Annotated in this window: 51 protein-coding genes and 1 riboswitch (2 of these 52 only partly in view); of the genes, 28 read left to right on the forward strand and 23 right to left on the reverse strand. The window is 55.7% G+C overall.

Annotated elements, in window-relative coordinates:
• Both hisD and hisG read right to left on the reverse strand, forming a co-directional pair.
• A protein-coding gene (gene hisD, locus M2305_RS06655; RefSeq protein ID WP_264648917.1) for a histidinol dehydrogenase crosses the window boundary here: on the reverse strand, nt 1-218 show its beginning. It extends 1,081 nt beyond the left edge of the window; the window shows 218 of its 1,299 coding nt (coding positions 1-218); its start codon is at nt 216-218; its stop codon lies beyond the left edge, outside the window.
• Entirely contained in the window at nt 215-919 is a 705-nt protein-coding gene (gene hisG / locus M2305_RS06660; protein WP_235271746.1) for an ATP phosphoribosyltransferase, read from the reverse strand. Before hisG ends, hisD begins: the two co-directional genes overlap by 4 nt.
• 142 nt (nt 920-1,061) lie before the next feature.
• Here hisG and M2305_RS06665 point away from each other — a divergent pair, with 142 nt between their 5' ends.
• Together M2305_RS06665 and M2305_RS06670 are read left to right on the forward strand one after the other, a co-directional pair.
• Nucleotides 1,062-1,478: a GntR family transcriptional regulator gene (locus M2305_RS06665; protein WP_264648918.1), complete on the forward strand. Its 417-nt coding sequence runs from the start codon at nt 1,062-1,064 to the stop codon at nt 1,476-1,478.
• A gap of 2 nt (nt 1,479-1,480) precedes the next feature.
• Nucleotides 1,481-2,404, forward strand: coding sequence for a slipin family protein (locus M2305_RS06670; protein ID WP_046900445.1), 924 nt, complete (start codon nt 1,481-1,483; stop codon nt 2,402-2,404).
• A 1-nt stretch (nt 2,405) separates the two neighbouring features.
• Here the strand turns inward: M2305_RS06670 and M2305_RS06675 are convergent, their stop codons facing one another.
• Nucleotides 2,406-3,308, reverse strand: a complete 903-nt coding sequence (locus tag M2305_RS06675; protein WP_264648919.1) for a LysR family transcriptional regulator — start codon at nt 3,306-3,308, stop codon at nt 2,406-2,408.
• Between the two features lie 131 nt (nt 3,309-3,439).
• Between M2305_RS06675 and M2305_RS06680 the strand changes: the two genes are divergently transcribed.
• Complete coding sequence (locus M2305_RS06680; protein ID WP_211509603.1) at nt 3,440-4,213, forward strand: SDR family oxidoreductase; 774 nt, start codon at nt 3,440-3,442, stop codon at nt 4,211-4,213.
• 46 nt (nt 4,214-4,259) lie between these two features.
• Here M2305_RS06680 and M2305_RS06685 read toward each other — a convergent pair whose 3' ends face one another.
• From M2305_RS06685 to M2305_RS06695, 3 genes are all read right to left on the reverse strand, one after another.
• Nucleotides 4,260-6,878 (reverse strand): TonB-dependent receptor plug domain-containing protein, encoded by a 2,619-nt coding sequence (locus M2305_RS06685; RefSeq protein WP_099211948.1) that lies wholly within the window; start codon nt 6,876-6,878, stop codon nt 4,260-4,262.
• 181 nt (nt 6,879-7,059) lie between these two features.
• Nucleotides 7,060-7,692, reverse strand: a complete 633-nt coding sequence (gene gmk, locus M2305_RS06690; protein WP_264648920.1) for a guanylate kinase — start codon at nt 7,690-7,692, stop codon at nt 7,060-7,062.
• Between the two features lie 80 nt (nt 7,693-7,772).
• Nucleotides 7,773-9,038 carry an AI-2E family transporter gene (locus M2305_RS06695; protein WP_099211346.1) on the reverse strand — a complete coding sequence of 422 codons (1,266 nt, stop codon included), beginning with the start codon at nt 9,036-9,038 and terminating at the stop codon, nt 7,773-7,775.
• A gap of 174 nt (nt 9,039-9,212) precedes the next feature.
• Here M2305_RS06695 and pqqA point away from each other — a divergent pair, with 174 nt between their 5' ends.
• From pqqA to M2305_RS06730, 7 genes are all read left to right on the forward strand, one after another.
• Entirely contained in the window at nt 9,213-9,293 is an 81-nt protein-coding gene (gene pqqA / locus M2305_RS06700) for a pyrroloquinoline quinone precursor peptide PqqA (protein ID WP_010502998.1), read from the forward strand.
• Between the two features lie 89 nt (nt 9,294-9,382).
• Nucleotides 9,383-10,297, forward strand: coding sequence for a pyrroloquinoline quinone biosynthesis protein PqqB (gene pqqB / locus M2305_RS06705; RefSeq protein WP_264648921.1), 915 nt, complete (start codon nt 9,383-9,385; stop codon nt 10,295-10,297).
• The gene (gene pqqC, locus M2305_RS06710) at nt 10,294-11,013 is read left to right on the forward strand and encodes a pyrroloquinoline-quinone synthase PqqC (RefSeq protein ID WP_064275209.1); all 720 of its coding nucleotides are present in this window, start codon (nt 10,294-10,296) and stop codon (nt 11,011-11,013) included. The genes pqqB and pqqC overlap by 4 nt, the downstream gene beginning before the upstream one ends.
• Nucleotides 11,010-11,285, forward strand: a complete 276-nt coding sequence (gene pqqD, locus M2305_RS06715; protein WP_264648922.1) for a pyrroloquinoline quinone biosynthesis peptide chaperone PqqD — start codon at nt 11,010-11,012, stop codon at nt 11,283-11,285. The genes pqqC and pqqD overlap by 4 nt, the downstream gene beginning before the upstream one ends.
• The gene (gene pqqE, locus M2305_RS06720) at nt 11,282-12,349 is read left to right on the forward strand and encodes a pyrroloquinoline quinone biosynthesis protein PqqE (protein ID WP_264648923.1); all 1,068 of its coding nucleotides are present in this window, start codon (nt 11,282-11,284) and stop codon (nt 12,347-12,349) included. The genes pqqD and pqqE overlap by 4 nt, the downstream gene beginning before the upstream one ends.
• Before the next feature lie 20 nt (nt 12,350-12,369).
• On the forward strand, nt 12,370-13,506 hold the full coding sequence (locus tag M2305_RS06725; protein ID WP_264648924.1) for a pyridoxal phosphate-dependent aminotransferase: 1,137 nt from the start codon (nt 12,370-12,372) through the stop codon (nt 13,504-13,506).
• Between the two features lie 142 nt (nt 13,507-13,648).
• Nucleotides 13,649-15,211 carry a glycosyltransferase family 2 protein gene (locus tag M2305_RS06730; RefSeq protein WP_264648925.1) on the forward strand — a complete coding sequence of 521 codons (1,563 nt, stop codon included), beginning with the start codon at nt 13,649-13,651 and terminating at the stop codon, nt 15,209-15,211.
• A 111-nt stretch (nt 15,212-15,322) separates the two neighbouring features.
• Here M2305_RS06730 and M2305_RS06735 read toward each other — a convergent pair whose 3' ends face one another.
• The 3 genes from M2305_RS06735 to M2305_RS06745 form a co-directional block, all read right to left on the reverse strand.
• Nucleotides 15,323-17,260, reverse strand: a complete 1,938-nt coding sequence (locus tag M2305_RS06735) for a M61 family metallopeptidase (RefSeq protein WP_264648926.1) — start codon at nt 17,258-17,260, stop codon at nt 15,323-15,325.
• 103 nt (nt 17,261-17,363) lie between these two features.
• Nucleotides 17,364-17,969 carry a histidine phosphatase family protein gene (locus tag M2305_RS06740; RefSeq protein ID WP_215766556.1) on the reverse strand — a complete coding sequence of 202 codons (606 nt, stop codon included), beginning with the start codon at nt 17,967-17,969 and terminating at the stop codon, nt 17,364-17,366.
• A gap of 27 nt (nt 17,970-17,996) precedes the next feature.
• Nucleotides 17,997-18,929 (reverse strand): ribose-phosphate pyrophosphokinase, encoded by a 933-nt coding sequence (locus M2305_RS06745; protein WP_046900960.1) that lies wholly within the window; start codon nt 18,927-18,929, stop codon nt 17,997-17,999.
• A gap of 197 nt (nt 18,930-19,126) precedes the next feature.
• Between M2305_RS06745 and M2305_RS06750 the strand changes: the two genes are divergently transcribed.
• The 6 genes from M2305_RS06750 (at nt 19,127) to ribH (ending at nt 24,325) form a co-directional block, all read left to right on the forward strand.
• Nucleotides 19,127-20,143, forward strand: a complete 1,017-nt coding sequence (locus tag M2305_RS06750) for a glycosyltransferase family 61 protein (protein ID WP_264648927.1) — start codon at nt 19,127-19,129, stop codon at nt 20,141-20,143.
• 141 nt (nt 20,144-20,284) lie between these two features.
• The gene (locus M2305_RS06755) at nt 20,285-20,476 is read left to right on the forward strand and encodes an entericidin A/B family lipoprotein (RefSeq protein ID WP_046900458.1); all 192 of its coding nucleotides are present in this window, start codon (nt 20,285-20,287) and stop codon (nt 20,474-20,476) included.
• A gap of 186 nt (nt 20,477-20,662) precedes the next feature.
• A riboswitch (FMN riboswitch) is annotated at nt 20,663-20,824 on the forward strand.
• Nucleotides 20,825-20,944: 120 nt separating this feature from the next.
• Nucleotides 20,945-21,979, forward strand: a complete 1,035-nt coding sequence (ribD, locus tag M2305_RS06760) for a bifunctional diaminohydroxyphosphoribosylaminopyrimidine deaminase/5-amino-6-(5-phosphoribosylamino)uracil reductase RibD (protein WP_338085677.1) — start codon at nt 20,945-20,947, stop codon at nt 21,977-21,979.
• A complete protein-coding gene (locus M2305_RS06765; RefSeq protein ID WP_264648929.1) occupies nt 21,961-22,599 on the forward strand; it encodes a riboflavin synthase in 639 nt (212 codons plus the stop codon). Before ribD ends, M2305_RS06765 begins: the two co-directional genes overlap by 19 nt.
• The gene (gene ribB / locus M2305_RS06770) at nt 22,596-23,849 is read left to right on the forward strand and encodes a 3,4-dihydroxy-2-butanone-4-phosphate synthase (protein ID WP_264648930.1); all 1,254 of its coding nucleotides are present in this window, start codon (nt 22,596-22,598) and stop codon (nt 23,847-23,849) included. The genes M2305_RS06765 and ribB overlap by 4 nt, the downstream gene beginning before the upstream one ends.
• Nucleotides 23,846-24,325, forward strand: a complete 480-nt coding sequence (gene ribH, locus M2305_RS06775; RefSeq protein ID WP_086633270.1) for a 6,7-dimethyl-8-ribityllumazine synthase — start codon at nt 23,846-23,848, stop codon at nt 24,323-24,325. The genes ribB and ribH overlap by 4 nt, the downstream gene beginning before the upstream one ends.
• A 60-nt stretch (nt 24,326-24,385) precedes the next feature.
• Here the strand turns inward: ribH and M2305_RS06780 are convergent, their stop codons facing one another.
• From M2305_RS06780 to M2305_RS06805, 6 genes are all read right to left on the reverse strand, one after another.
• Nucleotides 24,386-25,897 carry a glycosyltransferase family 2 protein gene (locus tag M2305_RS06780; protein ID WP_211498312.1) on the reverse strand — a complete coding sequence of 504 codons (1,512 nt, stop codon included), beginning with the start codon at nt 25,895-25,897 and terminating at the stop codon, nt 24,386-24,388.
• A gap of 230 nt (nt 25,898-26,127) precedes the next feature.
• A complete protein-coding gene (locus M2305_RS06785; RefSeq protein WP_264648931.1) occupies nt 26,128-28,146 on the reverse strand; it encodes a hypothetical protein in 2,019 nt (672 codons plus the stop codon).
• 429 nt (nt 28,147-28,575) lie between these two features.
• Nucleotides 28,576-30,087, reverse strand: a complete 1,512-nt coding sequence (locus tag M2305_RS06790; protein WP_264648932.1) for an efflux transporter outer membrane subunit — start codon at nt 30,085-30,087, stop codon at nt 28,576-28,578.
• Entirely contained in the window at nt 30,084-33,194 is a 3,111-nt protein-coding gene (locus M2305_RS06795; RefSeq protein ID WP_211498315.1) for an efflux RND transporter permease subunit, read from the reverse strand. Before M2305_RS06795 ends, M2305_RS06790 begins: the two co-directional genes overlap by 4 nt.
• A gap of 18 nt (nt 33,195-33,212) precedes the next feature.
• Complete coding sequence (locus M2305_RS06800; RefSeq protein WP_264648933.1) at nt 33,213-34,349, reverse strand: efflux RND transporter periplasmic adaptor subunit; 1,137 nt, start codon at nt 34,347-34,349, stop codon at nt 33,213-33,215.
• A 277-nt stretch (nt 34,350-34,626) separates the two neighbouring features.
• Nucleotides 34,627-35,412 (reverse strand): OmpW/AlkL family protein, encoded by a 786-nt coding sequence (locus M2305_RS06805; protein ID WP_086633264.1) that lies wholly within the window; start codon nt 35,410-35,412, stop codon nt 34,627-34,629.
• 270 nt (nt 35,413-35,682) lie between these two features.
• Here M2305_RS06805 and M2305_RS06810 point away from each other — a divergent pair, with 270 nt between their 5' ends.
• Complete coding sequence (locus M2305_RS06810) at nt 35,683-36,285, forward strand: Crp/Fnr family transcriptional regulator (RefSeq protein ID WP_338085678.1); 603 nt, start codon at nt 35,683-35,685, stop codon at nt 36,283-36,285.
• Nucleotides 36,286-36,361: 76 nt separating this feature from the next.
• On the forward strand, nt 36,362-36,808 hold the full coding sequence (locus M2305_RS06815) for a hypothetical protein (RefSeq protein WP_099211952.1): 447 nt from the start codon (nt 36,362-36,364) through the stop codon (nt 36,806-36,808).
• Nucleotides 36,809-36,852: 44 nt separating this feature from the next.
• On the opposite strand, the gene M2305_RS06820 is transcribed toward M2305_RS06815, so the two are convergent.
• The 3 genes from M2305_RS06820 to M2305_RS06830 all read right to left on the reverse strand — a co-directional run bounded on the left by M2305_RS06820 (nt 36,853) and on the right by M2305_RS06830 (nt 40,491).
• Nucleotides 36,853-38,304, reverse strand: a complete 1,452-nt coding sequence (locus tag M2305_RS06820; protein WP_264648935.1) for a cryptochrome/photolyase family protein — start codon at nt 38,302-38,304, stop codon at nt 36,853-36,855.
• A 78-nt stretch (nt 38,305-38,382) separates the two neighbouring features.
• A complete protein-coding gene (locus M2305_RS06825) occupies nt 38,383-39,315 on the reverse strand; it encodes a hypothetical protein (RefSeq protein WP_211500353.1) in 933 nt (310 codons plus the stop codon).
• A 72-nt stretch (nt 39,316-39,387) separates the two neighbouring features.
• Nucleotides 39,388-40,491 (reverse strand): energy transducer TonB, encoded by a 1,104-nt coding sequence (locus M2305_RS06830; RefSeq protein ID WP_264648936.1) that lies wholly within the window; start codon nt 40,489-40,491, stop codon nt 39,388-39,390.
• 209 nt (nt 40,492-40,700) lie between these two features.
• Here M2305_RS06830 and M2305_RS06835 point away from each other — a divergent pair, with 209 nt between their 5' ends.
• Complete coding sequence (locus tag M2305_RS06835) at nt 40,701-41,351, forward strand: DNA-3-methyladenine glycosylase family protein (protein WP_264649943.1); 651 nt, start codon at nt 40,701-40,703, stop codon at nt 41,349-41,351.
• Here M2305_RS06835 and M2305_RS06840 read toward each other — a convergent pair.
• Nucleotides 41,348-42,127 (reverse strand): alpha/beta fold hydrolase, encoded by a 780-nt coding sequence (locus M2305_RS06840; RefSeq protein ID WP_264648937.1) that lies wholly within the window; start codon nt 42,125-42,127, stop codon nt 41,348-41,350. The two genes, M2305_RS06835 and M2305_RS06840, sit on opposite strands and share 4 nt — an antisense overlap.
• Before the next feature lie 131 nt (nt 42,128-42,258).
• On the opposite strand from M2305_RS06840, the gene M2305_RS06845 reads away from it, so the two are divergent.
• The 6 genes from M2305_RS06845 to flgA all read left to right on the forward strand — a co-directional run bounded on the left by M2305_RS06845 (nt 42,259) and on the right by flgA (nt 48,515).
• Entirely contained in the window at nt 42,259-44,034 is a 1,776-nt protein-coding gene (locus M2305_RS06845) for a chloride channel protein (RefSeq protein ID WP_264649944.1), read from the forward strand.
• Nucleotides 44,035-44,099: 65 nt separating this feature from the next.
• Complete coding sequence (locus M2305_RS06850) at nt 44,100-44,567, forward strand: RidA family protein (RefSeq protein ID WP_010503058.1); 468 nt, start codon at nt 44,100-44,102, stop codon at nt 44,565-44,567.
• A gap of 126 nt (nt 44,568-44,693) precedes the next feature.
• On the forward strand, nt 44,694-45,881 hold the full coding sequence (locus tag M2305_RS06855) for a GNAT family N-acetyltransferase (protein ID WP_264648938.1): 1,188 nt from the start codon (nt 44,694-44,696) through the stop codon (nt 45,879-45,881).
• Nucleotides 45,882-45,957: 76 nt separating this feature from the next.
• A complete protein-coding gene (gene flgF, locus M2305_RS06860; protein WP_264648939.1) occupies nt 45,958-46,698 on the forward strand; it encodes a flagellar basal-body rod protein FlgF in 741 nt (246 codons plus the stop codon).
• A gap of 33 nt (nt 46,699-46,731) precedes the next feature.
• Nucleotides 46,732-47,523, forward strand: coding sequence for a flagellar basal-body rod protein FlgG (gene flgG, locus M2305_RS06865; RefSeq protein ID WP_264648940.1), 792 nt, complete (start codon nt 46,732-46,734; stop codon nt 47,521-47,523).
• Nucleotides 47,524-47,558: 35 nt separating this feature from the next.
• Nucleotides 47,559-48,515, forward strand: a complete 957-nt coding sequence (flgA, locus tag M2305_RS06870) for a flagellar basal body P-ring formation chaperone FlgA (RefSeq protein WP_264648941.1) — start codon at nt 47,559-47,561, stop codon at nt 48,513-48,515.
• Between the two features lie 61 nt (nt 48,516-48,576).
• On the opposite strand, the gene M2305_RS06875 is transcribed toward flgA, so the two are convergent.
• The 3 genes from M2305_RS06875 to M2305_RS06885 all read right to left on the reverse strand — a co-directional run bounded on the left by M2305_RS06875 (nt 48,577) and on the right by M2305_RS06885 (nt 53,950).
• On the reverse strand, nt 48,577-51,882 hold the full coding sequence (locus M2305_RS06875) for an efflux RND transporter permease subunit (RefSeq protein ID WP_264648942.1): 3,306 nt from the start codon (nt 51,880-51,882) through the stop codon (nt 48,577-48,579).
• 80 nt (nt 51,883-51,962) lie between these two features.
• Nucleotides 51,963-52,766, reverse strand: a complete 804-nt coding sequence (locus tag M2305_RS06880) for an SDR family NAD(P)-dependent oxidoreductase (protein ID WP_264648943.1) — start codon at nt 52,764-52,766, stop codon at nt 51,963-51,965.
• The gene (locus tag M2305_RS06885; protein ID WP_264648944.1) at nt 52,763-53,950 is read right to left on the reverse strand and encodes a lipase family protein; all 1,188 of its coding nucleotides are present in this window, start codon (nt 53,948-53,950) and stop codon (nt 52,763-52,765) included. The genes M2305_RS06880 and M2305_RS06885 overlap by 4 nt, the downstream gene beginning before the upstream one ends.
• Before the next feature lie 132 nt (nt 53,951-54,082).
• Here M2305_RS06885 and M2305_RS06890 point away from each other — a divergent pair, with 132 nt between their 5' ends.
• Genes M2305_RS06890 through M2305_RS06900 form a run of 3 tightly spaced genes read left to right on the forward strand, consistent with a single transcriptional unit; the run spans nt 54,083 to nt 56,558 of the window.
• Nucleotides 54,083-54,334: a DUF3297 family protein gene (locus M2305_RS06890; protein ID WP_046900479.1), complete on the forward strand. Its 252-nt coding sequence runs from the start codon at nt 54,083-54,085 to the stop codon at nt 54,332-54,334.
• Nucleotides 54,331-55,284, forward strand: coding sequence for a nucleoside hydrolase (locus M2305_RS06895; protein WP_215766570.1), 954 nt, complete (start codon nt 54,331-54,333; stop codon nt 55,282-55,284). Before M2305_RS06890 ends, M2305_RS06895 begins: the two co-directional genes overlap by 4 nt.
• Before the next feature lie 38 nt (nt 55,285-55,322).
• Nucleotides 55,323-56,558 (forward strand): NAD(P)/FAD-dependent oxidoreductase, encoded by a 1,236-nt coding sequence (locus M2305_RS06900; RefSeq protein WP_264648945.1) that lies wholly within the window; start codon nt 55,323-55,325, stop codon nt 56,556-56,558.
• 57 nt (nt 56,559-56,615) lie between these two features.
• Here the strand turns inward: M2305_RS06900 and M2305_RS06905 are convergent, their stop codons facing one another.
• On the reverse strand, nt 56,616-57,671 hold the 3' portion of the coding sequence (locus M2305_RS06905; RefSeq protein ID WP_264648946.1) for an alkaline phosphatase family protein. Its footprint extends 174 nt past the window's final position; only the last 1,056 of its 1,230 coding nucleotides appear in the window; its start codon lies off the right edge, out of view; its stop codon occupies nt 56,616-56,618.

A 57,671-nucleotide genomic window follows, 5' to 3' on the forward strand; every position in this document is an offset into this window, starting at 1 on the left:
GCAATTTCTTCCGCGCTGATGCGTAGGTTTTCAGCAGGCAGAGTCAGGCGGTCAAAGCGGGCCGTATAGTCACAGAGCGCCTCGTCCCCACGCTGACGAACATCAGCCAGGATGGCCCGAACGGGCTCTGCAACGCTGCGCTCGTCGCTGCTGCGATCTGCCAGAAGGTTCGCAAGATCCTGTTCAAAACTGGCGCTCAGGGTATCGAGACGTTTCATTTTGACGCTCCCTCAGTGTTGAGGGCTGCCCGGAAACGCTCGATCAATGCGCCAATCTCTTCGGGGCGCGTTTTGAGCGCGACGCGATTGACGATCAGGCGGCTTGTGACGTGGGCAATGGTTTCGGTTTCCATAAGGCCGTTGGCACGGAGAGTGGAGCCTGTATCAACCAGATCTACAATCACGCTCGCCAGATCCAGGGTGGGCGCAAGCTCCATGGCACCATTCAGGTGCACGATTTCTGCATTCACGGCGCGGGACGCAAAGTGACGGCGTGCAATGGTCGGATACTTCGTGGCGACACGCAGGCGTGACTGGGACGCTGCCGGATCTTCAGTGACGGTTTTGGGGCGCGCCACGGAAATTCGGCAGCCACCAATTCCGAGATCAAGCGGTGCGTAAATGTCCGGATAGTCGAATTCCATCAGGACATCTGCGCCACAGACACCGATATGCGCTCCACCATACGCTACGAAAGTTGCGACGTCGAAAGAACGGACGCGCACAACATCCAGATTTGGATAAGAGGTGCCAAATCGCAGCCGACGGCTGCTTTCCTGAAGGCAGTCCGCATCGGGTTCGATGCCTGTTCGTGTCAGAACGGGGGCTAACGCCTTGAGAATCCGCCCTTTTGGAAGGGCAAGGATCAGCGGAGAACCGCTTCGGTCAGAAGTGTCCGTTCCGGTCTGAGGCGCTGTCATGGGGCGTCTGTCCTTGCTGTCCGCAGCCAATGAAAAGAGAACAGCAGCGCATATCACGAAGCGGCGGTCTTCCAAAATTTCTTGACAGGGAGGGTGCATATTAGTGCATCTTGTATGCATGTCTGCAAACATAGAGACATTGTTGTTTCCGACCCCCCTTTCTGCTGCGAGTGGCCTGCCCCTGCGCGCACAGATGCGGGAGCGTATCCTGACAGCGATAGGGTCTGGTCTGCTCTCTCCGGGAGACCAGCTTCCCACGATGCGGGCGTTGTCAGTTCATCTTCGAGTTGATCTCAACACTGTGCAGCGTGCTTACGCGGAACTGGAACGGCTGGGTGCCATCGAGACTTATCGGGCGCGAGGCAGTTTTGTGAGCCAGCATCCTCCATCGGCCGATATTGATCGAAAGAAGGGAGAGCTCATGGATCTCGCTGCGGCAACAATCGCCCGGAGCCATGCCTTGGGGCTCGATCCAGATGCGCTCCTCCGCGCCATGCAGCACCTTCTTGAAGCGTCTTCGCCCACAATCGCACCCGAGACCGGCGCCGGAAAGGCATAGTCATGATTTCGTATCCAACACTTCCGTCGTCCGTGTCGCGGCGCAGCAATGGCCTTCCTGTCAATTCGGTGTCTATCGCACTGGCTCTCGGGTGTATTCTGGCCGGCGGGGGCTTACAGGCTCTGACCTTTAACCTCGCCTTCTCGATCATCGGCGTGGTGCTGGGCGTTCTCGTCCTTCTGTCTTTGAAAATGTGTAATTCCTGGCAGCGTGCTCTGGTCTTGCGAGCCGGTAAAATTCAGGGTTTGCGGGGACCTGGCCTGTTTCTCATCATCCCTTTTGTAGATCAGGTCACCGAAGTGGTTGATCAGCGGATCAGGACAGTTCCGGTGCATACGCGGCAAACCCTGACGCGTGATACGACGCCGGTGGATGTGGATGCTGTTGTTTTCTGGATGGTTCATGATCCACTCCGCGCCATCACGGAGCTGGATGACTACGAGGGGTCCGTGTCCATGGTGGCCCTGACGACCCTGCGTGAAGTGGTCAGCAGCTCCGACCTTGCTGTGTTACTGGAGGATCGTCGCAGGATTGATGACCAGCTTCGGGACCTGATTGAGGTCAAGACGCGCGAATGGGGTGTCACGGTGCAGGCCGTTGAGATCCGTGATGTTCAGCTGCCAGATAATTTGCAGGATGCGATGAGCCGTCAGGCGCAGGCAGAACGGGAACGCGCAGCGCGCGTTACGCTCGCCAGTGCCGAACGTGCTGTTGCTGTGGAACTCGCGGCTGCAGCCAAAACGTATGAAGCCTCACCGATTGCCCTGCAGATTCTTCAGATCAACCGCGTTTTTGAGATGAACAAAAACCGTGGAACGACCATCCTGATGCCGACCACCATGGCAGACGCGATGGGAAGTGCGACCGCTTTTGCTGCGGCCGTGCAGGCCGCAACACAAACGGATTCTGAAGCACCATCAGCCTGAATCACGTTAGAACGTGGCTTTTGATGAGAGGCTCCAGCCAGTCCACGAATGTTGTTACGCGATCACCAGCGGAGTGCCTGTGTGGATATAGAATGGTCATGGGCAGAGCCTCTGCACACCATTCAGGCATCACGCTGACGAGCTCTCCAGCCTGGATGTGCTGCTGCACGTCGTAGGCCGGAATCTGGATCAGACCCAGCCCGGCCAGGCAGCAGGCAATGAGGGCTTCAGCATTATCAACCGTCACATGACTGGGTGGCGAAGCAGTTCTGGTCTTTCCGCCCTCCTGCCATTCCCAGTCTTCCGGTCGGCCAGTGACGGGGGATGCATATCGCACCACGTAATGATCGTTCAGGGCATCTGGGTGGGCAGGGCAGCCAAACTGGTCAAGATAGGCCGCACTCGCGACGTTGATCAGATTGAGTTCTCCGATCCTGCGACTGATGAGACCGGAATCCTGCAACGGCCCCACGCGCAGAACGCAATCCGCTCTGTCTTCCACCAGATTGATGGCTCTGTCCGTGACGCCAAGATCAACGGACAAGCCAGGGTGACGGGACAGAAAGTCGGGTAAAGCCGGAGCAACAATGAGGCGCCCGATCCTGCCCGGCATATTGACCCTTACGACACCGCTGAGGCCATCACGGTCTTTCCGGAACAGCGTTTCAATGTCCTCCACCTCTCCGATGACGCGCAGGCACCGCTTGTAAAAAGCCAGTCCGTCCTGAGTGGGAGAGACCGCGCGCGTGGTTCTGGCGAGCAAGCGTGTTCCTGCGCGCGTTTCCAGATCACGAATGGCTGTGGAGATGGTCGAACGTGGCATGTTCAGCATGTCAGCCGTGCGTGTGAAACTGGAAGTTTCAACGACTCTGGTGAAAATGCGGAAAAGGTCGATCCGGTCCAAAAAAGTCTCCGCAGAGCAGGGCCCTGAGTTTGTTCGTGATTCCTGACAGGTGTCGTCAGGAATACAGTCTTTGTTGTGTCCCGTCAGACGGTAGCCTGCGCGTTCCATTTCAAAAACGCGGAGACCGGATCATGACAGATCACAGTATCAAAGGAAAAACGGTTCTTATTGCTGGGGGCGCCAAGAACCTTGGCGGCCTGATCGCTCGGGATCTTGCGGCTCATGGGGCTCGCGCCATCGCCATTCACTACAACAGTGCAGCGACAAAACCCGATGCGGACGAAACGATCGCGGCTCTCAAAGCTCAGGGCGTGGAGGCCGTCGCCTTTCAGCAGGACCTGAGAACCGCGGGTGGGAACACCAAGCTGTTTGCTGACACTGTGGCTGCGGTTGGTCGGCCGGATATTGCGATCAATACGGTCGGCAAAGTGCTCAAGAAGCCGATGGCAGAGACGTCTGAGCAGGAGTTCGACGAGATGTTCGACGTGAACACGAAGTCGGCTTTTTTCTTCATCAAAGAAGCCGGAGAACATCTCAACGACAACGGCAAGATTCTGACGCTCGTTACGTCACTTCTGGGAGCTTACACGCCGTTCTACGCCACCTATGCGGGAAGCAAGGCGGCCGTCGAGCATTTCACACGGGCTGCTTCCAAAGAGTACGGTGCACGAGGCATTTCCGTGAATGCGATTGGTCCCGGGCCAATGGATACGCCCTTCTTCTATGGGCAGGAAGGTGCGGATGCCGTCGCATATCACAAGACGGCGGCTGCCCTGTCTGCTCTGAGCAAGACTGGCCTGACCGATATTGAGGATGTTGTCCCCTTTGTCCGGACGCTCGTATCTGATGGCTGGTGGATGACGGGTCAGACCATTCTTGTGAATGGTGGATACACGACGAAGTAAGAAAAAAGGGCTGCCCGGGTTTTCTCCCTGGCAGCCCTTTGCAGGCTCAGAATGTCGCGTTGATACGGCCGTAGTAGTAGCCGCCGTTGATCGGCACCTGTGCAGAGTTGGAGTCATAGACAGCGGCACCGTAGGAGCTCAGCTCTTCCGGAAGCTTGCGGGGACGAACGTTGAAGACGTTGTTACCGCCAACAGCCACATGCCAGTGCTCGTTGAAGCGATAGCCGACTTCAAGATCGGTCAGCCAGCGCGGAGTGTTCTTGAACTGGCCAAAGCAGGTGTTGGAGTAACGAAGGGCAGCCCCGCCGGCAGCAGCGCAGGTAGCAGAGGTTGGCGTCCAGTCCTGATAGGTCATCATGCTGGTGGTCTCGCCGTAACGCGTCTGCCGCACGTTGATGTCCCATTTCCCAACCGTGTAGTACGCGTTGAGGATGATCTTGCTCCGTGGGTAGCCCGTCGTGAGATACCCAATGGTCTGCGCATTGAGCAGCGGGTTGCCATTTGTATCGCTGGCAACATGATGCATGCGGGTACGGTTCAGATCCAGCGCCATGCTGAGAGCGAGATTACCGTAGCGATGCAGGTGGAACGTGTAGTCCGCCTTGATGTCCAGGCCCTGTGTTCGCGTGCTGGCAACGTTGGCAAAGTAATAGGCTGAGACGTTGCTGATATCGAAGGAGTTGACGGGCAGCGCGTAACCCATGGCCTGAATGGCGTCGACAGCCGCCTGACCCTTCGTGGTTCCACCTTGCGAAATGCGGTTGCGCAGATTGATCTGATAGACGTCTGCCTCCACGTGGAAGCCCTTGACCGGTTCCACGACGACACCGCCACTGGAGCTTACGGAGTATTCGGGCTTGAGCGGGCTGGCACCCAGGATCTGTGCTGCTGCGGAGCTGACAGGCAGAAGACCGCTGGCGCTGGTCGGGCTCACACTCATCGTGCTGTAGTGCTGCTCGGCGAGGGTCGGGGCGCGGAAGCCTGTGCTGATCGTTCCGCGGAAGGCCAGCCATGGCGTTGCGTCGTAGCGTGTGGAGACCTTGCCGTTCTGGGCATTGCCAACATCTGTATAATGCTCGAAGCGGCCTGCGAAATCCAGATCCCAATGCTTCAGAGGGTGGAAATCGCCATCAATATATGCGGCCCAGATGTTTCGGCTCCAGGAGCCTGCATTCTGTGGTCGCAGGCCAGCATACCCTTGCGTGCCACCGACTTCGTAAGAAGCGGGCTCACCAGCGACGATGTCATACATTTCGAGGCGATGTTCACCCCCAAAGGCAAGAACCATCGGGACGGTGTTGAAGATGTTGATCTTCCGGCGGAAATCCAGATTGTTGGTCCACTGGGCATTACGGTAGTTCAGCGCACGCACAGTCGTGGGAGACCAGCCACACCCGGTGGAGGAATAATTGGCGACGTTGCCGTTGTTGCAGGTAGAGCCCAGCATACCGGTGTTGGCCGTGTTCTTGTTGCTGATCTTGTCCTGATCCGCACCGTAAACCGTGCTCAGATCCCAGTCGAAGCCATAGAAATCATGCCCTTTGAGGCCGAGTTCACCGGCGTAGTCGTCTTCATCAATGACTTCGAGGGGGGAGAAACCGGAGGGATAAAGCGTCGGGGCAATGCTAGGAACGCGGTAGTTCTGAATGGCTTCGGCGTGACGATGGGCGTAGGTCACCTGCCCATACAAATCGATTTTTTCAGTAATCGGCTTCCCGAAATCAATCCCTAGATTTTCGCGGGTTTCTTCGGGGGTGCTCATGATTTTGTTGGAGTTTTTCGGCACGTTTACAGCGTTGGCAACAACACCCGTGTAGTAGCCATTGGTGTTCGCGCCAGTGGGCCAGCTTCCAAGAAGGCGATGGTCATTCGCGCCAGCGACAAAGTGATCCGTGTGATAAACCTGTCCGCTGATGTGCATATAGCCATCATGTCCAAGTTTCAGGCCGCCATCAGCGTTGAGCTGGTACTGCCAGCCGTCGCCATTGTAGGCGTTCGCGCCGGTCTGGGCTGACATGTTCAGGCCGTGATTCTGCTTTTTGGTGATGATGTTCACCACACCGGCAATCGCATCCGAGCCATACATGGCTGCTGCGCCATCTTCCAGAACTTCGATGTGGTCGATCATGTTCGCCGGAATCATGTTCAGATCGACTGGCGTTGAACCGAACTGCGGCCCGGCGTTCTGAACAATGTTGGCTGTGACGTGGCGGCGCTTGCCATCAATCAGGATCAGCACCTGGTTCGGGTTCAGGCCACGCATCCGGATTGAGGATGTGAGAGCTGCGGTATCACTTCCCTTTGCAGAGACGTTGATCGAAGCATAGGTGCGGGTCAGGGCATCTGCCAGATTCATCTGGCCGGACCGTCGCAATGTTGCGGCGGACACGACTGTTACTGGGCTTGAGCTGTCACGAGCCCTTTTGTTACTGGCGTGTGTGCCTGTAACAATCATGCTCTCATTGCCACCTTCAGCAGCGCGATGCTGCACAGCCTGACGCTTTACGGTCGTGGGTGTGGTCGCTGCCTGCGCAGGCGTATGGTGATGTACTACCTTGTGATGAGTATCCGTTGCTGCCGTTGGAGTTGCGGCCAAAGCATGGGTTTCAACAGAGGACGCCAGGAGAGACGTGGTTGCGAGGAAAAAAAGACGCCTTGATGACATACCGTCGACTCCCAATAAGCTACGGCCTTCTGCAGCACCAATGCTGCTGTCATTATTCATAACGAACTCGTTACGTCTGGCTACGCAAATTCTGATACCGAAATGTTTTGTCATTCTGGAAAAGAAATGAAGACCGCAATCAGGAAATCGCGGCCTTCCGGAAACTCAGTTTTTGAAGATGTCAGGCGGTCTTGTTGAAAGCCGCTACAATATTGGAGAGATTTCTCTGCCGTCTGGTTGCCAACCGAGCGGCCGTCAGGACTGATCTGGCCTGAGAAATAGCTGTGTCCAGATCAGAATTAATGACCGTATGATCGAATTCCGCCCAGTGAGAGATTTCATCCAGCGCGGCTTTCATGCGCTTTGCAATCTCTGCGGGATCATCAGAGGCTCGTTTGTGAAGCCTGCGTTCCAGCTCTTCGAGTGATGGTGGCAGAACAAACAGGCTCACGACGTCTGTGGGGAGGGCAGCTCTCAATTGGCGATGGCCCTGCCAGTCAATGTCAAAGACCATGTCATGACCGGCTTCCAGCGCTTCTTCAACAGGCGCACGCGGAGTGCCATAGCCGCGGCCGAAAACTTCTGCCCACTCCAGAAGTTCGCCGGCCTCTGCCATCGTGCGAAACGCTTCGATATCCCGGAAGTGATAATGAACACCTTCAACTTCACCAGGGCGTGGCCCACGGGTCGTCACGGAAACAGAGTGCTTCAACGATGGCTCTGACGCACGCAGAGCGTTTGCAATCGTGGATTTGCCCGCACCGGAGGGGGCTGAAATCACCAGGCAGACACCGCGTCGGGGCTGTTGGATCATGAGGGTCTCCTTGATGTTTCCTGAGGCAGGACAATGTCGCTGCCTCTAGCCTGAAAACCCCTTGCCTGACCAGATGTTCCTCAGGTTTCCGACTGAAGCTGTGCTGTTATTGCGCTGCTGAGAGACCGTCTGCGGGATCCGCCAAGGATGTGGCCGAGTGGGGCCAGAACCTCGATATGGTCACAGATGATCTTAAAAACGGCGAGCATCGGGACAGACAGAAAAGCACCGGAAATGCCCCACATCCAGTCCCAGAACAGAAGAGACCCCATGACGAAAACCGGGTTCAGCGTGAAGCGCCGGGCTAGGAGCATGGGGGTGATGGTTTCTCCTTCCAGCACATGAATCAGCAGGTAGATGGAAGGTGGAACCAGCGCATAAAGCAAGGACGGGAAGGTAAAGAGCCCCACAACGAAATAGACCACCATTCCGGTCAGGGGGCCGATGATCGGGATGTAGTTGAGCAGAAAAGCCAGGACCCCCCAGAGCAGGGGATTGGGCATGCCCGTTGCCCAGCACTGGATCATGTTCGCAAGCCCCACCAGCAGGTTCATCATCGTGATGGTTGCGAGGTAAAGCGAGACATTCCGTTCAATCTGGGTCGTGATCTGAACCAGTCGACGCTTTTTTCGAAATGTGGGCATAATTTCCACAATCCGACGCAGCAGTGTGTCTCCTTCCGTCATAAGGAAGAAGAGCATCAGCAGCATGGAGAAGAAGCCGCCTGCAATTTCTCTGGTGCCCGCAAGAACGGACGTCCCAAGGCGGCTCAGGGCATTCTCTCCCCCGATTGGCGCTGCCACAGCGTGCGAGCCAGAGGGTTTGTAGCCGCCGAACATGCCGGACAGCCGCATGTAATCCCGTTCCATGACTTCAATCGGCCCGCGCATGACGGCCAGTTTGCTCTGAAGAGCAGGCAGTGTCTGCGGGGCACGGGAAATCCATCCTGCCGCAGGGACAGAAATTGTTGTCGCAATTCCACCAACCACACCGAACATGGCAACGATGAGCAACAGCGCAGCCAGATGTTTGGGCAGATGCAGTTTTTGCCGAAGAAAACGCATCGGCGAGATCATCATCAGGTTGACGACCAGCGCGAACACAAAGGGCAAAAGGATGGGAGCGGTGAAATACAACGAGTAAAACACGGCCAGAATCGTCAGGATCAGGACGCAGATGTCTCTGACGTTCAGGTGCTGACGTAATATGTTACGGTCGAGCGTCGGATCTGGCAGCTCATCTCCTGCCCGCTGACTGGGTCGACTTGGGCCGGATGCATCCTCTTCCGGCGGAAGAGAGCCTTTCTGGCTGGAAACTGCGGAAGGCTCTGTCGGACAGCCGGACATGTTTGACGCCTGAAGCGGGGAGGGGTGACATCAGGGTAAAAGCCCTGACAGAGGACACAGTTGCGTGTTCTGCCCAAAAACCCTCTTGAACTCCAGTGGGAAGAGGTAACTAAATAATGATCAGAGCTGGTAGGGGTCTGCCCTGCTGGCGAACCTGGAGCTAGGAGAACAGCCATGGCTTGGAACACGCCGAAAGTTACCGAAATTCCGCTAGGCGCAGAAATCAACTCGTACGTCTGCGGCGAGAAGAAGTAATCATCTTTTCCCTTTCGGGGAAAAATGGCGGCCGCCTCCCACAGGGGCGGCCGTTTTCTGTTCATGCTTCCCAAACGGTTTTCTGAAAAATGATTGATGTCATCGTGCTCGGCTCCGCGGCCGGCGGTGGTTTCCCCCAATGGAACTCCGCAGCGCCAGGTTGTGTAGCCGCCCGCACGCGACAGGGCGCACGCCCTCGCACTCAGGCCTCCATTGCCGTGAGTGCTGATGGAGAACACTGGTTTGTTCTCAACGCTTCCCCTGATCTCCGGCAGCAGATTATCGAGACTCCGGCCCTTCACCATCAGGGTAGTCTGCGCGGGACGCCGATCCAGAGCGTCATTCTCACCTGTGGTGAAATTGACGCCATTACGGGTTTGCTGACTCTGCGGGAACGTGAGCCTTTCACGCTCATGGGGAGTGACTCCACACTGGAGCAACTGGCGGCCAATCCGATCTTCGGTGCGCTCGATCCTGCAATTGTCCCGCGCGTTCCTCTGGCGCTTGATGCGCCTATAGCTTTGAAGCTGAAGGATGGCAGCTTGTCAGGCCTGACGCTCACAGCCTTTGCTGTGCCGGGGAAAGCCCCGCTTTACGCGGAGGCTGAAGGGTCGCGGCCTGATGAAACTTTGGGTGTTTCGATCACAGATGGGACTCAGACGGTTCTGTTCATCCCCGGCTGCGCCCACATCACCCCAGAAATCATTGAACGTGCCTCTCAAGCTGATCTGCTGTTTTTTGACGGTACTCTGTGGCGCGACGATGAAATGATCCGAGCGGGACTGAGCCCCAAGACAGGTCAGCGTATGGGGCACGTTTCTGTCCGGGATAGTGGTGGCCCGGTGGAGTGCTTCGCGTCCTGCTCAAAACCGCGTAAAGTCTTGATTCACATCAACAACTCGAACCCGGTTCTGATGGAAGACAGTCCGGAACGCAAAGACGTCGAGAACGCGGGGTGGACCGTGTCCGAAGACGGCATGACTTTCAGACTGGAAACACCATGACACTCCTGACCCCTGACCAGCTCGAAGCTCGCCTCCGCCAGATTGGTGCTGAGCGCTATCACAACCGTCATCCGTTCCACCGCAAGCTGCATGACGGGCTTCTGACGAAGCAGCAGGTGCAGGCCTGGGCCCTGAACCGCTACTATTATCAGGCGAAGATCCCGGCCAAGGACGCCACGCTCCTCGCTCGCCTCCCGACCGCCGAACTGCGCCGCGAATGGCGTCGCCGCATCGAGGATCATGATGGTACGGAGCCGGGAACTGGCGGTGTCGCGCGCTGGCTCGTACTCACGGATGGTCTGGGTCTTGATCGGGACTACGTGGAGAGCACGGACGGCCTGTTGCCCGCGACGCGCTTTGCCGTGGATGCGTATGTGAATTTTGTGCGTGATCAGTCCATTCTGGCCGCTATCGCGTCGTCCCTGACCGAGCTGTTTTCCCCGACGATCATTAGCGAACGTGTCTCGGGGATGTTGCGGCACTACGACTTCATTTCTGAAGAAACGCTGGCCTATTTCACACCTCGTCTGACGCAGGCTCCTCGGGATTCGGACTTTGCGCTGGCCTATGTCCGGGAAAATGCCCGTACACCGGAACAACAGCGCGAAGTTTTGGGTGCTCTGGAGTTCAAGTGCTCCGTTCTGTGGTCCATGCTGGATGCGTTGGATTACGCGTATGTTGAAGGGCATATCCCGCCGGGCGCTTTTGTCCCATGAGTGTGACGGAAGAGATCGTCCTGTCCTTCGCGCGTGGTCATCGGTTGCAACATGACCGTGTTCGGGATGTCTGGCTTGTCCAGGCTCCCGAAAAGGCTTTCATTATCGAAGGCGCCGCCCCACATATCCTGGGTCTTGTGGATGGAGAGCTGGCTGTTGGCTCTATTGTAGAGAAGCTGACGGAACAGTTCTCCGCCCCGCGCGAAGTCATCTCCACGGATGTTCTCGCGCTTCTTTCTGATCTGACGGAAAAGGGCGTTCTGCGCGCATGACCTTGCCCCAGCCACCGATGAGCCTTCTGGCTGAACTGACCCATCGTTGTCCGCTTGCCTGCCCATACTGCTCCAATCCGCTGGATCTGGAACGCAAGGCGGCAGAGCTGGATACGGCTGGATGGAGACGGGTGCTTGAACAGGCAGCAGAGATGGGCGTCCTGCAGGTTCACTTCTCGGGCGGTGAGCCAATGGCCCGGCCAGATCTGGTCGAACTGGTGACGCTGGCGCGCAAGCTGAATCTTTATACAAACCTCATTACGTCCGGCGTCCTGCTGGATGAAGCCAAACTTGATGCGCTGGATAAGGCCGGGCTGGATCATATCCAGCTTTCTTTCCAGGATGTGACGGAAGAAGGCGCCGAACGCATTGGCGGCCTGAAAGGCGCGCAGCCTCGCAAGCTTAAAGCCGCCCGGCTGATTCAGGCGTCCGGGATTCCCATGACGTTGAACTTTGTTGTCCATCGGGAAAATGTCGCGCGCATTCCGCAAATGTTTGAGTTGGCACGTCAGCTTGGGGCTGGCCGCGTCGAAATTGCTCATACCCAGTATTATGGCTGGGGCCTCAAAAACCGCGATGCGTTGCTTCCCAGCAGAGAACAGCTCGAAGAGTCCACGCGTGCTGTAGAAGCCGAGCGTGAGAAGGGAGGTCTGGCCATTGATTACGTCACGCCAGATTATCATGCAGACCGTCCCAAGCCCTGCATGGGTGGCTGGGGGCAGCGGTTCGTGAACGTCTCCCCGTCTGGTCGTGTTCTTCCCTGTCATGCTGCGGAAATCATTCCGAATGTAACCTTCCCGAACGTCCGGGATGAATCGCTGGCCGAGATCTGGAACAATTCCCACCTGTTCAACATGTTCCGTGGAACGGAGTGGATGCCGGAAGCCTGCCGGGCCTGTGACCGCAAGGAGATCGACTGGGGAGGCTGTCGTTGTCAGGCGCTGGCTCTGACAGGGAATGCCGCCAACATGGACCCGGTTTGCAGCCGCTCACCATTTCATGACATCGTCGAGAAGGCGGTGGAGCAGGCAGAAACGCCTGAATTGGTTTACCGCCGCTTCTGAAGTTTTGTACCGAGTTTCTCATGCCCGTTCCGGACATTGACCAGTTTCACGCCATCTCCATTAGTGCGCTTGCTCACAAGCTTGCGGCGGAGGGGCGCAGCATCATTCATATGGAATTTGGTCAGCCCTCCACTGGTGCGCCGAAGGAAGCCATTGAACGGGCACAGCATATTCTGGCGACAGATCCCATGGGATACTGGGAAAGCCAGCCGCTCAAGGAGCGGATTGCCCGGCATTACCAAGAGACCTACGGCGTCGCCGTTCAGCCAGAGCAGGTGATCCTGACCTGCGGCGCCTCCCCGGCGCTTGTCCTGGCTTTGACGAGCTGTTTTGTGCCTGGGCAGCGTATCGCGCTCGCGCGACCGGGTTATGTGGCTTACCGCAATACGCTCCGCACACTACATATGGTGCCGGTGGAAATTCCTTGCGGAGAAGCTGAACGCTTCCAGTTGACGGCAAAAGCCGTGGCCGAACTGGAGCCTGCTCCAGACGGTCTTATTATTGCCAGCCCTGCCAATCCAACGGGAACAATTCTGCCAGACAGTGAATTGCAGGCTATCATTGATGTCTGCAAGGCCCGTGGGATCCGGATTGTATCAGACGAGATTTATCATGGTCTGAGCTACGGGGAGCCCGCCCATAGTGTTCTGGAACATGACCCACACGCGCTGGTGGTCAACAGCTTTTCAAAATACTTCAGTATGGCTCCGTGGCGGCTGGGGTGGCTGATTGTGCCATTGGACAAGATAGATGCTGCCCGGGCGCGCATGGGAAATCTTTTCCTCACACCGTCGGCACTGAGTCAGCATGCAGGACTGGTCGCTTTTGACTGTCGGCAGGAGCTCGATGGCCATATTGAGACCTATCGGCGAAACCGCGATCTGCTTCTTGAAGCTCTGCCCGCGCTTGGACTGACGCATATCGCACCACCGGATGGTGCATTCTATATTTACGCGGATATTGGACATCTCACAGAGGATAGTCTGTCGTTCTGTCGTAAGCTTCTTCTGGAAACGGGGGTCACGACAGCGCCTGGTGTAGACTTCGACCCTGTTCATGGGAACCGATTCATACGTTTCAGTTTTGCGCTCTCAACTGATTTGATTGAAGAGGCAATTCGCAGGTTGAAAACCTGGTTTAACGTACAGAACGCTTAAGGTAGGTGCTCGATCTGGTACTAATTGAGCATTTATTAATAATTAATTTTGCAGGTCTTGAAAATACTTAAGCCTGGGTTAAAATTGGCGAGACAGTAAGAAACCCTTCATGCTGTCGTCTGTCTAAGTGGGAGTATGAGACATGAAGGTTGCAGTATGTCTGGTTGTAAAAAATGAACAAACAGAAATTATTTATTGGGCCGCGTGGTATAAGGCGCTAGGTTTCGATACTCTAATTATTTATGATGATTTCTCCGATGACGCAACGGAAGAAGTAATTCTTTCCATGCAGGGCGGAATTGATATTCGTTATATGAGAAACGCCGTTAACCGTGACATTCATAATGTGCGTCAGGTGCGTGCTTATAATGATGCCGTCATTCGATATGGTCATGAGTTTGACTGGATTGCATTTTTCGATGCAGACGAATATCTCGATCTGTATGGGAAAAATATAAAATCTTATCTGTCAGAACAAGGCGATGCATCGCTCGTTGCGTTTAATTGGTGCTGTGTTGGCACAAACGGGTATGTTAGTCGCCCAGAAGGCGTTCCATTTCTGAATTACACCCGAACGGGCAGTAATGAGCTTTTCTGGAACCGGCATACCAAAGTTATATTCCGTCCTGATCGGTTGTCGAGGTCGGTTTACCAGGTCCATAATGTCGATGTTCACGGCACCAGTGTAGACAGTGAAGGTCTGCCTGTTGAGTGGGAATCTCCGAGCGGTGGTTTCACCCGGAATATTCCGACGTGGAAGGGCGCACGCCTTATTCATTACCAATCCAGGTCTCTGGAGCATTATATTAACCGGGATCGCCATCTGGAAGACGTGCGCAGAGATGTGAACGACCCGCTTCATACTGTCGTGAATAATCCAGAATATAATGCTATCGAGAGCACTATATCTGCCGATTACATCCGTGATTTTTATAAGTGGATGGATCATATTGTCTCGCAGCAGACACATACGATTGCACGTGTTCTACGCTCTACCTCATCCTGTTTTATAACTCAGCTTGAGAGCATCCTTGCACCACCCAATGTTCCTGTGTTCCAGCCTGCCTATAAGGCCGAAGCTCATGAAATCGCGCATAACTGGATTTCATTTCATACAACTCCAGGAAAAATACTGAGCGAACATTTCGATGGTCGAAGCTCTTTTGTCGCCTTTCATATTGAAAACCATTTTGGCCACAGGCTGACATCCCTCGACGGTAAGCTGTCTACAGATTCTGAAAATGGAATTCCGTTAATTGGAATATACTGTGAAGGAAGTGAATATGTTCACGTATTCACGTCTAGTGGAGAAGAACTAAGGGTCAATGGGGACTCTCGCGTCACCAGAGTGCTGACTTATAAGGTATGGAATAACGAAGATGGGTCCATTTCTATTTCTCATCCAAGAACCCATAGATATTTAGGTTTTGCCCCGGACGGAACATATAACATTCGTAAAATCCGTGCGCTTGCATGGGAAAGCTTCAATTTGAAGCTCGTGGACATCGCTGAGTGCCCACAGTTTGTGCGTGATGCAGGTGTTTACCTTGGACGTATCACCAGTCTTGAAGACTTAAAGCGTTCCTGCGAAACCGCAGAGCAAGTTGATGGCTTGGTTATCAATGCTCTTACAGCGCTTGATGACGTCTCCAAGTCGGCAGTTTCTTTCTTGAGCCGCGGCATCCTTGGCGAACATATTCTCTGACCTGCCTCACAGCGCCCGTCTTCAGAGCTTTCTGAGGACGGGACAACCTTTCCAGAGCCCCCTTTCGCTGGGAACTCTGAAAAGGTCTTTCATGCTGTAAATCGGGGCAGCTTAAAGGGGAGCGTAGATCGCGCCCAGATAGTCAGGTGTGCCACTCACACGGTCTAGGTGCGGGTAACGCAGGCCATCATGATATGGGATGGAAATCGTGCTGATATGCTCGCCAGATTTCACCACAAGTCTGATCGGCTGCTTCGGGTCTTTCTGCGCATCCGCGATGGCATGACGCAAACGGTCCCCAGTGTAAGCCATGTCATTGACGGCCAGGATTGTCTCTCCTGACGCCAGGCCGGCCTTGTATGCCGGGCTCATCCAGTGAACACGCGCCGTCTTGGCATCACGCGTGACGCTCATTCCAAGCGAGAACGTCAGATCCACACTATGGCGAACGGCCTCCGATGCTTTGATGAATGATGTTGGTTTGTCTGTGTAGACAAGCTTGTAGCCACCGTTTGTCAGGCCATCCAGTGGAGCATGCAACCGGATGGTGTCCAGACGATCATGCAGGAATTTGGCCCAGTCATATGGCTGGATACTGTTCAGGGTCGAAGCCACTTCATCGAACTGATAGGGGCTGACAATAAAGCTCCCATTATTCGTGCCGAAAAAGGCCTTCGCGAAATCGTTCAGAGATTTCTGCCCGTTGGAAAGCTTGCGGATCAGCGTATCTGCGTCGAGCCAGACAAGCTGACCTTCCACATAGTAGTCTTCCGAACGCTGCCAGTCGCGCCATGACAGAGGGGCACGCTGAGCAATAACGGGGTCATTGGTGGTGTCTTCCAGCGGGCGCCACAGGCGGCCTGTCTGGTTTTCGTAGGTTGCTGCCATATAGGCCAGCGCCTCGAAGCCCTGATCCTTCGTCACAATTCCTGAACGGGCTGCAAGAACATTCCCCCAATACTGGGTCTGGCCTTCATACACCCAGAGCAGGGAGCCGCGTTGTGGAACATTGAAGTTTGGAGCCCACATATCAGCCGGGCGACGATACTTGCCGTTCCAGGAATGCGTATACTCATGCGCGAGCAGATCACGCTCAGGGAACGTTTTGTCCCATTCCGTGAAATATCCTGGAGCAGCAGCATTTTCGCTGGATTGATGATGCTCCAGCCCGATCATGCCCAACTCTTCCGTCAGAGCGAGCAGGAAGTCGTAATGGTCATAATGATGGGAGCCGAAAAGAGCCGTAGCCTGTTTGACGAGGTTCTTATGGGCTTCAATCTGCTGCGGCGTTGCATTCAGGGATTCTGCATCGTCTGCAACAACATTGAGTGCGACAGGCACATGATCCGGCCCGGTCAGATCAAACTTACGGAAATACCGGCCCGCATAAATCGGGGAGTCGACCAGCGTATTATAGGTCGTTGCATTGAAGTGAGTTTCATCGCCATAGGCAGAGGCGCGCAGAGCGGAGCCAATCTGCCATCCATGCGGCACCAGAACGCTTGGTTTGACCGTAATATCCCGCGTGAAATACCCAGCCGGATACAAAGAAACCTGATCCCACTGAACATTGACGATGGATGGTGTCATGACGACACGGCCCTGACCCGGCGTAACCGGAGACAGAAGCTGGAAATGGACGTCGAGCGTGGGGGTCGTAGCGGAAACGGGAATATGAAACGCAGCGATATTGACCGTGTCGCGCTTCCAGGGAATCGTCTTGCCACCTGATTGGATTTTCAGGCTGGCAAGCTGCTCAATGACGCCTGTCGGGGAATGATCACCCGGAATCCACATGGGATACAGCAGGATCAGTTCGCCTTTCTCTACAGCTTCTTTCGGAACGGGAACCGTTTCATGGATGGACATGACGTGATGGGCCGTGTCTGTCGCATCCACAGCAACCGTCAGAGCGCCGGGAAAGGGCTTGTCCTGCGGGTCTGGGATGGCGGCAGGCAGAGGGAGCGGCTCTGGCTGAGGCTGGGCAAAGGCTGGGGCAACCAGGCTGCTGAATGCAGTCAATGCCACCAGAAAGCGCATACGCATCATAAGAAAGGTTCCGATTTGTAAATCAAAGTCCTTCCTGCCCTAATTGTCCCCGCGCTTGCGCACAAGGGGCAATAACCTTGCCCGCGTCAGATACGCAGAAAGACTATTGAGCTATTTCCGGCAGGCATGCGCGGATTGTCCATCCTGTGACCTCTGGTGTCAGATGCAGAGGAACGGCATTTGGCAATCGGACATTGACTGGCAGGCTCATTCCTGCGCGAAGGCTTCTGAACAATGCACCATGCGCGACAAAGAGAGGGGTTTCGTCAGCTTGCAGCGCTCGGTTAACAGCCCCTACAGCGCGTGCCTGGAGCGTAGCGAAGCTTTCAGCACCTTCGGGCGTATAGCCGTCTTCGATCCATGGATCGTACCATTCCCCCATGGGCTGCCCTTCCTGCACTCCGAAGCAGACTTCCTTGAGCTCCGGATCGATAATCAAAGGAAGGTCAGGGCCTCCACTGTCTCGAATGGCATCGCGCGTGTGTTCCGCCGTGACAAGAGCGCGAGATAAGGGAGACGCGATAATCCGATCGAAGGGATTTTCTCCCTTCCGGAACAGATCCGCGAAAATCTGGCCTGCTCGGACGGCCTGTGCGAGCCCCGTAGAATTCAGGGGGATGTCTGTTCGGCCCTGGGAGAGACCTCTGAGGTTCCAATCCGTTTCACCGTGCCGGAGATACCAGTAAGGCTTGGTCAGGATCTTCGGCATGGATGAAATCTCCAGAGATGGGAAAGCTTAGTCGAAGAGAGAGGAAACCGAGCTTTCGTCTGCAACAGCGCTCATGGCGCGAGCCAGAAGATTAGCAGTCGTAATCTGGCGAATGTTTGGCGTATCGAGCAGCGCCTGGGTAGCAGGGATGCTGTCCGTCAGTGTCAGCATGTTCAAAGGACTGTTTTTCACGCGCTCGCAGGCATTACCAGTCAGAACGCCGTGAGTGACATAAGCCTCCACGCCTTCTGCGCCCCGGCTCATGAGAGCATTGGCCGCGTTACACAGCGATCCACCACTGTCCACAATGTCGTCTACCAGCACACAATACCGTCCCGAGACATCGCCGATCACGTTCATGACTTCTGACACACCTGCACGCTCACGGCGCTTGTCGATGATGGCCAGGTCAACGTTCAGACGCTGTGCAAGCTGACGTGCGCGGACAACACCGCCAACATCAGGAGACACAATCATGAGTTCCCGGTCCGGAAGGCGCGTTTTGAGGTCCCGCACGAAGAGCGGAGCCGCGTAGAGGTTGTCCGTCGGAATATCGAAGAACCCCTGGATCTGCATGGCGTGCAGATCCATCGTCAGGATACGGTTGGCGCCGGCTTCCGTCAGAAGGTTGGCAACCAGCTTCGCGCTGATCGGTGTCCGCGGGCCGGATTTACGATCCTGTCGGGCATATCCGAAATACGGCATGACAGCCGTTACCCGGCGGGCAGATCCACGACGCAGTGCGTCCAGCATCACCAGAAGTTCCATCAGGTGATCGTTTGTCGGCATGCAGGTGCTCTGCACCACGAAAACGTCCTCACCGCGGACGTTCTCCTGAATTTCGACAAAGACTTCGCCATCCGCGAAGCGTTTGACCACGGTTTTGCACACGGGCAGCCGTAGTTCACTCGCCACCGCACGAGCCAGCGGCAGATTACTGTTGCAGGCAACGATCTTCATGAAACGGCCTCGTCTGGTATCCGTCAGGGGGAGAATTGCGCGCTTTCTAACAGCGCACCCCCCTGCTGTCATCAGTTCTGAGCCATTCTTTGCACGGAAGTTGGGCTTGATGTGCTGACCGATGCAAGCGAAACACATTCAAGAACTGTCTGCGCGGCCTGCTGGAGGCTGCTTCACGCTTCAGGAAAGGTCGGAATATGGCCCTGAAAGACTGTACGGGTTTTGTTGGCCGGAGACTTCTGATTCAGGATCTCCCAAGCAAGCGGGACGTCAGGAATGCTGTCTTTGTCCCGCCTGGAACCGCCCCGCAGTGGGGACTTTTCGAACCTTCGGGCCGAAGCGTTCCTGAGGCGATGCTCTATACGGGTGCGGGCTCACTCCACACACCTCTCTGCTCCCGGGACTGCCCTGACCTCCCGGATTGCCCAGTCCTGAGCGACAAGTTCGATTATTTTTTCCTTGGAAACATTAATCCATCCTACCTCTATTTTTTTGCCAACGTATTGTCCCGCCTGTGGAGTCTTCCTCCCTATGCGCGCTCACGGCTGAAGCTCGTTTTCAGCAGCCCCCAGCCTCTCGCTCAACTGATGGCACAAAGCTATTTTCGGACGATCGTGACGGCGCTTGATCTGACTGAAGATCACTTCATGCAGGTTCTGTCACCAGCGCGCTTTCCACAGATCACGGTTGCAGCGGCTGCATTTGAAGAGCTGTCACTCGTTCATGATGTCTTCGCAGATCTGGCTCACAGCATCGGGCGAAAGATTTTACCCGAAGGTGCGCAGGATCACCCGGGACGCGTTCTCTTTTTCTCGCAGGAAAAACTCTCTCAGGGCAACGTCAGGGTAGAAAATGAGTCCGTTTTGACGGCGGCATTGAGAGCAAAAGGGATAGGAACGGTTTATCCCAGCCAAATGACTTTCCGGGATCAGCTCAAGCTCTGGGCCTCAAATCCTTTGGTGATTGGTTATAATGATGCCTGTCTTCATACGAGCATTTTCTTCCCTCAGCGAAGGGTTGTGACGCTGGCACATAGCCCGGATATGTGGGCGAACCAGTGTCTGGTCGATAAGGCGAACAACAATCATGCCCGCTATCTGTACGATAGTTCTGGCCTGGAGCCTGTCGGGGCTGGAGGTGGTTTCCAAATGAACTACCGTATCCCTGACCCGGAGAAACTTGCAGATGAACTGGCGGATTTCACCTTGGGCTAACCGGAACGAGATGCTGGAAAGATGCGGTCGAGCGCTGTTTCATTTTGAAACAATCGGGCCATACAAACGTCTTCTCGCGGATGAACTTTCCTCCGCGAATAGCGTTTCGATATCGAACGCTTCTTCAAGGAGTTATACCCAATGTCCATCAAGTCCGTCGCCCGTGTTGCACTTTCCCTGACGCTACTGTCTGGTGCCGCCGTCTCTCTCTCGGCCTGCAACACTGTTCGGGGTGCTGGTCAGGACGTCAGCTCCGTGGGCCACAATGTGTCTCGCGGTGCGAACGCAACGCAGGATGCCATTCAGCGTCACACGGATGCTTCCACGCACTGATTGCTGTCTCTCACTCAAAGAGAACAGTAAAAAAAAGCCGTCAGAGTCCTCTCTGGCGGCTTTTTCTATGGGGCTTAGGAAAACCTACAAGATCACGAAATATGACACATAAGCAGTTTTCACGTCTCTTTGTGTTCGATTCTACTTGTAATCTGTGATTTCCCGGTCTCATATCCCTGACTGAACAGACGTTCTCGGGGCGGGGTGAAACTCCCCACCGGCGGTATTGAAGGGATTTCGGTCCCTCCTAAGCCCGCGAGCGCCTTCTTATCCACGGATAGGAAGGGTCAAGCAGATCCGGTGAGACTCCGGAGCCGACGGTCATAGTCCGGATGAGAGAGAACGCAGCACTTGCCCGATTGCTCGGGTGGGAGGAGCGTGCATCTTCGCACTTTCCTACCGCGAGCATCGGCTGAGGGCGGCGTGCGCCCTGCGAACGTCCCGAATAATGGGACCGTGACCGCAGCCTTGTTGAAACAAACCACCTTTTCCAGCGCAGCGAGCGCAAGCCAGGTCCGAGCAGGATTTCGCTTAGCCCTTGACCATGCGGCCGACACGTTGGGAGCAACCTCTCCGAATCCGTCTGTCGGATGCGCACTGCTCGATGCAGAAGGTCGTGTTCTTACCATCGGCGTTCATCCGAGGGTCGGGCAGCCTCATGCGGAGGCAATGGCTCTTGCACAGGCTCGCGATGCCGGCGTTCTGGGCGATGTGCGCACCGCAATTGTGACGCTTGAGCCCTGCAATCACACGGGGCGTACACCTCCCTGCAGTGAAGCGCTGCGCAATAGTCCCGTCGAGCATGTCTGGATCGGCGTTGCTGATCCTAATCCGCAGGCTGCCGGCGGCGCAGAGCGGCTGCGGGAGATGCCGAACGGGCGCAGCGTGACATTCCTTTCGGATGTCCCGGAAATGGCAGATCTTGAACGCGACTGCCGTGCCCTGCTGGCGCCTTTCCTGAGTCGTGTCGTTCGTCATCGTCCCTGGATCAGCGTCAAGCAGGCTCTGGATTCAAATGGTACGATGATTCCACCGACGGGACATACGACGTTCACGTCCGAAGCCTCACTGACGCTGGCTCATCGTCTCCGCCGCGCTACCGATGCCATCATCACGGGCATCGGAACCGTGCTGGCTGACAAGCCGCGCTTTACAGTGCGTCGGGTAGCGGATCACGCGGATCGCGGCCCACGCCTTCTTGTAGTGTGTGATCGGCAGGGGCGTCTGCCCGCAGACTGGAAAAACGGGATGGAACAGGCCGGATTCACGGTTCTGATCAGTCCTGACCTTCTCTCTGTACCCGCCATGCTGGCCGAGCGCGGCGTGAACTGGGCCATGGTGGAAGCCGGTCCATCTCTTCTGAAAACAGTGTCCGACGCTGGTCTATGGGACGACTGGCTGACCATCCGCAAAGACGGCGACACTGATCACATCGAACTTCAATCGCGGGACGAGAGCCCGCTACGACTGCTGAGGGAAAGCGCATGTTCTCTGGAATCATAGAGCGTCTGGGTACTGTCAAAGCCGTATCCCTCCGTGACAAGGCCATGGACCTGACCGTCGAAACGGGCTTTCCGGATCTTGAGCTAGGCGAAAGCGTCGCAGTGAATGGCGTCTGTCTGACGGTTGAGACGTTTGATGCGGCTGGCGTGGCAACATTCCATCTGAGCGGCGAAACTCTCTCCCGGACACCTCTGGAGCAGCTCAAAGCCGGTTCCCGCGTCAATCTGGAACGTGCGGTCGCAGCCAATACCCGATTGTCCGGGCATATCGTGCAGGGACATGTCGATAATGTTGCCACGTTTGCCAGTGTCGAAAAATCCGGAGACTCTTACGCCCTCCGCATTTTCGTCCCACAGGCCCTGCGCCAGTATGTCGTGGAAAAAGGCTCCATCACGTTCGATGGGATCAGCCTGACGGTCAACGAACTGCATGATGATATCGTTCGGGGAAACCAGTCCGGATTTGAGGTTGGTCTGACAATCATCCCACATACCTGGGACCATACGAACCTCTCGTCCCTCACAGTCGGAACACGCATGAACGTGGAGGTCGATGTACTCTCCAAGTACGTCGAAAACCTGCTGCGCTTCTCGCCTACACTTGGAAAGGTTGCGTCATGAAGCCATCCCTGAAAGCTGCCATTGAAGCCATTCGCGCAGGTGGCATGGTCGTCATGGTTGATGACGAGAACCGTGAAAATGAGGGCGATCTGGTTATGGCGGCGCAGTTCGCTACTCCCGACGCCATCAATTTCATGGTGCGTGAAGCGCGGGGTCTGGTCTGCCTTCCTTTGGAAGCTGAGCAGGTGGACCGTCTTGGTCTACCCCCCATGGTCAGCCGCAACCGTGACCCGCGGGGCACGGCCTTCACAGTTTCCATTGAGGCGGCTACAGGCGTAACCACTGGCATTTCGGCCGCAGACCGTGCCCGGACAATCGTTGTTGCTGCCAGCCCTGACGCAACAGCAGCCGATGTCATCTCGCCGGGCCACATCTTTCCTCTGCGCGCTCATCCAGAGGGTGTAATTGCCCGTAACGGCCACACGGAAGGGTCGATCGATATTGCGCGTCTCGCTGGCCTCGAGCCTGCGGGCGTGATCTGCGAAATCATGGCGGACGACGGGAGCATGATGCGCCTGCCCGAATTACGCCGCTTCGCCGCAAAGCATGGAATGCCAGTCGTCAGTATTGCGGACTTGCAGGAGTGGTGCCGCGAGCACGGGCGTGGCTCCGTGGATGATGCTCAACTGATCAGCACACCAGTCCCTGCTACCGGTGAAATGGTGGCTGTGTCTGCTCTTCCCAGCATTTTCGGTGGCCATGATCTGAAGATCCATGCTTTCCGGGCCATAGACGGTGTCGAACACGTAGCCCTCGTGAAGGGAGATCCGTCTCAGGGAACCCCGCTGGTTCGACTGCACTCAGAATGTGTCACGGGTGACGCGTTGGGTTCTTTGCGGTGCGATTGCGGCGCTCAGCTTCGGGAAGCTCTTGAGCGGATATCGGCCTCTGAATGCGGCGTGCTGGTTTATATGCGCGGTCATGAAGGCCGGGGTATTGGCCTTGCCAACAAGATCCGGGCCTATGAGCTTCAGGATGGCGGCATGGACACCGTAGAGGCAAACGAGGCTCTGGGCCTGCCCGCGGATGCCCGTGAATGGGATGCAGCCGCTGACCTGCTCCGGCATCTGGGCGTCACCTCCCTTCGCCTTCTGACGAACAATCCGGACAAGGAATCCAACCTTGTCCGCTTCGGTTTTGATGTGCAGTCCCGCGAGCGACTGGAAATTGAAGCCAACCCTTTTAACCGGGCCTATCTCGCCACCAAGCGGACGCGGATGGGCCATTTTCTCCAGGAACAGCCCGCATGAGCAAGCATATTCCCGTCGCCCCTGACCTGCGCCTTTCTCCAGCCCCCAAAATGGCGATCATCGTCAGCCGTTTTAACACTGGTATCACAGGTGGACTGAAGAACGGGGCGCTCGAATGGATGGAAGAGCGCGGCATTACGGATGTGGACGTCTATGATGCTCCTGGCGCGTTTGAGCTGCCGCTTCTTGCCCAGCGCCTGGCCAAATCGGGCAAATATGAGGGCGTGATTTGCCTCGGCTGCGTCATCAAGGGAGACACCGCCCACTTCGAGTTTATCTCGCTGGGTGCAACCATCGGTATCATGCAGGCTCAGCTCGCAACGGAAGTGCCAGTCGCGTTTGGTATCCTGACAACTTACACCGAAGCACAGGCTGTTGCCCGTTCACGGGAAGACGCTGAGAACAAAGGCCGTGAAGCTGCTGCGGCCTGTGTGGAAAGCGTAGCTTTCCTTCGGAACGTGCCGGTTTCAGCGTAAAACCAGCTTTTTATATCCCGGGCCTTGGGTGAGTGATCCCTTGGCCCGGTCTTTTCAATTTCAAATAAATCCCCAGAGAAGTCCGGGGACATGTCTATGAAGTTTCTCGCGATCACTGGGTGATAGAAGAGCGATCATCTTCAGGAAAAGATAGATGCTTGGAGCGTCTTTTTCATTCCGAAGCCAGGTGATTAAAGAATCAAACGTCATCTTTCCAGATGTTGGTAAAGGTGCCGTCATCCTCTGCCAGCTATACGTGACATTAAACTCGGGCCTGAGTGACGCTTCTTCCCAGTCCTTTGCCTGTCTGCGATTAGCTTCTACCTGTCCGATACCATCATGAGGAAGAATGAAGCAGAGGTATTCTCCGGAGAGAGTTGTTCTCAGCGCTGTCCCTTCAGGCTTGTCCTGTATGGTTTTCGCAATCTGATAAGTCAGTTCACTGAAAACCCTGTCGTCTCCAAAAACTTTTAGCGCACGATTGTGCTCGACATGCACACCGTCGCGCACGAAGAACGTAATCAAATCGGGCGTATCAGCGAAAACGGCACCATACACGGGTAACAAGCTACGTTCGGACATCACCGCAGGAGAAGCGTGGCAGACATCTCCCGTACTGGCATCAACACAGAGCTGTGTCTCAAAATATGCAGAGTGAATGCTGAAGACACGGGATTCCAGTATTTCACCCTCGTAATCTGAAATCGCTACTGTGGGAGGATACTGCTTTCTTAAATCCTCAATAGCCCGCGCGACCATATTTCGATTAATGCTGACCTGAATCGGGCGAATTTTCGGAATGAACCGAAGAGGCTCAAAGTCCTCGACGTCATTGCGATCAAAATGGTCCCAATAGCCGAGACTGTCACTGAGATCGGCATTCAGGCGGCGTTTGATGCGCTGGATGTAGTGCTCCATGCTGCGGCAGATGTAATGCAGGACAAAAGCATCTTCCCAGTCAATTTCCTGCACGGCATTCGCTGAAGGAACATACTGCCCATTGGGTCTGACATAGCGTTCTGCCGGGACGTCAAACCAGTGTGGGTTATGATACGTGTCGCCCATGCATTCCGGTCTGACAAAGCTCTTGACGAGAACATTGTCGCCCAACTCCGGTGTCGAATGCTGAGTGAAGGCTTCGACTGTCATTTTACGGGGGCGAACGACCCGTCCGGAGCTCCCTTGAATACGCCAGCTTAACGCGAGCCCATCGGCATGGGGGAAGCGTTCAAGGAATTCTGGAAGGCTGTTTGCATGACGAAAGTAAACATATTCATCGCCGTCCAGAAATCCGAGCCAGGCATAATGACCTTTGGCCATTTCAGCAGCCTGCATAAAGCAGTTTCGCTGACGCCAGTAGAAATCGGGTTCTGCTACCGGGTCGGTTTGAAAAGCACGAATATTAAAAGACTTGGCCGCAGCCTGAATGATTTCCCATGTTCCGTCTGTGGAGTGATCATCAAAAATGAAAAGGGTTTTCACTCCCAGCCCGAGGTGCCAGGCAATCCATCCTGCAATGTCAGAAAATTCATTCTTGACGAATAGGGCGATAGCTACAGATGACGGCACCATGGGGGAAAGCACTCCTCAGCTTGAGAGACCCGGCGCTGCAAAAACAAGGCAACCAGATGCTGTCTGCCTGCATACCCGAGACTCTCCTCGTAGGGGAAGCCCTGTTGGGATGTCTTTATCCAGTAGAAAACAGGAGGATAAAGACACATGACCCAAGAAAATTAAGAGATTTTTTGTGTGTGCGAATAAAAAAGTAAATTAAACCCGCTCAAAACATAAATATTAAAAAATTAAAATGAACTTAAAGCAACTCGTTTCCAGGAATTGTCTGCAACACAGACATAATGGTAGTTTTCATCATCAGTAAATTCTCCGACCTGACAGGGCGCAGAGCTGGAAGCAGGTGTTTTCAACGCTTCCTTGTAAGACGTAGCTACTACGTCTTTGAGTGTTGTCGTGCCACTGCTCACAGTCAAACCATTCCCTGCTGCCAAGGAACCTGTCGTCGACGTATTACCCCAGCTATCGACTGTGAGGCACGCCGCCCCTGAAGACGTCATATCAAACGATGCTGCATTAGACCCGCACAAAGCCAAACCATTTTTGGCCCAGCCAGGATTGAAGGCAATCGCTGCTTCAAATGTACCGTCTACGTTAAATGATGAAGATGACTGGCGTGGACCAAACCAATAGGAAACATCCATACCATTCGCGGCTGCTCCCCCCGTATTAGCATTATTGGTCTCTGAGAGAGTATCAGTTTGAGACCAAAGTTTGACGCTCTCCAGGTACCCAATGTTTGCTGTTGGCTCCTGCCAGTACTCAGCAATCATTTTTTTCGTGCCCACAACAGCGGCTGAACCGATCCGGGAGCCAACTTTATAAGCGTCTCCATCAAAATCTATTCCGTCGGAGCCCAGCCACGCCCGAATGCCTTCCGGCCAGAGGCCCGCGACTGAAAGACCATAGCTATCCTGGCTGACCTTATTGTCGAACCCTGCCCCGATGGTCAAACCATGCATGGTCGCGCCGTAGTCTGGGCCATGATACCAGTTGTCGAGTTCTTCATCGCATTTGCGAGAAAGACCCAACCGTTTCATGGCTTCGCCATCTGTTCCGGATTTGATGATGACTTCACAGCTGGTGTTACGTGTGAAGTGTTTGATGTACGTCCCAAACTCAATGAAAGGATGCGTGAATTCGGCATACTGGGTTTGATCCAGCGCATCTACTCGATCGGCGGCTGACGCTGTGTTTTGAGTGCCAACCTGTGGCACGTGTCCACTATCAACGGCAGAGCCACTGATAGGCTGCCATTGTCCGGTCATCGTAAACTGCGTGAATGTTCCAGTACTGTCAGAATCATTTTTCCATGATTCCAGCATGCCTCCGTAGAACTGTTGGTCCTGATTGCGATGTCCCTGCACACCATCCAGCGACAGACCTGAATAAAGCGTTGGTCCGGCTACAATATTGGTCATGACATTCATGTGGTAGTGCATGTAGTCAGTGTAGCTTGCGGGCAGAGCTGGTCGAATAATTGCGCCAGACGTTGTAAACGTCACACTATGGGACGTCCCATTTTCATCTGGAAAATCTGCACCAGCAATATACCAAGGCGGATTGTTGGTTGCGAGTTCGTATTCCGTGACGGCGTCCCAACCCCCTGCACCACAGTTAGCGCCTGTTCCCGGGGCATAGGTCATGACTGAAGAATGGACACATCCTCCATTATCTCCAACACCATATGGAAGGGCATAGAACTTGCTGAAAACGCTATCGTACAGGCGATGTCCACCAAACATGGCCATTTGATCGGCCATATTGTTCATGGAAACACCAACAGTAATTCGTGGCCCTGCGAGATGGGATGGAGCATCGCCCTGCCAGCCATTACTCGTCAGATTTAGGGGAATACTCCCCTGATTCCCTTCAGATAAACCTGTTTGTGTCAAAATTTGTGAAGCTGTGTTGACCCCAGCCGTAACCTGAGCCTGATCATTCAGGCCAGCAATGCCTGACTGCACATTGATTTTTGCTGTAGTCAGGACACTTGAGGGGAGTTGGTCTGCTATATTGCATGCAACAGGAGTGCCATCGGCATTTGTTCCGCAGACTTGGGCAATAACAGTTGTGGAATGCCACGCCCCGTCTTTGCCTTTATAAGTGGGAACAACGGGATAGCCCTGCGAATTTATACCTGTCCCTACGGTAACAGGGGCAATAGAGCCTGTAGATGTCTTGTAATAAAGTGGAACATCCCCGGCAAAAGAAGGGGAATATCCGATCACTCCAGAAAGAAGTGACAAAACAGCAATAAGGAAACCCGGTTTCCTTGGAAAATTTAAATCCATATTGAAACCATTTATTTTAAGGGAAATATTATACAGGAATACACTATTCCTATAATGCCTTAATTAATGCATTTTTTATTCAAAAAGTCAATTAGAAGCTGATGTCAGCACATTAGAGACTCCTGTGCCTCTCGCGCGTCAAACGTTTTCCCGATCGGAAAACAGGGGGTGTTCCTGAAACGAAAGTGGTGGAGATGCAGTAAGACGTCATACTGCATGACCCGGCATTTCTTCTAAAATTTATGATGGCAGGACGAGAGAGGCCAAGAAAAATATGTTGGCGAAACAATGCCGTACTGGCTCTGAGTTTCGTCAACAAGAGAGCGTCTCAGACTCAAAAGTCAAAAACACTCTCATGGTAAAAGATGATTTTTGGCGCAAAAATTACCAGGGCAGCAGAGACTTTCCGAGAGCTTTCTGTGCTTCAGGAGTCATCCCCAGGTCATTACGGTTCCACCAGCCGCCGCCAAGGGACTGGAACAGACCCACACTATCAGAGAACCTTGCGCCTTGGGCCTGAACATAGGCTAGGCGCGCCTGAGCATGAGACTGCTGGGCTTGAAGCACCATCAGCTCACTGACATCTCCCAAGCGAAGCTGAGCCTGAGCAATCTTCAGACTCTTCCCCGTAGCAGTATAGACACTCTCATTCGCCATCAGCGCATCAGCATCAAAGTCCAGTGCATGAAGGCTGTCCGCGACGTCCTGAATGGCACTCAGGACTGTGGCCTTATAGGTCTCGTTGGCCTGTAGCAGGTTGTCGCGTGCCTGCCGCTCGGCATGCAGGAGGGAGCCGCCCTGGAAGATTGGCTGCATGACAGTCGCAGCGATCGTCCAGTTTCCATATCCGGGTTTGAAGAAGTCGCTCATGGTCCCGACGGCCTGCCCTGGGAGGGCACTAAGCTGCACGTTGGGCAGACGGTTGGCGATCGCCACACCAATCTGCGCGCTTGCAGATTGAATCTGTGCCTGTGCCGCCCGAATATCCGGACGTTGATTCAGAAGATCTGAGGGCAGGGAGACCGGCAATGTCTGCGGAAGTGTAAACTGTTCCAGCGTGAAGGTCGGCAGCGGAGTATTGGGTGCCACCCCAACCAGAACAGCTAACTGATCCCGGGTTTGAGCCAACTGAAGATTCAGAGAGGGAAGGGTAGCTTCAAGCTGCGCCACCGAAGCAAGCTGCGCCACCATGTCCTGCTCGGACGCGTCTCCGAATTTCTGCCGGGCCGTAATCAGCTTGAGAGCCGATTTCTGGCCGGCAATCAGATCCTGTGTCGCTTCGATCTGCGCACGAAGCGTGGCCTCATCAATTGTAGCGCTCACCAGATCAGAGATCAGGGTAAGAGCGGTAGCTTCAAGCTGAAATTTTTGAATTTCGGCCTGCGCGCCCGCCGCCTCAATTGCGCGCCGCGTTCCGCCCCAAAGATCCGGAACATACCCGATCGTCAGCTGAGCAGTATGAACATTATACAGCCAACTGTTGTTGTTCGGCACCGGAGAGTAGACGCGTGAGGTCTTATTGCGTGTTGGGTTGAAAGAGGCCGAGATCGTCGGATACAGACCCGCCCCTTCAATCCGCCGTTGCTCCCATGCAGACTTCAACCCTGTCTGCATGGCTTTCATGGACTGGTTGTTGGCCAGAGCCTGCTCAACAAGCGTATTGAGCTGCGGATTGCGGAAGACTTCCCACCACTTTCCAGGAATGTCCACGCCACTCTGGAAGTGTTGAGCCACTCCTGTCCCGCTTTGGGCATTGCCAACCGTCCCGGCGAGTGGCGTAGCTTGATAGTTCACATCCTTTGGAAGGCCCGGACGATGAAAGTCCGGACCGACTGCGCAGGCTGATATCAGAACCGACCCTAGAAGGGCGGTCGTATTTTTAAGAACCCGCTTCATGTCGGGGCTCCATTCTCTTCAGACGGGCGCGGACGACGGGCATCCCGACGCTCCACCCACATTTCAAGCTCACTGAAATAGACGGGCAATGCAAAGAGGGTCAGCAGTGTGGCAATCCCAAGCCCACCTACGACGACTGTTGCAAGCCCACGCTGCACGTCCGTGCCAACGCCGGTTGCCAGTGCTGCCGGGAGCATACCGGCGCTTGCAACGGTTGCCGTCATCAGAACCGGACGGAAACGCTCACCTGCACCAATGATCGTGGCATCCCGTACAGAACGGCCTTCGGCGCGATGTCTGTTGATGCTTGAAATCATGATGATGCCGTTCTGCACCGCCACACCGAAAAGGGCGATAAAGCCCACAGCTGTAGCGATATTCAGGGTCTCTCCACGCACATGCAGCGCAATCAGGCCACCCAGCGTCGCGAGCGGAACAACGCTTAGAATAAGCAGTGCCTGTCTGATTTTACCGAACTCGATAAACAGCAGCACCAGCATCATGGCAAACATGACGGCCAGAGCAACGGCAAGACGCTTTTGTGCGCGTTCCTGCTGCTGGAATGTGCCTGCCCATTCCAAAGTGTACTTCTGCTTGTCGTAATGCACGGACTGTTCAATGCGGGCCTGCGCATCGGCAAGGTACTGTGACAGCGGGCGTTCGCCATTGTCGACACGGATAGTGATCTGACGATGGCTCAGCTCATGGGCAATATTGCTTTCACCCATGCGCAGGTTTACACGGGCCACCTGAGACAGGGGAACGTAGGCCCCCTGCGCCGTCAGGAGAGGAAACTGCGACAGGCTTTGCAGGTCCTGTGCATCCTTGCGAGGGATACGCAGTGTAGCATTGTAGAAGCGGTCATCCTCATACACCGTGGAAATTGGTGCATCACCGATTGCATAGGACACAGCATCTGAAATGTCAGAAATGTTGATGCCATAGCGCGCTGCCGCCAGACGGTCAGCCGTGACATCAATCTGCGGGATGCGCGGTTCCTGGAAAATGGAAGCTTCCGTCGTTCCTGGAACCTGGTGCAGCACATCGACAATCTGCTGGCCAACACGGCGCAGCTCTTCGAAGTCATTTCCATAAACGCGAAGCACGAGCGGGCTATGCGCACCACCCACCAGATCGCTCATGTTGTCTTCGATCGGCTGACTGATGCCAAATTCGATGCCCGGAATTTTCAACAATCGTGCATGCAGACGCTGAACGAACTGGGCTTTTGTCTCCCCCGATGGCCACTGATCATAGGATTTCAGGCCAACCGGCATCTCGATATGAGATGGTGTCCAAGGATCAGTACCGTCGTCGGATCGACCAAGCTGTGTGATGGCGTAAGAGGTTTCCGGAAATTCCCGAACGGCGCTTCGAAGTTCGTTGGCGATCTGCTCGCCTTTTTCCATTGAAATTCCGGTCGGCATCTGCACCTGCAACCACAGGGCGCCTTCATCGAGATCGGGAAGAAACTCTCTGCCAATGCTGATTCCAAGAAACACGACGGCCACGAGGGCACCAAGACCAGCGCCATAAGCAATCAGCGGGCGATCGATGAAATGGCCAAGCCAGTGGATGTAGCGCCCATGCAGCCACTCCAGCGGGCGATTATGCCAGATATGACGTGGCTTGCGGAGCGCCAGAAAGCTGAGAGACGGAATCAGCGCCAGAGCACACAGCAGGGCACCCAGCAGAGCGAAGCTGACAGTATAAGCCATCGGCCGGAACAGCTTCCCTTCACTTCCTTCGAAAGCAAAGAGCGGGCTGTAAGCGAGGATAATGACGAGTGTTGAGGAGAAGATGGCATGACCTGCCCGCTTCGCGACGGTCAGTACTTCCTGGGAGTTCAGAGCTTCGGTCGGCCGTTCTTCTCTAACACGCAGGATTGTCTCGGTAATGACGATGGCACCATCGACAATCACACCGAAATCGACCGCACCCAGCGAGAACAAATTCGCCGACATGCCGAGGAAGTGCATCAGGGTGAAGACAACTGACAGCGCCAGTGGAATGGTAATGGCGGTAACAATGGCACTCCGGGGGCTTCCCAGAAACAGCGTCAGAATCACGCCTACAAGGAGAATACCCTCAATCATGGTCTCCGTGACCTTGTGGGTCGTGGAGAGAACCAGATTGTCGCGATCAATATAGGGAACGACGCGGATGTGCTGAGGGGCGAGCTGTGTCTGAAGCTTGGCAACCGTCTGGTGCAGGTTTTCCAGCACTACAGACGGATTCTCACCACTCAGCATGGTGACCACACCCTCGATGGTATCGGGGTTATGGTCCTTGCCCAGAATACCCTCGCGCACCTGATGCCCGAACTGGATGGTCCCCAGATCACGCACCAGAACAGGCACGCCATCGCGCTGGGCAACGACAATATTACCCATGTCCTCAAGGGAGTGGATCATGCCTACACCGCGGACGATATAGGACTGCTCGCCTCGCGTGACCCGACCACCACCTGCGTTGATATTGTTGTTCCGGATCGCGGACAGAATATCTTCTAGGCCGATGTGATAGCGGAACAGGGAGGAAGGCTTGAGAACGAGCTGATATTCTCGCGTGAAGCCGCCAAAATTATTGACGCTCACAACACCAGGGACGTGCAAAATTGCCGGAATAACCGTCCATTTCTGAACGTCCGACAGTTGCATCAGGTTCTTGTCGTCTGACTCCAGCGTATAGCGATAGATCTCGCCTGTCGGGCCGGAAATCGGCCCGAGGGAGGGCTGCGCACCATTGGACAGTGGATTGCTGGCAAGAATGGTTTCAACCTGCTGCCGGGCCCAGAACACATCCGTCCCATCGCGGAAAATCAGCGTGATGAGGGAGAGCCCAAATGTGCTGGTGGAGCGGCTGTCCGAAACACCGGGAACGCTGGCAAGCATGCGCTCCAGAGGAATTGTGACCTGCTGCTCCATTTCCTCCGCAGCCAGACCGGACTGCTGGGTCGTCACAAGAACGCTGACAGACCCAAGGTCCGGATAGGCTTCAACAGGCAGGATACGCCACGCAATGCTTCCCATCACGGCAAGCAGAACGGCAGCAAAGAAGACGATGTTCCGGCGCACGAAGCACCAGGAGATAAAACGTTCGATCATGATGGCTGGCCCGTCCGGTCAGTCGTCGTTCAGCAGGATGGCGCCGCTGGTCACAACACGTTCACCCGCTGACAAGCCGGAGAGAACAAGCACATCGTCACCTTCATCATAATTGATGGTGACTTCACGCCTACGAAAAGTGCCCGGAGCAACCTCAACGAAAACTGAAACCTGATCGTTGTTCATCAGCAGCGCGGATTTCGGTACCCGAACAACATCGTTTTCCGAAACCCCCAGATTTGCCCAAGCGAACATGCCGGGACGCAGTAAGCCTTCCGTATTCGGGCAGACAACATAAACGTTGAGGCGCCGTGTATCAGGCTTCAATGCAGGGTCTCGTGTTGCAACTGGACCGGAACATGTCTGCCCGGGAAGGGCAGGGAACGTGACATCCAGCGTTGCGCCACCCGTGATATCAGACATGCGGCTTTCCGGAACGGCAGCAGCGACCCACACGGAAGAGAGATCCAGCAGCGTCATCTGAATGGCCGTTGAGTCCGTGATGTTCTGTCCCACAGCCATGTTGGTTGCTGAGACGACACCATCTACGGGCGAGACCAGCGGCACCTGCCCCTGCGCAGCGTAATCAGAGCGTGCGCCCAGAACCTGCAGGCGCTGATGTGTTCTCATAGCTTCTGCTTCTGCCTGAGCCAGATCATTCCGTGCAGATTCAAGATCTTTAACGGCATTTCCGCCCGCAGCCAGAACGCCGCGTGCACGGTCATAGGCACGCTTGGAGAAATCCAGTGCAGCACGCGCACGACGATCGTCAGCCCAGGCCTGATCCAGATCGCTGGCTGCAATTGTCGCCAGCACCTGCCCACGTGAAACATGCTGGCCGAGCTGAACGGCGACACTCATGATCCGGCCAGTTGCTGGCGCCAGCACATTGACCTGATGATCAGGCAGAGCAACGACCTGCGCTGGTAGGGCCACTCCAGCTGTATCATGCGACAGGGAAACCGGAGCGACCACAAGGCGTTTCTGCAAAGGGCTGCCATCCCGCAAGACGAGACTACCATTCTGCCGTGCAAACATCGGTTGCTCGGGGGTAGCCGCGTGAGGCGGAGTGAAAAAATAGGTTCTCAAGAAAAGAACAAGGAAAACCAGACCCAGCAGGCCGAGAGCCAGAGCGCTGGCGCGCGCAACACGCATACTTTTTGAAAACCCCGTATCTGCCAGACGACCAATGCCGCAAATGCGGCAGAAGCATAAACCGCCCTGCTATTCCTGAACCCCGACGATTTCATGGCAATCGCTACGTGACATAATCATCGGTCAGCATCACTAGAAGCTGAAAACTCGGATTTTCTAAAGGCTTCCCGCAACATATTGCAAAAATTTTATCGTTTTGACCCAAAAATTACATAAAAAAAGCAGTTCACCGCGTGAAGGATGAACTGCTTTTTAGATCTTGAACCGCAGGAACGGATCAGAAGCGGTATTCGATACCAGCGGCAACCGTGGTCGGGTTCAGGCTGTCACGCGCGTGAATGTATGGGCCAGAAGCGCCACCACGTTCGTTGACGAATGCCGGAACGGACAGCCACATCTGCTTGGCGTCAAAGTTGAAGAACCAGTTGCCCACGAGCTGGTAATCGAAACCAACGTTGGCTGCCGGACCAACCGTGGTGCGCAGATCAAGCTTCTGAACTGCTCCGCCTGCCGGGCTGATGTTGTGGAAGAATGCCAGTGTCAGACCCACACCTGCATAAGGGTTGAAGCGCTTGTGCGGGCGGAAGTGCCAGGCCAGCGTCAGTGTCGGCGGCAGAACCCACGTGCTACCAAGATCAACCTTGCCGAGAGCCGTGTCTTCCGCGGCAAGCTCATGACGTGTGCTGGCTGCGATCAGATCTAGAGAGATATGATCCGTAAAGAAATACTCAAACGTGAATTCAGGAGCGACCTGGTTGGTTGCCTTGACGCGACCACCGATCACCTTCACGCGGGACGATGTATCCTGCGGAAGAACACCAAGAGCAGAGAGACGGATTAGGAAATCGCCCTTGCCCAGGCCGATCTTCGTGTTCGCACAGGTCTCGAACAGGCCGCAGTGCCCGGATGACGGCGGTGCAATGTTGACCTGTGGCACAGGAGCCGCCGTCATGGGAGCGGAAACAGTGGCCTGAGGAGCAACGACAGGAGCTGTCGTCTGAGCGAAGGCAGGAGATGCCACCAGGCCTAGGGCAGCGACCAGCGCAAGAGCTGAAGTCTTCATATTAAAGGGTTTCCATCAACAATAGTTGACCTCACAAAGCACTCCTCCCCATGCCTCACCTTGACCTGGATCAAGTCTGGGGAATTATGTGCTATGGGTGTGGCGGCACAGCAAATGTTACAGGCCGGGAGAGTTCCAATCATCATGACATCAACGCGTATCCCGGACGAAATCCACGATCGCTGCGCTCATTGCATTGGTCGCGAACACAGTATCTGTAATGCGATTGACGATTGTGATCTTGCTATACTTGCCAGTGAGTCTTCAAAAATGACTGTTCTGGATGGACGGTCATTTATAGAGGAGGGCGATCCAGCCCACGATTTTTTCGTTGTGACTGGTGGCCGCGTCAAACTGTTCACACTTCTTCCAGACGGGCGCCGTCAGATTACCGGTTTTGCTGAAGGTGGAGATTTCCTGGGGCTTGCAGCGTCCACGAGCTATGCATTTGGTGCAGAGGCGCTCGGCACTGCGGTTCTGTGTCGTTTTCCCCATGCGTCCATGCAGCGACTCACAAGTCGCTTTCCCAATCTGGAGCATCGACTGCGCCAGGAAGCGTCGCGTGAACTGACCCTGATGCAGGCACGCATGACGTTGCTGGGCCGAAAGACGGCACGCGAGCGTCTTGCCACCTTCCTGATGGAACGCGCGCGCCTGCTCTCTGCGCCCGTGCCGGAGCCTCATGCGCCGATTGAGCTTGATCTGCCCATGCCGCGAACCGATATTGCTGATTATCTCGGATTGACTATTGAAACAGTCAGCCGTGTTCTGAGTGCCTTTAAACGGGAAGGTCTCATAAGCATTCGTGGCATCACTCACATTACAATCATGCAACCTGACCGCATTGCAGCAATTGCGGAAGGCCTCGAATAAAGACTGATTTGTCGGGAAGCCACATTCCCGCCATGAAATGCTGATGTCTTCCCGCAAGACGACTACAGGAGATTTCATGACAAACCGTATTTTCTTTCGTTCGCTTCTTGCTGTCAGCCTGCTGACCGGTTCTGTTTCAGTGGCTTCCAGCGCTTATGCTGCTGACCCGGCTGCTGCCACGCAAAGCACACAGAACGATTTTCTTGGTAACCTTTCCCAGAAAGAAGACAATCTCAACAACCGCGTAAAGAATTACCAGACGCAGTCGGCTGCTTCCCAGGCTGAGCGCACACAGAAGATTCAGGCTCTCAAGAGCCAGTACACGAATGCTCCGGCTAACGAAAAAGCCAACATTCAGAACAAGATCAACAACGAGCGTGACAAGCTGAACACAGCTCGTACTGCCCAGACGGAAAAGGTTCAGAAGCTGCGCAATGCGCCGCAGGAGCAGAAGAACCGTCTGAATGCGCTGGGCAAGAAAAGCCGTAGCGATGCGACGAACTTTCTGAATGGCGGTCTCTGAGACAGCCTCACCAGCCGGAGCAATCCGGCTGGTATCTTGTTAGGTTACAGAGAGCGAAACGCTTTCATAGCGCGGTCCCGACCGTCCTGAAGCTCGACAATCGGACGTGGGTACGTTTTTCCCAGCATGACGCCGGCGTGTCGCAGCTCATCTTCGCGCGCATTCCAGGGCTCGAGCAGTGCCTTTCCTGAGAGCTTTTTCAGCTCCGGCACCCATTGACGGATATAATCGCCGTCAGGATCAAATTTCACACCCTGTCTGGTCGGATTAAAAATCCGGAAGAACGGCGCGGCATCAATGCCCGTTCCCGCAACCCACTGCCAGTTCATGGCATTGCTTGCCCAATCCGCGTCCACCAAAGTGTCACGGAACCAGGCTTCCCCCTCACGCCAGTCAATCAGCAGATGCTTCGTCAAAAATGATCCGACGATCATTCTCGCCCGATTATGCATCCATCCTGTCACCCAGAGCTGCCGCATGCCAGCATCCACAACAGGAATGCCGGTTCGTCCCTGTTGCCACGCTTCCAAATCTGTCTGGCTCGAGCGCCACGACATGGATGAAAATTTCTGATTCAGGCTGGTCTCAGGCAGAAGAGGCTGATGGAAAAGGGTGTATTTCGCGAACTCACGCCACCCGATTTCGGAGAGAAAAATTCTCGCTCCTTCTTCGGAAGCCCCTTTACGCTGAATCGCGGCCCAGACCTGCCGCGGAGAGACTGCCCCCGATGCCAGATAAGGGGACAGGCGCGAAGTTCCTTCACGCCCTAGCTCGTCCCGACCGGTTCCGTAACGGGTACAGTCATGTTTCAAGAAGTCCTCCAAGTGCTCCTGTCCCTCCGTTTCTCCCGGCTCCCAGTGAGACCGCAACCCGGCGGCCCAGTCAGGTTGGGTAGGAAGGAGAGCCTGCTCATCAAGACGATGATCGGAAAGCAATTCGCTCTCAACAGTGTAGAACGACAGGTGGGACGGCGCATCTATAGGATCGGGAACATCCTGAAGCTGAAACGCTTTCCAGAAAGCTGTGAAAACACGGTAGAATTTTTCTTCTTTCGTGCGAACCCGCTCAGGATCCAGCAGGACAGTTCCCCATTCTGCCGTGACGGAGACACCGTTTTGACTGAGCGCATCAGCAATACGGTCGTCCTGCTCCCGCTCTTTGGCATGGAACCGGTGATGCCAGAAAACGCAGTTAGCGTCGGTTTCTTTTGCAAGCGCAGGAATCAGCGTCTCTGCGGAGCCATGAAGCGTCAGGAGCGCACCATGGTGTTGAGCCAAAGATTTCCTCAGCTCGGCCAGTGCGCCATGAAGCCACCACCGGGATGCCGCTCCCAGACGGTGGAGTGCAGGTGTCTCATCATCAAGAACGTAAACGCAGATCAGCGGTCGCCCGGTTTCCACAGCAGCCTGTAGGGCGGGGTGATCTGCTAGGCGAAGGTCATCCCTGAACCAGACGATGACAGGAGATTCTTTAGTCTGTGACGCGCGGGCAAGCATTCGGCTCTCTTTCCGAGGGCATGAAGGGCAGAGGATGAAAACCTCGAAAACAGGGCTCACAGAATGCGTGAGCTGAAATTAAGCGTGCTTTGCGTCAGATGGTTTCACAGTTTGTGTCGACGCGGGCAGCGGCTTGTGCTCCCGGCCGGAATAATTGGTGATGATGGTCCGTACAGCGCCTGCGGCTTCTTCAGCAGCCATGATAGCCGTATCACCCCACGCATTATCCAGCGAATGAGCCGGAACATCGTGAAGTTGTGTTGCTGCCCCGGCTTCCTTGCCGTCTGGCGTGATGACATGCCAGACGATCTCGATGTGCTGCATCAAAGTTTTATCGACTGTCCCCGCAGTTGTGACCTTCACGACGCCCTGAACCGTAAAATCCGCGTTCTTGGCGTTGGTCTGCACAGAGTTTGTCTTGTCAGGCAGCGAGGCATAGAACGCCCGGGCTAGAGAGGTATTTCCATCTCCGGGCGCTCCTTTAACGCCTTCAAAATAGATATGAGCGGCACGGCGCATGAGGCTGTGAGGGTCCTGCTGCATCATATCCGCCTGGATACCTGTCAGGAGATTGGCCAGTTCCGGAGCCTCCTGCATTGCGGCGCCCTTAATGGCCAACGGATCTCCCGCACTCCAGCCTGCCATATCAACCGGTGCGCCATCGCCTTCAGCGCGGGCTTTCCCCTCAGGCGTCATGATGACGTAGTGCGGCACCACCGCCCCGTTGCGTGTGCTTGCGCTCAGTTTCAGCCACCAGTCCCCAGGCTTTTTCGGCTGGGCAATAGCCGGCACCGATTGTGCCACCATGGCTTCCGCAACGTCATGAGCCCAAAGTTTCGCAGCATCATCGGACAACAGGGACTCAGAAGATGTCGGAACGGCCAGTCGGGCAGGAGGCAGGTTTGCCGTTGCGAGCTGCCGGGCCTGTTGTCCCGGGTCCGAGAAAGGGCGGGGCATGCTGAAGCAGCCAGCCAGACAGAGGGGCAGCAGAACAGGCAGGAAACGGCGCATCAGGGCTCCGGAACAGTGATAAATAGACCGGCGAAGTGTAAGGGATCACTTCGCCGATGTCGAAACTGCGGATCAGCGGCGGATCAGAATATAATTGATCGTCACATCGATATCGAAGTGGTCGCCCTTCATGTCCGGCGGCACTGGCGGCAGTTTGGCCCCCTGGAACATGCCCGTCGTGGCAGCATCCAGTGAGTAGGAGCCGGACTGGCCCGTCAGCCGGACTGTTTTGACGTGCCCGAATCTGTCCAGAACAACATGGACAGAAGATGGACCATCCTCTCCGGCGCGGGCGGCATCTTCCGGATAATACATGTGAGACCGGATCCAGCGATCAATCTCGCTGCCGTAATCTTCACTGACGCCCTTCACGCTGGTGCGTGTCTGATAAGGCGCGTTAATGGCGCCATTCATGCTGAGCGGCCCCAGTGACATGTCAATCGGTCCTCCAGATCCCGCTGCGCGTCCACGGCGATGGCGATAGGGGGATGGCTGTTCACCGAAGGACAGATCCATCGGATGGGCGAAAGGATTATTGTTCTGTGACCGGTTCGAGCGATGGGCACGATGACTGTGCGATGTCGTCTGTGTGCTTCTCTGGCTGGGTGCGGCGCCCGGCGTAACCTGCTGGGACGGCGTGGTCTTGGGAAGCTCTGACGACGACTCTTCGGGCACGGGTGGGGCCGATGGCGTTTCAGGCGTCGGCACGGCAGGTGTTGGCGCAGATTGCTGTTGCTCTGGCTGCTGCTGTTCCTGCTGGGTTTCTTCCTGGCTCTGGGCAGGCGGTGGTGGCGGAGCGCCCCCCTGATCATTGGCGCGCGGCCCCTGCATGCTGCTTTTTGAGGGAGGTTGGTCAAAAACCATCTCAACCTGCGGCTGCTCGCTTCCTGCAGGTGAACCATGCACGCCCTGATGCTGCGTAAGCAGCAGGGCGAGGACTGCCGCATGAAGGCCAGCAGAAATGCAGAACGGAACAGTCGGCCCCGGTTCCACAATGGTCTGTGGACGCATCATGGGCGTCAGGACGGGACGAACCGGGCTTTTCGCAGGTGGGACATAATCCTTCAGTCGGGACCGGAATCCCTTCGGTGACTGAAGATGTGCATTCACAGGGCGTAGGGACGCAGCGAACAGCTTTGGCTCGCGACGCTCCACCTTGCCATTGGCAGACGGCATTTTCCCGCTCATACGTTGCGGGCCTGCTCAAAAGAGGAAAGGTGGCGGCAAGTCATCGCCAGGCTTTATGCACCAGGGCGGGCGGGTTCGTCATCCGGCAGGCTGGTATCCGGTCTGGGGGTGGGCATTGCGTCTGTCACTATCATGGCAGTAATGGGCAGTTCACGAAAGAGACAAAGCGCCATGTTCCTGGCAGGAAAGACAGCTTCATGACAGACAGTCTCATATCGTGTCTTTCCGTTGATCCGGATGTTGGAGCCGCAGTCCGGAGGATTGGTCCATGCCGCCTTCAGGGAAGAGGTGATCAGGAGCCATATGACGCCCTCCTCCGTGCCATCGCCGGACAGCAGCTTCATGGTGTGGCTGCGCGCCGTATCTTCGGGAGGCTATGCCTTCTTGGCCCTGAGGCGTCCGAGGATGGCACGCCTCCAGCACCTGGTGCCCTTCTTGCTTTGTCCGAAGATGTTCTGCGTGCCTGCGGCCTGTCTGCCAGCAAGCAGAGTGCCATGCGGGGCGTTGCGCAGGCTCGCTTGGATGGACTTGTGCCAAGCCGACAAGACGCTGATGAACTGGAAGACGAGGACCTGATCCAGCGGCTCATAACCCTTCGTGGTGTCGGACGATGGACCGTTGAGATGCTGCTGATGCTGACGTTGAACCGGCCCGATGTGATGCCGGTGGATGACTTTGGTGTCCGGGAAGGCTGGCGCCGGATTAAAGGGCTGGACATTGCTCCGAAGCCCAAAGCCCTGAAAATTGAAACGCTTCCCTTTTCCCCACATCGCTCCGCGCTGGCCTGGTATTGCTGGCGCGTGGCGGAAGAGGGGCGGAAAACTGCTCCCAACGTGTTGACCGGTTAGTCTGGGGAGTTGGCTGGTTCGTTGAGGAACGCCATCATTTCAGCGATGAAAGGGCGGGGTTGCTCCGCATGCAGCCAGTGACCTGCGCCATCCAGAGTTTGTATTCGGGCGTGGGGAAACAGGGCCATGATCAGGGGATGGTGCTCCGGCCTGACATAGTCGGAATTGCCCCCACGAAGGAACAGAGCAGGCCGTTCATAAGGAATAACCTGAATTTCAGGCCAATCTTCGATCAGACGTATCCCGTGCGTAATGTCATCAAACCCAATGGCCCAGCCCGGCGTGCCGTCGAGGCGAACATTCTGAGCCATCAGCTCCGCGACGGCTCTGCTGCCTGTGACGGGTTCCAGCAAGTCCAGCGCGCCACTCCGGGTCAGGTCTGGCGGAAACGTGATGGCATCCAGCCGGGCAATCATATCTCCATGGCCCTGCTGGGTCCGCGCGGGGGCCATATCAGCGACCATCAGGCGGACTACACGGTCTGGCTCTGCCAGAGCGAGCATCATTGCAACCTTTCCCCCCATGGAATGTCCGACGACCGAAAAAGAATCGACCCCGAGATCATCAAGGGTTTCCAGCACATCCTGCGCCATGGCGGCGTAGCTAACGGGACCGTGCGGACTGTCTCCGTGATTGCGAAGGTCCAGGGCGATCGTCCGAAATGTCTGGGCTGCCTCACGCTGAAGAAAACCAAGATTACGGGCGCGTCCAAACAGTCCATGCAGGAAAACGACCGTTTCCTGTCCATCCCCGCGTTCGATGGCGTTGAGTTTCATGCATGATCCTTCCATGACAGCGGTTGATCGCAAGCAGCGTTCCAGCCAAACAGAACTACACCTGCCGCCGGGGAGACCTCTTGTCCACCAGTCCCACCCGTAACGAATTGCGTTTTCGCGTGAGTCGCCATCTGCGCGAGCTCCTTCGTCACCCCACCCAGGCTCCCGTGACGCTGCGTGCGATGGTACGCGCTGACGAGATCTGGCTGACTGTTCTGGCTGCCGTGGTCGGGGGACTGTCCGGGCTGTGTGTTGTGATTGTTACAACCGTCACCCTGTTTCTTCACAGCGCACTATTCGGTCGCGGGAACACGGTGGACGGTCACCTTTCCGGCCTGACATGGCTCCCGCCATGGCGTCTCCTCCTCGTCCTGACACTGGGCGGCCTTGTCCTTGGAATATTCGGTGCGGTGGTTGCAAAAGTCATGCCACGCCGCCCGGTCGATCCCATTGAAGCCAATGCTCTGCATGGTGGTCGCATGTCTGTGCGAGACAGCGCGATCGTTGCGCTTCAAACGATCCTGTCCAATGGCATAGGGGGCTCCATCGGCCTCGAAGCAGGCTTTACACAGATTGCCTCTGCTCTTGGGTCCCGCATTGGCCAGTCTTTCCGGGTCCGTCGTGAAGATCTGCGTGTTCTGGTGGGCGCCGCTGCTGGCGCGGCGATTGGTGCGGCATTCAACGCGCCCGTGGCGGGAGCCTTTTACGCCTTTGAACTCGTGATCGGCTCTTACTCTCTCGTCAGTCTGTCACCCGTTGCTGTTGCGGCTCTTGCCGGTGTGGGTGTGGCGCATCTGTTTGGTCATATGCCTGCCGCGGTTGTGATTGCAGATCCGGAGACTTTGACGTGGGATGGGAGTGTCAGTGTTGTTGTCATCAGCATTCTGTCTGCTCTAACCGCCATCGGCGTCATGTATTGTGTGACCCAGACCGAGGTTCTGTTTCGCAAGCTCCCTGGCCCTGTGTGGCTGAAGCCTGCTGTCGGCGGACTGATGGTTGGTGGATTAGCAGTCATTCACCCATCAGTCCTGTCGGCGGGACATGACGCCATGCGAGTGGTTTTTGCGGGATGGATTACGCCCCGTCTGGCCCTTGGCCTACTGATATTGAAAGCGCTGGCCTCCTGCATTTCCATCGGCTCCGGATTTCGCGGGGGGCTGTTCTTTGCATCTCTGTACCTCGGTAGCCTTGCCGGGACGGTGTATGGCGCGCTGCTTGAATGGATCGGTTTGGCGCCAGTGTCCCTGACGGCTTGTGCTCTGATTGGCATGAGCGCCATGGCCGTGGCCATCATCGGTAGCCCCATGACCATGGTGTGCCTGCTTCTGGAACTGACAGGCAGTATTTCCATGAGTGGTGCAACATTCGTGGCCGCTGTTTTGTCGCTCCTCACTGTGAGACGTCTGTTCGGCTACAGCTTCGCCACATGGCGCTTTCATCTGCGCGGTGAATCCATTCGCTCTGCCGTGGATATCGGATGGATGCGCTCTCTGAACGTTCGGCGCATGATGCGCGGACAGGTACGAACCATCTCTTCTGATACCCCCCTGAACCGGGCACAGGCTCTGTTTCCTTTGGGCTCCGCGCAGAGAATTGTCTTGCTCGATCGGGATAGCCGCTATGTGGGGATGGTTAATGTGGCAGAGCTCCAGGCCGTTCCCGCGGCTTCAACGCCTGTGCAGAGCCTCGCCCATTTTGAAAACGCCATGTTGACGCCTCTGCTGACAGTTCGGGAAGCCGTGGAACTGTTCGAACGGGCAGAAGCCGATGCCCTCGTTGTCGTGGAAGATCTTCAGTCCCGTCAGGTAGTTGGTATCCTGACGGAACAGCACGCTCTGCGTCGCTATGCCGAAGAGCTTGAGCGCAGTCGCCGAACACTTGCCGGCGAAGAGGGATCAGCCGTGTGACGGTTCACCCTTGGCATCAACGTCCATGCGCTTCAACATGACAGTCCATTCACAGGAGAACACTCATGTCCAACACCCCTGAAGATCGTCTCGCCGCCCTTGAAATCACACTGCCGGAAGCTGCTGCACCGGTTGCGAATTACGTTACGACTGTCCTGACAGGCAATCTGCTGGTCGTCTCGGGTCAGCTTCCTCTCGTGGATGGCAAGCTGCTCATTACCGGCAAGCTGGGCGACGAAGTCTCCAATCATGCAGGTGTAGCCTGTGCACGCGCATGCCTCATCAACGTCATTTCTCAGGCCAAGGCTGCTCTGGGCGGTGATCTGTCCCGCATCAAGCGGGTTGTGCGTCTCGGTGGTTTCATTGCCTGCACACCCGAATTCACGGAACATGCTGTTGTCATGAACGGTGCGTCTGATCTCGCGGTTGAAGTCTTCGGAGATGCAGGTCGTCACGCCCGCTCCACAATCGGAGTTCCAAGCCTGCCAGTGAATGCACCGGTTGAAGTGGAAGCCCTGTTCGAAGTCGTCTGATTTCACCGGACTGGATGGGCTTCTTGCCCATCCAACTTCATGGAAAAGACACCAAGACGTTGCCTTTTCCATTCCTGATCAACACGTTTGCCCTATGGGTTATGTACGTTTGCAGGATCAGCCGTCATGAGCGCCTCTACTCCCCCACCATCAGAAACGACTGAGTGGACGCTGACGCTTCATGCGTCCATCCATGAAATCAGCCCGGCTGAATGGGATGCCTGCGCCGGCGATGAAAACCCTTTTGTATCCTTCGGATTTCTTTCGGCTCTGGAAGACAGTGGATCAGTCGCAGACCGAACCGGATGGCTTGTCAGGCATGCTGCACTACGCGCTCCCAATGGAACGATTGCAGCGCTCGCTCCTCTCTATGGAAAAGCCCATTCCATGGGTGAATATGTCTTCGATCAGTCCTGGGCGCGGGCCTATGAGGCTGCTGGAGGGCACTATTATCCCAAGTTCCAGTGCGCAGTTCCGTTTTCCCCAGTCCCCGGTCCGCGCCTTCTTGTCCGGCCTGATCAAGTGGAACCACAGGCCGTCGCACGCGCGCTGGCATCGGCTTTAATGCAAGCAGCCGGGCAACTAGGTCTGTCCTCCGTACATGCGACATTTTGCGATGATGCCTCGATGGAGGCATTTGAAAGCGCCGGCTACCTCAAGCGCCTAGGCATTCAGTATCACTGGCAAAATCAGGGATACGCGTCTTTCGAGGATTTCCTGAATGCCCTGTCATCCCGTAAGCGCAAGGCCATTCGCAAGGAACGCAAAACAGCCCAGACCGCTGGCCTTACATTCGTGACAAGGCAAGGCGCGGACATTACCGCTGGGAATTGGAAAGCCTTTTATCGATTCTATCAGTTTACGGTCGATAGAAAATGGGGGAGTGCTTACCTGTCTGAAAGCTTTTTCCCGATGCTTTCAGAGCGCTTGGGCAATAGCGTCGTTCTGATGCTTGCGGAGCATGAAGGTCTCCCTGTGGCGGGGGCCCTGAATCTGATGGGAAAAGATACTCTCTTCGGGCGGAACTGGGGATGTGACGGTGAGTGGCCCTTCCTCCATTTTGAGCTGTGCTACTATCAGGCCATCGATTTCGCCATTGCCCATGGGTTGACCCGTGTGGAAGCTGGCGCGCAGGGGGAACACAAGATCCAGCGCGGCTATCTGCCAGCTCTTACGCGCTCGGCGCACGCCTTTTTGGATACGGGGCTGGGAAGAGCTGTTGCGGCTTTTCTTGAAGAAGAGCGCAGCGCTCTTCTGGATGACGCCGAAGCCCTGGCAGCAGGCTCTCCATACCGTCAGGACGACTCGTCCTGACGGGGGCAGTTAACGATTGGGAAAGGGTCTGACAGTTAAGCTTCCTCCATGACAGTGGAATGCCGGAGCTTCAGCCGTGGAGAACAGCACCTATATTGCCCTTTCGCGCATGGATGCCCAGCAACGCGCCATGTCGGTGGTGGCAGACAACATGTCCAATGCTTCCACAGTTGGTTACAAACGCGAAAACGTTCTGTTCAGTGATTATCTCTCCCGCCAGCACGGAAGTACCCAGCCCACAGGCGCTGAGACCCAGGCCTATACTCAGGATCGCGCGACCTATCGTGACTTTCAGCAGGGCGACATGCAGCAGACGGGAAACCCGCTCGATCTTGCCTTGGGTGGAGAGGGGTATTTCCAGGTGCAGACCGCCAACGGTGTGCGACTGACGCGCGCTGGCCGTTTTGAGAGGCAGCAGGACGGAACGGTAGTGGACGAAAGTGGTAACGCCCTTCTGGACCGGGAGGGGCAGCCCATCGTGCTGCCAGCAACGGATCATCAACTCACCATTTCTTCCGATGGTGTCGTAACCACTGAAACCGGTGAAGCCGGGCAGATTGGTATCGTGACTGCACGGGACAATAACACTCTCCAGGCTGAGGGCAGTCATCTTCTCCGATCAGACCAGCCAACCGATGCCGTGGACAGGCCTTCGATCCTGCAAGGCATGGTCGAGGGCAGTAATGTGCAGATGATGTCCGAGGTCACGAAGATGATGGATATCCAGCGCAATTTCGATTTCATGGCGCAGTTCGTCAACGCCGAGGCGACACGTCAGCAGAACGCCATCGATAAAATCGTTCAGGTCTCCGCCTGACAGACGTCCTGACGGGACAAGGATTAAAGCCACATGCGCGCACTCGATATCGCTGGAACGGGCATGCAGGCCCAACAGACCAACGTTGAAACCATTTCCAACAACATCGCGAACATGAGTACGACCGGATACAAACGGTCCCGTGCTGAGTTTCAGGATCTCATCTACCAGAATATCCGTCGGGTTGGCACGAGTTCGTCTGATACAGGCACGACTGTGCCTGCTGGTGCACAGGTTGGTCTGGGCGTGAAAACAGCCGCTATTTATCGCATCAACGATCAGGGAAGTCTTGAACAAACCAGCAATTCTCTGGATCTAGCCGTGCAGGGCAAGGGATACTTCCAGATCCAGCTCCCCTCCGGACAGTTGGCTTACACGAGAGACGGCACCTTCTCGATGGACAATACGGGATCGCTCGTCACAGCTGAAGGCTACCAGCTAAGCCCGACCATCACGATCCCCAATAATGCCCAGAATGTCAGTATTGATCAGTCCGGGCAGGTCAGCGTAACCGTCGCCGGGCAGAACAATTCAACTGTTGTCGGTCAGCTTCAGCTTGCAACCTTCACGAATGAAAATGGCCTGGACGCGATGGGCCAGAACCTGTTCACGCCCACCACGGCCTCTGGCGATGCAATGCTCGGAACCCCGAACACAACGGGTTATGGCAGTGTCATGCAAGGCTATGTTGAGAACTCGAACGTCAATGTTGTGACGGAAATTACAGATCTCATTACGGCGCAGCGTGCATATGAAATGAACAGCAAGGTCATTACGTCAGCAGATGACATGATGCAGACGCTCAACAACCTTGGCGGCCGCTGAGCGTGAAAGGAGGGTGGTGGCAAGTCGGACTGCTGGTGTTTTCAGCCGTAGCAACGGGTTCCGTCCATGCGGCCACGCTCCGCACGAATATCAGTATCGATCATGCCCGTGTTCATCTTTCCGATCTGTTTTCAGGCCTGACGTCAGCGCAGGACGCTGATATCGGAGACGCTCCTGCACTCGGCGCGAATTATGTTGTAGGTGGCCCGCAATTGACAGCAATTGCTGCACAGTTTGGTGTGGACTGGCCAGATGCATCCCCTTTGGTCTCCACGACGGTGACGCGGGCTACACGCTCAATTGGGGAAGATGATATTCTACCGGTTTTGCGCCAGGGGCTGGATTTGCCTCAGGACGCTCATGTTGAAATTACCCTAAGTGGTTTTCGGTCTGTGCCAGTTCCTGCGCAGGATCAGGCCGCTCCAGTTTTTCTGCATCTGGAGCGCCCACCACGAGGGGGTGGCCCTTTCAATGCCCGGATGGAGGTTCCAGCCACATCGGGTGGGAAAGCAACATCCTTTTTGGTGAATGGCTCCGTGACCATGGAGGTCCGGGCCGTGACGCTTCGGCATGGGCTTCATCCTGGGCAGCCTGTGTTGCCGGAAGATGTGAGTGTTACTTTGGTCCGGTCATCCGATGTGCCTGAAGACGCGTTGCAGACCGTTGATGATGCAGTTGGCCTGGAAGCAAGAGGCAGTCTGTCTGCGGGACAGGTTCTGGCATCCTCGCAACTTGTGCACCCTCAATTAGTGCGGCGGGGATCACCCGTGGTTTTGTCCTACACCTTGCCGGGAGTTCGCCTGACAGTGTCAGGAAACGTTCTGGAGGCAGGTGGCAAAGGCGATACTGTTCATATTTATAATGCCAATAGCCACATGGTTCTGACGGGGCGGGTCATGGGACGAACCGAAGTAGAGGTCATCCCGGACATTGCTCCTCTTTCAGCGGACAGTCGAAACCGTCCTCCAGCAGTGAACTTGCCGACGTTATAAAAAAGCCTGAAACGCAGTGGCATTTCAGGCTTCAAAATGAAAAGTAGTCCGCTCGTCTGGCTTAACTCTGGTTCTGCACACTGTTGGGCATAGCGCGGTGCTGGAAGAGCTTTCCAATGCGGAGCATCATTCGCCGGACCCATTTTCCAATCGCATCCATCCAGAGATAGACGATCGGAGTCGTATAAAGCGTGAGCAACTGACTTACGATCATGCCTCCGAGCACAGAGACGCCCAGCGGGGCCCGCATCTCGCTCCCGTAACCATGTCCGATGATAAGCGGCACAGCACCGAGGGCCGCAGCGAGAGAGGTCATGAGAATTGGGCGAAAACGCGTGATGGATGCTTTGAAAATGGCATCCTTGGGCGACAATCCATCATGGCGCTCTGCGTGAATGGCAAAGTCGATCACCAGAATGGCGTTCTTTTTCACGATGCCTGTCAGCAGGATGATGCCGATAACAGCAACAACGCTGAAGGGCATTCCAAAGCACCATAGCCCTATGATGGCGCCAATGCCGGCAGAGGGCAGCGTGGAGAGAATGGTGATGGGATGAATCAGGCTCTCATACAGAATGCCAAGCACAATATACATGACGGCAATGGCTGCTGCGAACGCCAACAGTGCATTGATCATGACTTTGGTTGTATCGCCCGCTGTCCCCGTGAATTCGCCCAGAACACCTTCTGGAGCATGGGTGCTTTTCAGCGTGTCCTGAATAAGCTGCACGCCCTGAGCATAGGTCACGCCGGGCGCCAGATCGAAGGAAATAGCGGTCGAATAGTACCCCGAACGATGGGTGACATCGAGCGGCTGCTGTTTCCAGAGAATGGAAGCCACGTTTTCAAGCGGGATCATCTTTTCTGTCGAAGACGATACAGCGGCACCGCTGGAACTGTTGCCGGAAATCTGGTTGGCCAGTGAGTTCTGAATAGATGCCGTTGCAAGAGATGCAAATGTGCTTTCAGTCCCGCTGGTGGAGGCCTTGGCTCTAATCAGGTTGGATGCCACACCACCCGCTGCTGTGCCTGCAGAAGTTGAAATCCAGACCTGATGCAGCATGTTGGGATCAGTTCGATACTGCGGTCCCAGAACCATGACGACCCGGTGTGTCGTCAGGGGAAGGTGGATCGTGGAGACGATGGTCTGGCCGTAGGAATCATACAGAACATTCTGGATCAGCTGCGGTGTGATGCCATACCGTGCTTCCGTATCGCGATGGACCGTGACGTAAGCGGCGATGGACTGGCTTTCCGTTGCGGAAGAAAGGTTGACCAACTGCCCGGATGCACGCAGCGCTCCCAGCATTTTAGGGAGATAGCCTGTCAGGCTGGCAATATCTTCGCTGCGGAGAACATATCGATAAGCACCCGTATTTTTCTGGCTGCTTCCCCCTTGGCTATTGCCGCCGACATTCCAGAACATCACGTCTGCTCCCGGTTCAACGGGAACAGCCTTGCGAATACGGGCCAGCACTGTCGCTACCGGAGCGCGCTCGCTTTTCTCTTTCAAATGCAGATAGAGCTGACCGGAGTTTTTATCGTTACTGAAAATGGTCGTGGATGTTACGTCCGGGTCCCGCTGCACGATTGCACCAACAGTACGCAGCCTGCGGTCAATTTCATCAAAGGACATGGTCGCATCGCCCTGGATGCGACTGCCAATCAGGGAAATATCCTGCTCAGGGATAAATTCCTTGGGCATGACGATGACTGAACCCACGAGCAGGATAAAGCTCAGGGGAAGGGTCAGACCCATAAGGATCGTGTGCCGCAGGCACCAGTGCATGGAACGGGCGTAAAGACGCACGAGTCCATCCAGCCCCGCTTCAGTAAAGCGCACGATGGCGCCTGTAAGACCCTTACGGGGGGCGGTCCCATGATCAATCTCAAGCATGCGAGCGCACATCATGGGTGTCAGGGTGAGGGACAACCACATTGAAATCACGATGGCGGAAATCATCGTCATGCAGAACTCGAACATGATCGAGCCCGCAGTTCCCGGCAAAAACAGCAGAGGAATAAACACAGCTACAAGCGAGGCACTGATGGACAGGACCGTGAAGCCGATTTCCGACGAGCCAACAATGCTGGCTTCGTAATGATCCATCCCATCTTCAATGTGCCGCGCAATGTTCTCAAGCACCACAATGGCATCATCAACAACGAACCCGACAGCGATCGTCAGGGACATCAGAGATAGAACATCCAGAGTAAAGTTGAAGTAGGCCATCGCAGCCAGCGTGCCGGACAGGGCAATCGGCACAGTGACGGCCGGGATGACAGTGGTCATGACCCTGCGGAAGAAAAGCAGGATGACCAAGACCACCAGAATGACGGAAATGATGAGGGCGTCTCTCGCATCATCAAGGGCGGCCCGAACGGAGCGGGATGTATCCAGGCCAACAGTTAATTTGACGCTACCCGGCAGACCCTCTCGCAGTTTGTCCAGATTAGCGTTGATCCCGTCCACGATCGCCACGGTGTTGGCGTGGGGCTGACCGGAAACGATGAGCGTAATGGCCCGGTGACCATTGATGTAGCTCGTTTGATAGACGTCCTGCACACCATCATAGACGTTTGCGACATCCTTAAGGCGAACGGGATACAGTCCGTTCCGGTAGCCGACAATCAGATCCCTGTATTCGCTCGCTTTGACGGCCTGATCGTTGGTCGACAGCAGCATGCGTGTGCCATGACTGTCGATGAAACCCTTTGGAGTGAAGGCATTGGCAGAGGCGAGGGCCGAGCGGATATTCTCAAGCCCAATGCCCCATTTATACAGAGGTCCCGGATTAAGCTCCACGCGAACGGCCGGGTTCGATGAGCCAACGACCTCCACGCGACCTACCCCTTTGACCTTGGCCAGATAAGGTTTGACCTGAATATTGGCCACATCATAGAGCTCGGCCTGTGTCAGCTGGTCTGTCGTGACACTGAGCAGGTAAACCGGGAAACCACTGCCATCCAGTTTGAAGGCCTGCGGATCATCGTCCAGCGTGCCGGTGGGAAGATCGCTGCGGGCAGCTCGAAGAGCTGCCTGTACGTCTCGCAGGGCACCGTCGATGTTCCGGGAGGACGAGAACTCAATGAAAATCTGCGCCTGACCCTGACTCGTGTCAGACTCAATGCTCTTCACATCGGCAATGGAGCCAAGGCGCCGCTCCAGCGGGGTCGTGACAGAGGTTGCCATCTGCTGTGGGTCCGCACCCGGCTGTGATGCCACGACCATGATGTTGGTTGTGGTGGCATCAGGCATCGTCGCAACGGGCAGAAGAGGATAGCAGATGACGCCGGCCATGAAGATGGCAAGAGACATCAGGATTGTTGCGACGGGGCGGTCAATGAAAAAGCGGCAGAAATTCATGCCGACAGCTTATCCCCGATTATGTTCTTTTGGTCATTACTATTAGGACACGAAAAGTCATTTTCGTACCGTGAGACTGGTCAGTAATCGGGCATTCCGCCCGGTTGGGCAGAGGGCTGCCTGCAATAGTAACGTTCAGCCAGACGCGGCGGCAAAAGGTCTGTCAGACGTGCACCCAACCCAAGCCAGAACGGAAACATAATTCGTCTCTGTCCCCGTAGCGTTCCACGCAGAATGCGGCGCACGGCATCTTCTGTGGAGACCAGACCTGGCATGGGAAAACGATTGGCCCGCACCATCGGAGTTTTTACAAACCCGCAACAAACGCTTGTGAGGGAAATTCCCTGTCGTTCCAGGCTCGGAGCACTGGCAACGACAAACCGATCAATTGCAGCCTTGGAGGCTGAATAAGATGGGGTCCCCGGGTAAGAGACGAAGCTGGCGACTGAAGACATGACACAGATGCGGCCTCTGTGACCGTTTCTGTCCGGCTTTTGCTGACGCATCTGTTCGATAGCTGGGAAAAGGGTGTTGAGGGCACCCGTCAGATTGGTCTCAAAAATGGCTCTCGCATGTTCTTCACGTTCCATGACCGAAGGCTGTCCGTGGGAGGGCGGAAGACCACCAGTCAGGCCTGCGCATGCAAATACCATGTCCAGTCTGGAGCGACCGGTTTCTCTAATCCACTCAGCCATTTCCGTTCGGTCGCGCACGTCGATGCAGCGGGTATGAACGACTGCCCCCAAGGACGAGCATTGCGCTTGAGTCAGGTTCAGGCTGTCCGAATGCAGATCTCCCAACAACAGGGTCTGGTATGGCCTGGAAAGGCGATGTGCCAATCCCTGACCAATTCCAGAACCAGCCCCTGTAATGAGGATCGTCATTGTGCAGGGCAGTTGTTCGCGGGCTTCTGTCCAGCAAGAAGGGTTCGTGCGAAACCATGAGCATCTGTGGTGACCGCAGCAAGAGTGCCGCTATGGCTGGCACCCCCATAGGTTGTGTGGCTGACGGAAGTCCCTGCAGCACATAGTGCATTTACCAAACGATGCTGCTCGGTTGGGGAGGAGTGCAGATCCTGCGTGCCCGTTGCAATCATGACAGGCGTTGAGAGCGACAGGGACGGATATTCAGCCCATTTCAGTGCTGGCGCCAATACGGCATCGGCGCCGGACTTGAGTGTCGTGGCGGGTGTCAGGCCTGAACGGTGGACCATCGGAAAGAAATCCGAACTGCATGTGCTTCCGGCGTCGTGCATCAAAGCCAGAGCCCGATTTGTAAAGACAGCGTTGGCGTCAAAGGAAGGGTCAGCCTGAGCCAGAGACGCGCCAAGAGACAGGAGTTCCGGAACAGCTGGTGAGAAGTTGTGCGGATTACGAGGGTGCAAAAGATCTTGAACGCCCTGCGCATCCAGATAGGGCGGAGCAACAGCGATCGTTCCCAGAATATGCAGTTGAGGCGCGTAGGACGCCGCCATCGCAGAGGCTGCCAGAGCCGCCTGAGCACCTTGCGAATGACCACTGAGAAGTACTGTCGTTGAAATCGAAGGAAGACGTTCGTGAGCGGCTCGAACGGAATCCAGGACGCTCATCCCTTCTGAACGGGCATTGAGAAGCAATGCCTCGCCGGGCTCCCCAAGACCCGGATAGTCTGTGGCGACGATCGCAAAGCCCTGTCGCAGCCAGGGACCATAAAAGCGTTCCTGAACAGTCCCGAGGCCCATGACAGAAGGCGCGCATGTTAGATGCAGCCCACTTTCTCCATGAGCCCAGGCCAAGACAGGCCACCCACCAGCGGGCGGCTTGCCTGCGGGAACCAGAACTTCCGCTGACACCCGAACAAGCTGCTTCGGATTACGGGCATCTGCGCTGCGATAAGTGAGACGCCATGCCTGACCTGGAACATGAGAAATCATGTGATCCAGACGCATGGCCTGACCCGCTGCCACCGGGACGCTGACGGAATAGGAGTCTCCGTCATCCTGCGATGCACAACCGGACAGGGCGGCACCGAGAGAGGTAAGGCTGAGAAGTGTAGCGCCCATCGTTCGGCGGAAGCGAATGAATGTCATGATAACTCATGGTCTCCTGAGGAGGAAAACGCATTATAGCAGCGCCGGTTGTCTCCGGGGAGCCATCCTGACTTGGAGGCGAGGCCATCCGGCGCTACAGAAGATGTCACAGAAGACAGAAAGGAACCGATTATGAGCGATACCCCTCCCGACCGCCTGTGCGCCAGCCCGGACAGCCCATACTACAATGAAGACGTGCTGAACCGCGGCGTTGGTGTTCGCCTCAAGGGCGAAGAAAAGACCAATGTTGAGGAATACTGCATCAGCGAGGGCTGGGCACGTCTGTCTGTTGGTAAGGCCGTGGACCGCAAAGGCCGTCCGATGACCCTGAAGGTCACGGGGACGGTTGAGGCCTGGTTCAAGGACGACGAAAAGGACGCATGATGACGCAGGTCAGCCCCCGCCGGATTATTATCGACACGGATCCCGGTCAGGACGATGCCGTGGCAATCCTGCTGGCGCTGGCCTCGCCAGAACTGCAGGTCGAAGCGATCATGACCGTTGCTGGCAACGTGTCGCTCGCCCAGACCACGAAAAACGCCTGCGCCCTGCTCGAACTGGCAGGGCGTGAGGATGTACCGGTTTTTGCCGGTGCCGCACGGCCTCTTCATAAGGCGCCGATCAGTGCGGAATACGTGCATGGTGAAACCGGAATGGGGGGCGCTAACCTGCCAACCCCTCGTCTCCGTGAGCAGCCGATGGACGCCGCTACCCATCTGATCGATGTGCTGCGGAAGGAGCCGAAAGGCGCCATTACGCTGGTTTGCCTGGGTCCTCTGACCAATCTGGCGCACGCCTTGACGCACGCCCCGGATATTGCGCCCAAAATTTCCCGGATTGTCGCAATGGGTGGCGCGCAGCGCGAAGGTGGAAACATCACACCAACTGCGGAATTCAACTTCTTCGTTGATCCCCACGCTGCGAAAATCGTGATGGGTGCAGGTATTCCTGTCACGCTGCTCCCCCTCGATGTGACTCACCGCGCCATTGCGACTCCTGCCCGGCTGGCACCGATTGCTGCGCTCGGAACACCTGTGGGCGATATGGTTGTCCGGATGCTGGGTGCTGAAGACCGCTTTGAGAAGCTGAAATATGGATGGGAAGGCGGTGCACTTCATGACCCGCTGACGATTGGCTGGCTGCTGCGGCCAGACCTGTTCTCCGGACGGGACTGTAACGTCGAGATCGAGATTGAAGCACCGCTTTGTCTGGGACAGAGCGTTGTCGATCTTTGGAAGGTAACCGATCGCCTCCCTAATGCGTTATGGATTGATCACATTGATTCCGACGCGTTCTACACTCTTCTTACCGAAAGACTGGCCCGTCTGGTTTAGGGTCTTCTTTTGTCAGCCCGTGACTCTGGAGCATCGAAATGACAGATTCCAACCCGCAGGATCGCTTCTCCGTCGTCATCGTTGGTGGGGGTGCTGCAGGCATCACCATTGCAGCGCAGCTTCGACATCAGCGACCCAACCTGTCGATTGCCATCATCGAACCATCTACGACGCATGCCTATCAGCCGGGCTGGACGCTGGTTGGAGCCGGCGTGATGACGCTGGCGGAAACGCTCCGTCAGGAAGGTGGCCTGATTCCGAAAGACGTGACCTGGCTGCGAGACAGTGTGGTGTCTTTCGATCCTGACGCGAACACGGTGACGCTCGAAAGTAGCCGTGTGGTGGAATATCGTCGGCTGGTTGTATGCCCAGGACTTCAGTTGGACTGGGATAAAATCGAGGGACTACCCGGGACGCTGGGCCGGAATGGCGTGACGTCCAACTATTCCCGGGAAACGGCTGCCTACACGTGGGAATGCATTCGTCATCTTGATGGTGGAAAGGCGCTCTTCACACAGCCTCCTATGCCCATCAAGTGTGCTGGTGCACCGCAGAAGATTGTCTATCTGGCGAGCGATCACTGGCGCAAGGAAGGGTCGCTTCATCGCACGGAAGTCGATTTCTGCATGGCGGGAGACGCGCTGTTTGGTGTGGCCTACTACGTGCCTTCCCTCCAGAAGCAGATCGATTTTTATGGGGTCAATCTTCATAAGAAGGAGAACCTCATCAAGGTCGATGGGGAGAAACGTGAAGCCACCTTCCAGATTGTTGGCACGGACGAAACTGTTCTTCGTTCATTCGACATGCTGCACGTTGTTCCGCCACAGTCCGCTCCGGATTTCGTGAAGAAAAGCCCACTTGCCAATGCCGGTGGCTGGCTGGATGTGGACCCTACAAGCCTGCGTCATGTGAAGTACGATACCATTTTCGGCGCTGGAGATGTTCTGGGTACCAGTAATGCCAAGACAGCTGCTGCCGCGCGCGAGCAGGCTCCCGTTGTGGTCTCGAACCTGCTGGCCTCTCTCGACGGTCGCCCTCAAACAGGGGCGTATGATGGATATGGTGCCTGCCCACTGACAGTGTCTTACGGCAAAGTCGTGCTGGCAGAGTTCCTGTATGGCGGGAAGGTTGCTCCGAGTTTCCCGTATGATCAGCGAAAACCCAGCCGCTTCGCTTGGCTCCTGAAAACCGAAGTTTTCCCCCGCCTGTACTGGCATGGAATGCTCAAGGGGCATGACGTCAAGGTCAAGCACAAGGTCAAAGAAAGCGCCTGATTTAGAGGTGTTTCACGAGAAGAAGCCGGGGTCAGCCCCGGCTTTTTTTATGATTTTTCAGGGTGTGTTCAGCACTGGCAGAAATGTCTTGAGTGTGCCGTCATTGGGTTGCGCTGGAATATCCAGCAAATGCGTCATCAAAGAGTAGACATCGACATTGTGAAAGGGCGGCAGCACCTTACCGGCTTTGAAGTCCGGGCCATTCGCAACGAAAACGGCGCTCATTTGCGGTGCTGCGGGATCATAGCCGTGAGCGCCCTTATACGGGTTCTGAGATTTGTCTGGAGTAGTGGCCTGAATCATCCAGCCGACATCAGCAAGACAGATATAGGCAGGGACACGGGGATTCTTTCCATAGTGAAATCGTTCCGGAATTTCAGCTTTGCGCCAGCATGTCATATGCGAGTGCGACTGAAGGAGCGCTTTCTCCAGAACTGCCGTTTTTCCCGGCACAGCATTTACCCCGGCGTAAGCGCCTCCCGTGATCCAATGATATGAGGAGGCTGGCGCGATCTGATCCATGGGAATGATATGATTTTCCCCAACGGACGCCATCCCATGATCTGCGACGACTATAATATCAGCGGGAATATGACGTTTTTTCAGCCCCTCGATCAGTTGCCCGATGCCATCGTCAACATCTTCCAGGGCAGCCTCAACTTCAACCGAGTCAGGCCCAAAATGGTGGCCCTGTGTGTCAACGATATTAAAATAGAGTGTACTGAATTCAGGACGCTTCGCAGGTTGCGCGTCGTACCAGGATAGCAGTGTGTGCACGCGTTCGCTGTCAGACATCTGCGAACGGAAAGGCAGCCATTCGTCTGGCCGCATATTATGAATAATAGCTTCTGATCCAGGCCAGAACAGTGTGCCAACATTCAGTCCATGCTGTTTCGCGGTGACCCAGATTGGCTCAGCTTCATTCCACCAATAGGAGTCTTTGCTCTGCATGGTGAATTTTATTCCGGGATGATCCGGATCATACATTGTATTCCCGACAATCCCATGGTGGTCAGGTCTGAGGCCAGTCACCAAAGTGTAGTGGTTAGGGAATGTAATGGATGGGAAAGAAGGCCGCATACCCTCAGCAGAAACGCCATTCCGAGCCAGCTC

The organism is Gluconobacter cerinus (assembly GCF_025961355.1).
GTDB lineage: Bacteria > Pseudomonadota > Alphaproteobacteria > Acetobacterales > Acetobacteraceae > Gluconobacter > Gluconobacter cerinus.

Coding starts and splice junctions, on each gene's coding strand:
- hisG (WP_235271746.1), bottom strand. CDS start 919: ATGACAGCGCCTCAGACCGGAACGGACACTTCTGACCGAAGCGGTTCT.
- M2305_RS06670 (WP_046900445.1), top strand. CDS start 1,481: ATGATTTCGTATCCAACACTTCCGTCGTCCGTGTCGCGGCGCAGCAAT.
- M2305_RS06680 (WP_211509603.1), top strand. CDS start 3,440: ATGACAGATCACAGTATCAAAGGAAAAACGGTTCTTATTGCTGGGGGC.
- M2305_RS06685 (WP_099211948.1), bottom strand. CDS start 6,878: ATGTCATCAAGGCGTCTTTTTTTCCTCGCAACCACGTCTCTCCTGGCG.
- gmk (WP_264648920.1), bottom strand. CDS start 7,692: ATGATCCAACAGCCCCGACGCGGTGTCTGCCTGGTGATTTCAGCCCCC.
- M2305_RS06695 (WP_099211346.1), bottom strand. CDS start 9,038: ATGTCCGGCTGTCCGACAGAGCCTTCCGCAGTTTCCAGCCAGAAAGGC.
- pqqA (WP_010502998.1), top strand. CDS start 9,213: ATGGCTTGGAACACGCCGAAAGTTACCGAAATTCCGCTAGGCGCAGAA.
- pqqB (WP_264648921.1), top strand. CDS start 9,383: ATGATTGATGTCATCGTGCTCGGCTCCGCGGCCGGCGGTGGTTTCCCC.
- pqqC (WP_064275209.1), top strand. CDS start 10,294: ATGACACTCCTGACCCCTGACCAGCTCGAAGCTCGCCTCCGCCAGATT.
- pqqD (WP_264648922.1), top strand. CDS start 11,010: ATGAGTGTGACGGAAGAGATCGTCCTGTCCTTCGCGCGTGGTCATCGG.
- pqqE (WP_264648923.1), top strand. CDS start 11,282: ATGACCTTGCCCCAGCCACCGATGAGCCTTCTGGCTGAACTGACCCAT.
- M2305_RS06725 (WP_264648924.1), top strand. CDS start 12,370: ATGCCCGTTCCGGACATTGACCAGTTTCACGCCATCTCCATTAGTGCG.
- M2305_RS06730 (WP_264648925.1), top strand. CDS start 13,649: ATGAAGGTTGCAGTATGTCTGGTTGTAAAAAATGAACAAACAGAAATT.
- M2305_RS06735 (WP_264648926.1), bottom strand. CDS start 17,260: ATGATGCGTATGCGCTTTCTGGTGGCATTGACTGCATTCAGCAGCCTG.
- M2305_RS06740 (WP_215766556.1), bottom strand. CDS start 17,969: ATGCCGAAGATCCTGACCAAGCCTTACTGGTATCTCCGGCACGGTGAA.
- M2305_RS06745 (WP_046900960.1), bottom strand. CDS start 18,929: ATGAAGATCGTTGCCTGCAACAGTAATCTGCCGCTGGCTCGTGCGGTG.
- M2305_RS06750 (WP_264648927.1), top strand. CDS start 19,127: ATGGCCCTGAAAGACTGTACGGGTTTTGTTGGCCGGAGACTTCTGATT.
- M2305_RS06755 (WP_046900458.1), top strand. CDS start 20,285: ATGTCCATCAAGTCCGTCGCCCGTGTTGCACTTTCCCTGACGCTACTG.
- M2305_RS06765 (WP_264648929.1), top strand. CDS start 21,961: ATGTTCTCTGGAATCATAGAGCGTCTGGGTACTGTCAAAGCCGTATCC.
- ribB (WP_264648930.1), top strand. CDS start 22,596: ATGAAGCCATCCCTGAAAGCTGCCATTGAAGCCATTCGCGCAGGTGGC.
- ribH (WP_086633270.1), top strand. CDS start 23,846: ATGAGCAAGCATATTCCCGTCGCCCCTGACCTGCGCCTTTCTCCAGCC.
- M2305_RS06780 (WP_211498312.1), bottom strand. CDS start 25,897: ATGGTGCCGTCATCTGTAGCTATCGCCCTATTCGTCAAGAATGAATTT.
- M2305_RS06790 (WP_264648932.1), bottom strand. CDS start 30,087: ATGAAGCGGGTTCTTAAAAATACGACCGCCCTTCTAGGGTCGGTTCTG.
- M2305_RS06795 (WP_211498315.1), bottom strand. CDS start 33,194: ATGATCGAACGTTTTATCTCCTGGTGCTTCGTGCGCCGGAACATCGTC.
- M2305_RS06800 (WP_264648933.1), bottom strand. CDS start 34,349: ATGCGTGTTGCGCGCGCCAGCGCTCTGGCTCTCGGCCTGCTGGGTCTG.
- M2305_RS06805 (WP_086633264.1), bottom strand. CDS start 35,412: ATGAAGACTTCAGCTCTTGCGCTGGTCGCTGCCCTAGGCCTGGTGGCA.
- M2305_RS06810 (WP_338085678.1), top strand. CDS start 35,683: ATGACTGTTCTGGATGGACGGTCATTTATAGAGGAGGGCGATCCAGCC.
- M2305_RS06815 (WP_099211952.1), top strand. CDS start 36,362: ATGACAAACCGTATTTTCTTTCGTTCGCTTCTTGCTGTCAGCCTGCTG.
- M2305_RS06820 (WP_264648935.1), bottom strand. CDS start 38,304: ATGCTTGCCCGCGCGTCACAGACTAAAGAATCTCCTGTCATCGTCTGG.
- M2305_RS06825 (WP_211500353.1), bottom strand. CDS start 39,315: ATGCGCCGTTTCCTGCCTGTTCTGCTGCCCCTCTGTCTGGCTGGCTGC.
- M2305_RS06830 (WP_264648936.1), bottom strand. CDS start 40,491: ATGCCGTCTGCCAATGGCAAGGTGGAGCGTCGCGAGCCAAAGCTGTTC.
- M2305_RS06835 (WP_264649943.1), top strand. CDS start 40,701: ATGACAGACAGTCTCATATCGTGTCTTTCCGTTGATCCGGATGTTGGA.
- M2305_RS06840 (WP_264648937.1), bottom strand. CDS start 42,127: ATGAAACTCAACGCCATCGAACGCGGGGATGGACAGGAAACGGTCGTT.
- M2305_RS06850 (WP_010503058.1), top strand. CDS start 44,100: ATGTCCAACACCCCTGAAGATCGTCTCGCCGCCCTTGAAATCACACTG.
- M2305_RS06855 (WP_264648938.1), top strand. CDS start 44,694: ATGAGCGCCTCTACTCCCCCACCATCAGAAACGACTGAGTGGACGCTG.
- flgG (WP_264648940.1), top strand. CDS start 46,732: ATGCGCGCACTCGATATCGCTGGAACGGGCATGCAGGCCCAACAGACC.
- M2305_RS06875 (WP_264648942.1), bottom strand. CDS start 51,882: ATGAATTTCTGCCGCTTTTTCATTGACCGCCCCGTCGCAACAATCCTG.
- M2305_RS06880 (WP_264648943.1), bottom strand. CDS start 52,766: ATGACGATCCTCATTACAGGGGCTGGTTCTGGAATTGGTCAGGGATTG.
- M2305_RS06885 (WP_264648944.1), bottom strand. CDS start 53,950: ATGACATTCATTCGCTTCCGCCGAACGATGGGCGCTACACTTCTCAGC.
- M2305_RS06890 (WP_046900479.1), top strand. CDS start 54,083: ATGAGCGATACCCCTCCCGACCGCCTGTGCGCCAGCCCGGACAGCCCA.
- M2305_RS06895 (WP_215766570.1), top strand. CDS start 54,331: ATGATGACGCAGGTCAGCCCCCGCCGGATTATTATCGACACGGATCCC.
- M2305_RS06900 (WP_264648945.1), top strand. CDS start 55,323: ATGACAGATTCCAACCCGCAGGATCGCTTCTCCGTCGTCATCGTTGGT.